Source organism: Streptomyces sp. NPDC006435 (assembly GCF_040612315.1).
Lineage (GTDB): Bacteria > Actinomycetota > Actinomycetes > Streptomycetales > Streptomycetaceae > Streptomyces.
The window spans coordinates 159,503-214,984 of sequence record NZ_JBEXPY010000004.1 but is presented as its reverse complement, the minus strand read 5'-3'; the positions used below and the strand labels follow the sequence as shown (position 1 = coordinate 214,984).

Below are 55,482 nucleotides of genomic sequence, written 5' to 3'. Positions count from 1 at the left end.
CCGAACTGGCTGGACCGGATCCTGCCGAACGTGGACGTGGAGGGCGAGAAGCTGCGCGAGCAGCTCGGCGAGACGTCCGCCGGGGGCCACGGATCCGGCGGCGGCGACGCCGAGGGCGACCGCGAGCTGGCCCGGGTCTGAGCCGGACCCCGGGGCATCGGGCCCCGGGGCCTCCGGGCCGGTCCCCGAGGGGCCGGTCCGGATCGGGAAGGAGACTCCGGGCCCTCGGGTCCGGATCGGGAAAGAGACTCCGGGGCCGCGTCCGAGCGGGACGCGGCCCCGGAAGCACCGGTTACCTGTGGGGACGGGGACCGGGGCGACAGCGGAAGCCCCCGTGCGAGCGGCACGGGGGCTTCCGCCATGGGGGCTTGCGCCGAGTGGGTGGACCTGGCGGGGCGCCGGGTGAACGGGTCACGCGGGGACGTCGTGCGGCTGCCGTCCCCCGATGCCCTCGTCGTCGGCGTTCCCGTCGTGGGTGCGGTGCAGGAAACGGATCAGCGGCGCGTTGTCGAACTGCACCACCTCGACGCCCTTCTCCGAGTGGAGCTCCACGACCAGCTGGGTCCGCCCGCACGGCCACACCCGGACGCCGTCGCGCTCGGCGGGGGAGAGCAGACCGCGTTCCAGCAGGTCACGGCCGAAGGACCAGTCGATGCCGCCGGGGAAGGCGACGTGGACGGTGCGGGGGTCGTCGTCGGCGTCGTACAGCAGGTCGACCGGCACCGCCGGAAGGTCGGGGGTGTCGTTGACGAGCCAGGCCTCGGCCTGTTCATGGATCACGGGGGGCATGGCCGATTCCTCCTGTGTTTTCTCCTCTGCCATCAAATGTCGCACATTTTGCGCCAAGGGCACGGGTGTTTTGCGCCAGGGGGGTGGGCGGTCAATTGTGATGAAGGCGCTCTTGCGAGGGCTTTGCAACAAGCCCCTATCATTGAGCGGTTCACGACATGTCCGCAGCAACAGCGGGGTCGCAGGAAGCGGAGCTCTGCCATGCATGTACCCGACGGTTTCATCAACGCACCCGTCTCGGCCGTCACCGGGGTCGTCGCCGCCGGGGCCGTGGCGGTCGGCCTGCGGGGCGCCCGACGGGAACTGGACGAGCGCACCGCGCCGCTGGCCGGCCTCGTCGCCGCGTTCGTCTTCGCCGTGCAGATGCTGAACTTCCCGGTCGCGGCCGGCACCAGCGGACACCTGCTGGGCGGGGCGCTCGCCGCGATCCTGGTCGGGCCGTACACCGGGATGCTCTGCATAGCCGTCGTCCTGCTCATGCAGGGCGTCCTCTTCGCCGACGGCGGCCTCACCGCGCTCGGCGTGAACGTGCTCGTCATGGGCGTCGTCACCGTCGTCGTCGCGTACGCCCTCTTCCGCGGGCTGCTCGGCCTGCTGCCGCGCACCCGGCGCTCCGTGACCGTCGCGTCCTTCGTCGCCGCCCTGGTCTCCGTACCGGCCGCGGCCGCCGCCTTCACGCTGATCTACTGGATCGGCGGCACCACCGACATCGCGATCGGCAAGGTCTTCACCGCGATGGTCGGGGTCCACACCCTGATCGGCATCGGTGAGGCCGTGATCACCGCGCTGACCGTCGGCGCCGTCATCGCCGTACGCCCCGACCTGGTCCACGGCGCCCGCGGCCTCACCGCACCGCTCAAGCTCCGGATCGACGGCGAACTGGTCGACGCCCCCGCCGCGCGGCCCGCCGCCCCGGCCGCCACCCGCTCCCCCCGCGCCCTGTGGGCCACCGGCCTGGTCACCGCCCTCGTGCTGGCGGGCTTCGTCTCCTTCTACGCCTCCTCGAACCCCGACGGACTGGAGAAGGTCGCCGCCGACAAGGGCATCGACGAGAAGGTCGAGGAGCACGCCGCCAAGGACTCCCCGCTCGCCGACTACGGCGTCAAGGACGTCTCCGACGCCCGGATCTCCGGCGGCCTCGCCGGGGTGATCGGGGTCGGCGTCACGATCGCGGTCGGCAGCGGCGTCTTCTACGTCGTCGCCCGTCGCCGCCGCACCCCGGACGCCCCCGACGCCACCGCGCACGACCGCGAGACCGTCTGACCGGACCCGGCCGCCCCGCGGGAACCGCCGGTACGAGCAGTACGGAACACGCACCACGCAGCACGCAGCACGGAACACACAGAAAGCCGTCTGACATGGGCGCAGGCCACGCACACAAGCTCTACCGGCACGGGCACTCGCCGGTCCACCGCCTGCCACCGCACTGCAAACTCGTCGCCGCCCTCGGCTTCGTCGTGGTCGTCGTCTCCACGCCGCGCGAGGCGGTGTGGGCGTTCGCGCTGTACGCCGTGCTGATCGGCGCCGTCGCAGCCCTGGCCCGCATCCCGGCGGGCTTCCTGCTCAAGCGCCTGCTCGTCGAGGTGCCGTTCGTCGCGTTCGCGCTGCTCATGCCGTTCGTGGTGCCCGGTGAACAGACCCACGTCCTCGGCCTCTCCGTCAGCGTCCCCGGCCTCTGGGGCGCCTGGAACGTCCTCGCCAAGGGCACCCTCGGCGTCGCCGCCTCCGTGCTCCTGGCCTCCACCACCGAACTGCGCGCCCTGCTGCTCGGCCTCCAGCGGCTCAGGCTGCCCCCGCTGCTCGTCCAGATCGCCTCCTTCATGATCCGGTACGGCGACGTGATCACCGACGAGATGCGCCGGATGTCGATCGCCCGCCGCTCCCGGGGCTTCGAGGCCCGCGGCGTACGGCAGTGGGGCGTCCTGGCCAAATCGGCGGGCGCCCTGTTCATCCGGTCGTACGAGCGCGGCGAACGCGTCCACCTCGCGATGGTCAGCCGCGGCTACACCGGCTCCATGCCGGTCATCGACGAGGTGACGGCCTCCCGGACCCAGTGGGCGCAGGCTGCCGCCCTCCCCGTTCTCGCCCTCGTCGTGTGTCTGCTGGGGTGACTCCACCCACGACTGAAGTCGCAAGCTTCCTGCGTTGGTGGCTGAGCACCGTCGCAGAGGACCAGCCCGGCCCTGTGCAGGACGTTCAGTGCGCCCACGCGGTCAGCGTTTTCGATCAGGCCGCAGTTGACACATTCGAACTTTGCTTGGGTGGCGCGATTCTCCTTCGCGACGTGCCCGCATCCGGGGCAGGTGCGGGAGGTGTTGCGGGCGTCCACCGGAATCACGCGGCGAGCGGCGCTTTCAGCCTTCTGCGCCAGGATTCCGAGGAACTGTCCCCAACCTGCGTCGAGGATGCTGCGGTTCAAGCCCGCTTTGGCGGCGGCACCGTTCGGCAGGGAGTCGCCGGGCTGTTCGGGGTCGGGCTTGGGTGCCGGGGCTTTGGTCATCCCGGCGATGTTCAGCTTCTCGTGCCCGATCACGTCGTGCTTGCGGACCAGGGCGAGAGCGGTCTTGTGGTGGTGGTCCAGGCGCTGCCGCCGGATCCTGGTGTGCAGCTTGGCGACCTTGCGGGCCGCGGCGCGGTGTTTCTTCGTCCGGCGCTCGGTGCGCTTGGGGAACGCCGAAAGGTGCTGCTGCGCGGCTGTCAACTCATCCACCGCCGACTGGAGGAAGCGAGGGTTCGGCTCGTGGCTGCCGTTGGAGTCGGTGAAGAAGTGCACTGTGCCCATGTCGATGCCGATGATCGATCCGGTTGTGGGCAGGGGCTTGGCGGGCACTTCGTCACAGGTGAGGACCACGTACCAATGTGTGTCTTCACGCTTGACGCTGATTGTCCTCACCCGGCCTTGCACGGGGCGGTGCCGGTGCACCCGGACATGCCCGATGCCTTGGATGCGCACGCGGGTCTGGCGGTCGTGCGGGGTGGAGTCCCAGCGGCAGCCGTCCCCGTTCCTGGGGAACTCGACCGTGTCGAAGTGTCCGACGCCCTTGAACCTCGGGTAGCCGGGTGTCCGACCGGCCTTCACGCGCCGGAAGAACGCGGCGAACGCCTTGTTCAACCGCCGCAACGTCGCCTGCTGCGAGCTGAACGACCAGCGGCCTTGCCGCTCCGGGTCGAAGGCGCGGATCTCCTTGAGCTGGGCGGACTGCTGCCCATAGGTAATCGATGTCTTCGAGCCGTGCCGGCAGGCGTCCCGGCGCTCCTGCAACGCTCCGTTGTACAGCGAACAGTGGTCCCGCAGCATTTCCGTCAGGGCCTGGGTTTGGCGGACGGTGGGCCGAAGGCGGAACTTGTATGCGCGAATCACGCCTTACGCCTCCGCTCCATGCGAAGGGCTTCAGCCAGGAGGATGCACGAGGCGGCATTGATCGAGATTCCCGCCGCGTCGGCGTACTCCTCGACCTGCCGCTTCAAGTCTGGGGGGACCCGCAGATTCAGCGACTCCCGGCGATCACCTCTAGCCACAACCAAAATGCTACCACTCCTGACAGTGAATCACATCTGAGACCAGTGCTGCGCGGCGGAGCTGTGCAGCACTGGATTCGATTCCCTCTCCGGCTGAAGCCGGAGGTCCCCTCGAAAGGGCTTCGATGGACCGTATGAGCACCCCCACCGCCCCCGCCCCGTCCCTGGAGGTCAGCGGCCTCGCGTACGCCTACCCCGACGGCCACCAGGCCCTGTTCGGGGTGGACCTGACGGTCGCCAGGGGCGAACGCGTCGCCCTGCTCGGCCCGAACGGCGCCGGCAAGACCACCCTCGTCCTCCACCTCAACGGCATCCTCGACGCCGGGGCGGGCACCGTCCGCGTCGCCGGACTCCCCGTCGAGAAGCGCAACCTCGCCGAGATCCGCCGCCGCGTCGGCATCGTCTTCCAGGACCCCGACGACCAGCTCTTCATGCCCACCGTCCGCGAGGACGTCGCCTTCGGCCCCGCCGCCTCCGGACTGCGCGGCGCCGAACTGGAGGAACGCGTCGTCGAGGCCCTGAAGCAGGTCGGCATGGAGGAGTACGCGGACCGGCCGCCGCACCACCTCTCCTTCGGCCAGCGCCGCCGCGTCGCCGTCGCCACCGTCCTCGCCATGCGGCCGGAGATCCTCGTCCTCGACGAGCCGTCCTCCAACCTGGACCCGGCCTCGCGGCGCGAGCTCGCCGACATCCTGCGCTCCCTGGACGTCACCGTGCTCATGGTCACCCACGACCTGCCGTACGCCCTGGAGCTCTGCCCGCGCTCGGTGATCCTCAGCGAGGGCGTCATCGCCGCCGACGACCGCACCCAGGACCTGCTCTGCGACGAGAAGCTGATGCGCGCCCACCGCCTGGAGCTGCCCTTCGGCTTCGACCCGCGCTCCGTGAGCGTCCCGCAGCCGTGAACGCGCCGTGTTCCGGGACCGTGAACGCGCCGCGTTCCGCGGGCGTTCCGCGCCCGTGAACGTGTTGCGTTCCGCGCTCGTGAACGTGCCGTGACCATGAACAACGGGTGACCCGGCCCCCGCCCCGCCCGCGCGGGGATGCACCATGGGGGGATGAGCGGGAGCGCGGGAGCAGACGTGGACGTACGCGGCACGGTGGCGGCCGGATTCGAACCGGTCCGGGACGCGTTCGTCCGCAACTTCGAGCAGCGCGGCGAACGCGGCGCCGCCGTCGCCGTCTACCGGGACGGGCACAAGGTCGTCGACCTGTGGGCCGGCACGAGGGACGTGGACGGCGCCGAACCCTGGGCCGTCGACACCGTGCAGGTCGTCCGCTCGGCGGGCAAGGGCATCGCCGCCGCCGTACCGCTGCTGCTGCACCAGCGCGGCCAGGTCGACCTCGACGCCCCCGTCGGCACGTACTGGCCGGAGTTCAAGACGGCCGGCAAGGAACGCGCCCTCGTCCGGCACCTGCTGTCCCACCGGGCCGGACTCCCCGCGCTCGACTGCCCGCTGACCCCCTCCGAGGCGGCCGACGGGAACTCCGGACCGCAGGCCGTCGCCGCCCAGCGCCCCCAGTGGGAACCCGGCACCGACCACGGCTACCACGCCCAGACCTACAGCTGGCTCGTCGGCGAACTGGTGCGCCGGGTCACCGGCCGAACCATCGGCCGGTGGATCGCCGAGGAGATCGCCCGCCCCCTCGGCCTGGACTTCTGGTTCGGTCTCCCGGCCGACGAGACGCACCGGGTGGGCCGGATCGGGCCCGTCGAACCGCCCGCCGACGGGAACGGCGCCCTGCGGCTGCGCCCCAAGCGCTCCGTCACCGAGGCGTACCGCGACCCGCAGTCCCTCACCCGCCGCGCCTTCGGCGCCATCGACCCGCTGCCCGACGAGAACGACCCCGGCTACCGGGCGGCCGAACTCCCCGCCTCCAACGGCATCTCCACCGCCCGCGCCCTGGCCCGCTGCTACGCCGCGATGATCGGACCGGTCGACGGCCACCGGCTGTTCGCCCCCGCCACCCTCACCCTGGCCCGCACCGAGGAGTCGGCGGGCCCGGACCGGGTCCTGGTCGTCAACACCCGTTTCGGACTCGGCTACATGCTCCACGGGCCGGCGGCCCCGCTGCTGGCCCCCGGCTCCTTCGGCCACCCCGGCCGGGGCGGCTCCCTCGGCTTCGCCGACCCCGAATCCGGCATCGCGCTGGGCTATGTGACGAACGGTCTGCAGAAAGGAGTCACCGCCGACCCCCGTGCCCAGGCCCTGGTCAGGGCAGTACGGTCGGCGCTATGACTCCTCCTCGCCCCACAACTCCCGCGCACCCCGCCGGTCCACGATTCGACGGACACGTCGCGCTCATCACCGGAGCCGGCCAGGGCATCGGCGCCGCCACGGCCCGCCGACTGGCCGCCGAGGGCGCCCGGGTCCTGGTCACCGACCTGGACGGCGACCGCGCCGAACGCACCGCCGAGGCGATACGCGGGACGGGCGGCACCGCCGAGGCGCTGCCCTGCGACGTGGGCGACCGGGCGGCGGTCGAGGCCGCGGTGGCCCACGCCGCCGCCCGCTTCGGCCGGCTCGACGTGCTGGTGAACAACGCGTACTCCTGCTCCTCGGACCTCCCGCTCTTCGAGGACGAGCCGGACGAGGCATGGGAACGCGACCTGGACATCTCGCTCTCCGGCCCGTACCGCTGCTCCCGCGCCGCGCTCCCGCACCTGATCGCCTCCGGCCGGGGCGCGATCGTCAACATCGGTTCGGTCAACGGCGAACAGGACTTCGGCAACCACGGCTACAGCGCGGCCAAGGCGGGCCTGGCCAGCCTGACCCGCACCCTCGCCGGGCACGCCGGGCCGCGCGGTGTGCGCGTCAACCTGGTCGCCCCCGGCACGGTCCGCACGGACGCCTGGGCGGGCCAGGACGTGGCGCTGGCCCGGGTCAGCCGCATCTACCCGCTCGGCCGGGTCGGCGAGCCGGACGACATCGCCTCCGCCGTCGCCTTCCTCGCCTCCCGCGACGCGGCCTGGATCACGGGCACCACACTGCGGGTGGACGGTGGGCTCACGGCCACGAACTACGGCTTCCAGCACGCGATTTCGGGGGAGTAGGCACTGCTTTTCGGCCTCCTTCCCCGGCACCCCGGAGCGGAACGACAGTTTCGTGCCGGGGTGCCCCCATCCGGTTGTCCCGGCCCCGCCAGGAAGGAAGGATTCGTTCCGAGGACCGACGGGGAAGGGATCGACCGGCATGGCACGGAAGACGATAGGGAAGGTGGCCGCACTGGCCGCGGCACTCGCGCTGGTGTGGTTCGGCTGGTCGGCCTTCTTCGACGAGGAGGAGGAGCCGTTCGTCACCTACCACTACCGGGCCATGTGCGAGGAGCCCCAGGAGTTCTCCCAGGCGGCACCGCGCTCCGGCAAGGGCCCCCGCCCCGTGGTCATCGACGGCTACTGGCCCGAGGCGGACTCCGGCCCGGACAAGCCGACCGCCGCGGACCTCCGGGTCTGGTACCCCACGAAGCCGGAGACGGTACAGCTTGTCGCCTGCGTCGAACGCACCGGCCGGGGCGAACAGGTGAAGCGCTGTGTCTACCAGACCGTGCCCGACGCCATCGGCGGCACCGGCAGCGGCGAGACCAGGCAGCACCCGTTCTCCCTCTACCTCTACAAGGGCGTCTACGAGGTGACCGTGTACGAGGCCGCGACCGGCAAACGGCTGGGCAGCAAGGAGATCCACGGGGAAAGCTTCCGGTCGGACGATCCGAACGGATCGGCGGCCGACCCGTGCCCGCCGCGCACCATCGCCCCGAAGCCGGGCGAGGACGACGAGAAGGAGTCGGATCCGTCGGTCGCCCAGCTCCGCGAGTTCCTCGACCCGTACGTACTCGGCTGACGTGCTCGGCTGACGTGCTCGGCCGAACCGGCGCGCGGATCAGGTCACTTCGACCGCTCGCGCACGTCCACCACGGTTCCGCCGGCGTGCTCGATCAGCGTCTTCGGGTCGAGCGGGAAGACCGTGTGCGGGGTGCCCGCCGCCGCCCACACCACGGCGTGGTCCAGCAGTCCGCGGTCGGCCAGCACCCGGGTCCTCGTACGGTGACCGAAGGGCGGCACGCCCCCGATCGCGTAACCGGTCGTCTCCCGGACCAGGCCGGCGTCGGCCCGCCCGACCTTCCCGGCACCCAGCTCCACGCGCACGCGCTCCACGTCGACCCGCGAGGAGCCGTCCATCAGGACCAGCACCGGTACGCCGTCGGCCTGGAAGACCAGTGACTTGACGATCTCGCCGAGCCCGCAGCCGATCGCGGCGGCGGCCTCGGCGGCGGTCCGGGTGGCCTCCGGGAACTTGCGGATCTCGACGTCGAGGCCCAGCTCCCGCAGGGCCTCGGCGAATCGGGGGTGGGCCTCGGCGGCGGCCGTGTCGGCGGTGTCGGCGGTGGTGTCGGTGGTGTCGGGAGTGCTCATGCCCCGCACGCTAGCGAACGCGGTGCGGGGCGGGCGACGGAGTTGCCGGGACACGCGCCGGTGTTCCGGGCCCCGTACCCGGCTCAGGGACCGGCGCGCAGGACCGCCGCGACCACCGGGCCCGCCGCGTCGCCGCCGTGGCCACCGGCCTTGACGACCGCGGCGGCGGCCAGGTCGTTGCTGAAGCCGGTGAACCAGCTGTCGGACGTCTCCTGGTTGTCCACCTCCGCCGAGCCCGTCTTGGCGCCCTTGTCGCCGCCGACCGTGGACATCGCCGCCTTGGCGGTGCCCCAGGCCGCCGTCTGGCGCATCATCTCGGTCAGCTGCCGGGAGACGTTCGGGGACAGCGACCTGGCGGCGGTGGCGATCGTCCGGCCGTCGAGGTCCCGGTCCACGAGGATCGGCTGGCGGAAGGTGCCGGTCCGCGCGGTGGCGGTGATGGACGCCACGTTGAGGGCGTTCATCTGGACCGTGCCCTGGCCGATGTACTGGGCCGCCGCCTCGCCGCCGGTCGCCTCGGGGACGCTGCCGTCGTAGGTCACCACGCCCGTCTGCCAGTTCAGGCCGATGCCGAAGACCTCACGGGCCTCCTTGGCGAGCGCGGCGTCGTCCTTCGTGTCGTCGATCAGCTTGATGAAGGCCGTGTTGCAGGACCGGGCGAAGCTGGTCGTCAGGGTGCCCCGCGGGATGTCGAAGTTGTCCAGGTTGTGGAAGGTGCGGCCCTGGTACATCGCGGTCTTCGGGCACTCGATCGGTTGGCCCGCCGAGGCGAGGCCCTTCTCGATCAGCATCGCGGCGGTCACGATCTTCATCGTCGAACCGGGCGCCTGCTTGCCCTGCAGCGCCGCGTTGAAGCCGTTGGCCGGGCTGTTGGCGATGGCGCGGATCGCACCCGTGGACGGCCGGACCGCGACCACCGACGCCTGCCCGAACCGCTTCACCGCCGTCTCGGCCGCCGCCTGGATCCCGGCGTCCAGGGTGGTCACCAGCTTCCCCGGCCTGCCCTTGGTGAGCGTCAGCAGGGTCTTGTCGGGGGTCTTCCCGTCCGCGTTCTCGATCCGGGTCTCGATGCCCGCGGTGCCGCCGGCCTTCTCGCCGTACTTCTCGCGCAGCGCGTCCAGGACCGGCCCCAGCGAGGGGTACTTCTCCTTGGTGAGCACCTTGCCGTTGTGGTCGACCGCCTCGATCGCCGGGGCCGACGCCTCGCCCGTCCTCAGCGACGCGCCGTCCGCCAGGTCCGGGTGGATCACCGTGGGGGACCAGTCCACCAGCGGCCTGCCGGTGGTCAGGCCGCGCACCACGGTCAGTTCGGAGGCGTACGACCAGGGCTTGGACTTCCCCCCGAACGACACGGTCGCCTTCACCGTGTACGGCACCTTCGAGCCGACCGCCCGGCCCGGAGTGATCACCGCCTCGGTGACGTGGGCCTGCTCGCGGTAGGCGGCGAGGGCCGGTCCGGCCTCGCCCGCGTTGTTGGTCAGCTGGGACGCGGCGGCCGAGTCGCCGCCCGCCCACGCCTTCAGGAACTCCTTCGACGCCTCGCCGATCTCCTCCTCGGTGACCGGCCCCGTCTTCACCTCGGCGGACGCGGAACGGCTGTCCGTACCCCCGCCGCCACCGTCCAGATCGTCCAGGATGTTGTACGCCCCGTACCCCACCCCGCCGACCACGACCGCGAATATTCCGCCGACCACGGCGACCTTCGCTCCACTGCGCATCCTGCAGTCCCCTCCCCAGGAGCCCCCTTGAACGTGTTCAAGGGGATGCTGGTCGGCACCCTACGGGAGGGGAGGGACGGCTGAGACGGTTGTTATGGGAACGGGATACGCGATGCGTGCCCCTTGAACGCACAGGCCGGACAAGCGGTTCGGGCGATGGGCATTCCGTTGCGGAACTTCATGTTTAAGTTGATTCGTGCACTGGTCGGTTGATTCGTGCACTGGTCGGGCGAGATGACCTGCTGGGCCAGGAGCAGTGCCAGTGGGCCGCCCCGGAGCAGGAAACGCGCTTCGGCGGCGGCCCGGATCGCGTCGGTCACGGGCCACCGCATCGGCTTGAAGTCCGCTTTGCCGGGCGTGAGTTGCTGGGGACCACAGGTGAGTCCTTCGACCGGGAAGGACTGATGCGGGTGGGGGAGTCGAGGGTGATGGCGTAGGAGACCGGACGGACGTACGAGCTCGATCGCGTCGCGCTTGAACTCGTCAATGCTTGGACGACGGTCCTCTCGTTTGACAACGCAAGCTCGGAGTCGTCCTCTGGGAAGAGGACGCACGCGTATGTGCCGCCACTGAAAGCAGCCGAATCCGACTGCTGAGCTTCAGCTCGTGGCGATTCCAAGAGCCCGAAATGAGCTGGCCCGTGGGCCATACCCGTGGGCACAAAAACCAGCCAGGGCCGGCACCTCGTCGCGGGCGCCACCATCAACACACGACTGGAACGGACGGAGAGAAAGATGAGAAAGGTACTCGGACTAGCTGCGTCGGCGTTTTTGGTGGCTGGAGGGGTGGGCCTCACGGCGACTCCGGCATCTGCGGTCCCCACGGCAGCGTGCTCGTTGGCACCTGCGGGCGTCGGCCAGTTCACGTTGGACGGCAGCGGCTTCCTCGCGAATGCTCCGGTCAACATCTTGAAGAATGGAGCGCTTCAGGCAGTCACCACGACAAACGCTGCCGGGGCGTTCACCGTAGGGGCGGTGCGTGGCAACTTCACGGCCGTCAGCGGTGGAGCTTCCACGACATGCGCGGATCCGTTCGTCACCGAGGATGAACAGAAAACAGAAATCGGGCAAAGCTTCGATCAGGGCTTCAAGGACGGTCAAGTCGCAGGCAAGGCGGCGGCGCAGAGCACGAATTGCGGGACACCGCAAGTCCGACAGAGCCTGGTCCAGAGTGTCTACGCGGACGGCTACAGAGCAGGGTTCACCAGTGCCTTCGAAGCTGCCTGTGCCCCAGGACAAGGCCAGGGCCAGGGCCAGGGCCAAGGCCAAGGTCAGGGTCAGGGCCAGGGGCAAGGTCAGGGCCAGGGCAACATCGGTCGGAACCGCTGAAGGGGCGGGGCTGGGAATTGGGCATCAGCCACCTCGCCAGTTCCCGACTCCACTCGGGTTTGCACCCCTCGCCATGGCGAGGGGTGCAAACCCGAGCGGCTCGTTCGCGCGACGCCCGCCCGCGACACACGGCGTAGTTCGAAGACGAGAGTCCCGGGCCCGCTGTGGTGCTGATGACCATTCACCCGGGGCGCCTCGGATGGCACGGACGTGACAGATGACGCGGAGTCAACTGTGCCCCTTCGGGAGGTGCGGGCGCCGATGCCGCTGCCCGTCATGTCGGTTGTTGCGAGGCGGGCACAGCCGCCGCAGGCCGGCTAATACCCCAGGCTTGATTTGTGAATTAGGAACGATATCGAAGATGCGGAGGGAAGGGGTGCGGAGGAAGATTTGAGGGGGAGAATTCCAGGAGGTCCCATGAAGAGGATGAAGCAACGAATCGCTGCTCTTGGTGCGTCGATCGCCATGGCAGGTGTCGGTCTTGCGGCAACAGCGCCCCGGGCGAGCGCCGATCCACCGACTCCCCCCGACCCTGTCAGCGTCAGCGTTTTGCCGGGAATCGGCGTGAAAATCACATGGCCGCACTCCGATGCGGAGTTGCTTCACAACTACGCAGTCGGCGATGGCAGCACCAGCGAGTTCGTGCCCGCCAACACCAATACGTACGTTTGGGGAGATATTTCTCCGGGGGAGCACAAATGTTTCCAAGTGGAAGTTCAAACCGAGAGTGAATACGGTGCAAGCGGCTGGTCCGCGCCCGAGTGCATTACGATGCCGAAGTAACTCTCGGGGCATTTATTGGTCTCGATCTTTCGTGAGGGTCTGCCGACGGAGTCGGTGGGCCCTTTCGCTTTCAGGAGCTGGTGGTGGGCAGGCCGACGGCCCGGCTGTCGCGTCGGTGGGCGCCGGGTTCCACTGTCCGGGGCGGGTGCGCCGCCCGTTCCCGGGCGGCGCGTTCCGGCCGGGAGGTCAGCGGGGTGCCGGGGCGAGCCAGGGCTGTCGTCCCGGGCCGGTCGGGTGGGTGCCGGTGACACCCATGACCACCGAGTAGAGGCTGGTCTCGGCGGTGATGAAGAGGCGGTTGCGCTTGGCGCCGCCCCAGGAGATGTTGGCGACCGTCTCGGGGACGTTCAGACGGCCGATCAGGGTGCCGTCGGGGTCGTAGCAGTGCACGCCGTCGTCCATCGCGGCGGCCCAGAGCCGGCCGCCGTCGTCGAAGCGGAGGTTGTCGAAACGGGCCTTCTCGCGGGCCCCCGCCTCGGCGAAGACCTCGCCGTCCGACAGCGTGCCGTCGTCCCGCACGTCGAAGACGCGGATGAACCCGGCCCGGGTGTCGGAGACGAACAACCGCCGCTCGTCCGCCGAGAAGACCAGCCCGTTCGGGGCGCCGAAGCAGTCGGCGACCAGGCGTACCTCGCCGGTGGCCGGGTCGATCCGGTAGACGTTGTTGGAGCCGATCTCGCTCTGCGCGCGGTAGCCCTCGTAGTCGCTGGTGATACCGAAGTCCGGGTCGGAGAACCAGATCGAGCCGTCGGACTTCACCGCCGCGTCGTTCGGGCTGTTCAGGCGCCTGCCCTGCCAGCGGTCGGCCAGCACCGTGACCGTGCCGTCGTGCTCGGTGCGGGTCACCCGGCGGTTGCCCTGCTCGCAGGTGATCAACCGGCCCTCGCGGTCGAGGGTGTTGCCGTTGGTGTGTCCGGCCGAGCGGCGGAAGACGCCGACCGCACCGGTCTCCTCGTCCCACCGCAGCATCCGGTCGTTGGGGATGTCGCTCCAGATCACCTGACGCCAGGCGGGCAGATAGACCGGGCCCTCGGCCCAGCGGCAGCCGGTGTACAGGACCTCCAGCGCGTCGTCGCCGTTCATGCACCGCCCGGTACGGAACCGGTCGTCGAACATCTCGTACAGCCCGGGTCGTTCACCGCTCACAGGGTCCACTCCTTGCGAAAGACACCGTACGCCGAATGAAAATCGGCACAAGGCGAAGATTGCAAGATGAGATATGGTCACCGCAAGGGGAATCCGAACGGAGAGTTGTGGATCACATAGACCGCGAGCTGCTGGACCTGCTCCAGCAGGACGCCACCCAGTCCTACGCCGCGCTGGGGCAGGCCGTCGGCCTGTCCGCCGGCGCCGCCCACGAGCGGGTGCGGAAGCTGCGCGAGCGCGGCGTCATCCGGCGCACCACGGCCGAGGTGGACCCGGTCGCCGTGGGCGGCGCCGTCCTGGCCTACGTGATGGTCGACTCGACGTCCTGGATGGGCGATTCGGCGCAGGACTTCGCCGCGCTCCCCGAGATCCTGGAGGCGCACGTCATCGCCGGCAGCGCCTCGGTGCTGGTGAAGGTCAGGACTGCGACCACCGAGCAGCTCCAGGACGTGCTGCGCCGGATCTACGCCATCGACGGGGTCAGCGGGACGCAGGCCACGGTGGTCCTGGAGACCTTCTTCGAGCGGCCGCTCTCGCCGCTCGAAGCCGATCCGGCCCGAATCCGGGAGGAAGGCCCTAGGGGACGGTGAGCACGATCTTGCCGGTGGTGCGGCCCGTCTCGCCGAGCGCGTGCGCGCGGGCCGCGTCCGCGAGCGGGAAGACGGCCTCGACGTGGGCGCGCAGGGAGCCGGCGGCGACCAGGTCGGCGACGGCGTTCATGCCGGCGTGGTCGGCCTCGACGAGCAGGGTCCTGACGCGGACCCCGCGGGCGGTGGCCCTCGCCGCCTCGTCGGGGTCGGTCCCCGGCAGGAGCGACACGAGGATACCGCCCGGCCGCAGGACGTCGAGGGAACGGGCGCGGGTGTCGCCGGACAGGGGGTCGAGCACCACGTCGACGTCCCGGACGGCGTCGCGGAAGTCGGTGGTGCGGTAGTCGACGACCTCGTCCGCGCCGAGCGAGCGCACGAAGTCGTGCTTGGGGGCGCTGGCGGTGCCGATCACGTACGCGCCGCGGGACTTGGCGATCTGGACGGCGAGGTGGCCGACCCCGCCGGCCGCCGCGTGGACCAGGACGCGCTGCCCCGGCCGCACGTCCGCGGTGTCGACGAGCGCCTGGTGGGCGGTGAGGGCGGCGAGCGGCAGGGCGCCGGCCCGGACGTGGTCGATGCCGGCGGGCTTGCGGGCGAAGGCGCGGGCGGGGCCCGTCACGTACTCGGCGTGGGAGCCGACACCGTGCGGGTAGGGCAGCATCCCGAAGACCTCGTCGCCCGGCTCGAACAGGGTGACGCCGAAGCCGACGGCCTCGACGACGCCGGACACGTCCCAGCCGAGGACGAGCGGCAGGCGGTCCAGGAAGAGACCGGCGGCGCGGTGCTTCCAGTCGGTCGGGTTCACCCCGGCGGCGCGCACGGCGACGAGGATCTGTCCCGGGCCGGGCACGGGCCGCGGCAGCACGACCTCCTTCAGCACCTCGGGGGCGCCGTGGGTGTCCTGGCCGATGGCTCGCATGGTGGTGGAGTTCGTCATGTGCCCCAGCCTCGCCCCGGACCCCCGGGCCGTACCATGGCATGAATGCCATCTTCCGACGGGATCGTGCCATGACCGTCCATCGTGTCGTCGTCCTCGCGCTGGACGGGGCGTACCCCTTCGAACTCGGCATCCCGAGCCGGGTCTTCGGCGCGCTCCTGGACCGCTACGAGGTGCTGACCTGCTCCGTCGACGGCGGCCCCGTCGCCACGAACGCGGACTTCTCGGTCACGGTGGGGCACGGGCCCGAGGTGCTCGCCACGGCGGACACGGTGCTGCTGCCGCCCTTCGACATCTCCCGGCTCTCGCGCGAGCTGCCGCCGGGCGCGGGCGAGGCACTCGCGGCCGTACGGCCCGGGGCGCGGATCGTGTCGATCTGCACGGGTGCCTTCGTGCTGGCGGCCGCGGGGCTGCTCGACGGCCGGCCCGCCACCACCCACTGGGCCGTCGCCGACGTCTTCCGCTCCTGGTACCCGCGGGTGGCGCTGGACCCGGACGTGCTGTTCGTGGACGACGGGGACGTGCTGACCTCGGCCGGTGCCGCCTCCGGCGTCGACGTCTGCCTGCACCTCGTACGGCGGGACCACGGCACCGCCGTCGCCAACCACGTGGCCCGGGCCTGCGTCGTGCCGCCCTGGCGGGACGGCGGTCAGGCCCAGTACATCGAGCACCCGGTGCCCCCGGCCGCCGCGAACGGCACGTCGGCCACCCGCCAGTGGGCGCTGGAGAACCTGCACGAACCCCTGACGCTGACGGAGCTCGCGGGGCACGCCCGGATGAGCCTGCGCACCTTCGCGCGCCGCTTCAACGACGAGGTCGGGACGAGCCCCGGCCGCTGGCTGATCCAGCAGCGCGTCTCCCGCGCCCAGCACCTCCTGGAGACCACCGACCTCGCCGTCGACGACATCGCCGGACAGGTCGGCTTCGCCACCGGGACCTCGCTGCGCGAGCACCTGCACGCCGCGATCGGCGTCTCACCGCTCGCGTACCGGCGCACCTTCCGGGGCGCCGGCACGACGGGCCGGACCCTCCCGGACGGAAGGCCCTGGTGCCGGGAGGGGCACTAGATCCAGGTGTCCAGCCACATCCGGTCGCGCCACGAGCCGTCCGGGATCGGGGCGCCGGTGTAGATCGGCCAGAAGTAGATGAAGTTCCAGATGATCAGCAGCACCAGGACGCCCGCCCCGATCGCGCCCAGCGTCCGTCTGCGTTCCATCGCCGGGTCGTCGCCCGCCGGGAGGGCCTCCACCGGGCCGGATCCCGCCGGGCCGGACCCCGTCAGCCCGGACACCGCTCCCGCCCCCGGACCCAGCATCGCGCCGATCATCATCGTCACCGCCAGGCACAGGAACGGCACGAACACGACCGCGTAGAACAGGAAGATCGTCCGCTCCTGGTAGAAGAACCAGGGCAGCCAGCCCGCCGCCACTCCGCACACGATCGCGCCCGCCCGCCAGTCACGGCGGAAGAACCACCGCCACAGCACGTACGCCAGGGCGAAGCACGCCGCCCACCACAGCAGCGGCGTCCCGATGGCCAGCACCTCACGGGCGCACTTGCCGCTGCCCGACGTGGTGCAGCCCGGCTGTTCCTCCCAGAAGTACGAGACGGGCCGGCCGAGCACGATCCAGCTCCAGGGGTTGGACTGGTAGGTGTGGCCGGACGTCAGGTTCACGTGGAACTCGTAGACCTGGTACTCGTAGTGCCACAGGCTGCGCAGCCAGTCCGGCAGCCACGTCCAGTCGCCGCCCTTCCCGTCCGTCGTCGCCCAGTTGCGGTAGTAGCCCTTGCCGGTGACGATCCATCCGGTCCAGGAGACGACGTACGTCAGGATCGCGACCGGCACCGTCGAGACGAAGGCCGGCAGCAGGTCCCGCTTCAGCACCGCCGTGTACGGCCGGATCGCGCCCGCGGTCCGGCGCGCGCCCACGTCCCACAGCACCGTCATCAGACCGAAGGCGGCCAGGATGTACAGGCCGTTCCACTTGGTGGCGAAGGCCAGCCCCAGCATCAGCCCGGCGACGATCCGCCACGGGCGCAGCCCGAGCCGCAGCCCCTCCGCGACCTCCACGTCGGGGCGCAGCACCCCCTCGTCGTCGACCGGCAGCGCGGCGGCCAGCCGGCGCCGTGACCGGTCGCGGTCGATCAGCAGCGCGCCGAACGCCGCCAGCACGAAGAACATCAGCACCAGGTCGAGCAGCGCGGTGCGGCTCATCACGAAGTGCAGCCCGTCCACGGCGAGCAGCGTGCCCGCCAGGCAGCCCAGGAACGTCGAACGGAACAGCCGCCGACCGATCCGGCACAGCATCAGCACCGACAGCGTGCCGAGCACCGCCACCATGAACCGCCAGCCGAACGGCGTGAAGCCGAAGAGCTGTTCACCGAAGCCGATGATCCACTTGCCGACCGGCGGGTGGACCACGTACCCCGGATCGACCGGGATCTCCACCTTCGACGGGTCTTCCAGGATCAGCTTGTCGATGTCCTTGGGCCAGTCGCCCTCGTACCCCTGGTTGACCAGCGCCCAGGAGTCCTTCGCGTAGTACGTCTCGTCGAATATCAGCGCGTGCGGGCTGCCCAGGTTCCAGAACCGCAGCACCCCGGCGACCAGCGCCACCAGCAGCGGTCCGCCCCAGGCCGACCACCGCACCAGGCGCTCGGCCGTCGGCGGGGAGACGCCGAGCACCGCCCACAGCTGGGCGCCGGGCCGGGTGTACGTCGGAACAAGCCGTTCGCGCAGCCCGATGCCGGACCGGGGCGAATGGCCGAAGCGGCGCAGCCGCTGCTGCCAGGATGCCGACTCTTCGCCGTGCGGTTCCCCGGCGTCTTGGCCCTGTCGGGCTTCGGGCGCAGTACTCGTCACCGCGCCATCGTAGGGAACGCGTCTGTGCGAGCGCTGGCGCCCGGGCTGGGAGGATGATTCCTGTGACTGGAACGACTGGAACGCTGGTACTGGCAGGAACCCCCATCGGCGACGTGGCGGACGCCCCGCCGCGGCTCGCCGCCGAGCTGGAGACGGCGGACGTCGTCGCGGCCGAGGACACCCGGAGGCTGCGCCGCCTCACCCAGGCGCTCGGCGTCCACACCACGGGCCGGGTCGTCTCCTACTTCGAGGGCAACGAGGCGGCCCGCACGCCGGAGCTCGTCGAGGCGCTGACCGGAGGGGCCCGGGTCCTGCTGGTCACGGACGCCGGGATGCCGTCCGTCTCCGACCCCGGCTACCGGCTGGTGGCCGCCGCGGTGGAGAAGGACATCAGGGTCACCGCGGTCCCCGGCCCGTCCGCCGTGCTCACCGCGCTCGCCCTCTCCGCGCTGCCCGTCGACCGGTTCTGCTTCGAGGGCTTCCTGCCCCGCAAGGCGGGCGAGCGGCTCGGCAGGCTGCGCGAGGTCGCCGCGGAACGCCGCACGATGGTCTTCTTCGAGTCCCCGCACCGGATCGGTGACACCCTCGCCGCGATGGCCGAAATTCTCGGTGCCGACCGGCGGGCGGCCGTGTGCCGGGAGCTGACCAAGACGTACGAGGAGGTCAAGCGCGGCCCGCTGGGCGAACTGGCGGTCTGGGCGGCCGACGGGGTGCGCGGCGAGATCACCGTCGTCGTCGAGGGCGCGGCCGACACCGGCCCCGGGGAACTGGACGCGGCGGAGCTGGTGCGCAGGGTGCGGGTGCGCGAGGAGGCGGGGGAGCGGCGCAAGGAGGCCATCGCCGCCGTCGCCGCCGAGGCGGGGCTGCCCAAGCGCGAGGTGTTCGACGCGGTCGTCGCGGCAAAGAACGCGGCTCGAACCGGCCCCGAAGAGGGCAAAGGACTATCGTGAAAGGCAAAGCGAGAGCCGCGCGCGGACCCTTTCTGCCACGAGAAGGCCAAAACCGCTCCAACACTCGACAGGGCCCGATGCGCTCCCGCCGGTAAAGGCGTCCACTGGGTCAGGGACGCATTCTCCGGAGTGCTTTGTCCGGCGGACAAAGGAGCAGGGCATGAGCGAGATCGCAGCGACCACCGTGCACGAGGCGTACGCCTTCGCCTGCATGAGGTGCGGGTACGGGTGGGAGCAGGCTTATCAGATAGAGCACCACACCGACGGTTCCAACAACGACTTCGTCATCTACAAGGCGGACGGGGAGCGGGTGCCCTCACCCCTCTCCAGGCCCACCTGCCTGAACTGCGACGGCCACGTGGTCCGGATCATGCGGGCGGGGCGGGTCTCGACCGTCCAGCAGCTGCTCCACAGCCCCCAGCCGTCCCGGCCGCCGATGCCGCCCGTGCCGGCGGACACGACCGGGCAGGGCAGGGCCGACACCCGACGGGCCCGGGCCGCCACCGCCGCACCCTCGGACGCGGGGCGCCACTGGCGCCTGTCCGACCTGCTGCATCCCTTCCACCGCAAATAGACGACCGGCGGGGGCTTCGGACGTACGGCCGTCGGCCCTCGTACGCCCGCCGGTTCTCGCACGGCCGACGGTCCGCGTACGCCCGGCGGTCCCCGTACGGCCGCGGTTCCTGGCACGGCCCGCGGTCCTCGTACGATCGTCGGCATGAGCCGTACCGAAGCCCCGCCGCTGCCCGAACCCCTCCGGGTGCCGGTCGCCGATTCGCACACCCACCTGGACATGCAGGACGGCACCGTCGAGGAGGGCCTGGCCAGGGCCGCCGCGGTGAACGTCACCACCGTGATCCAGGTGGGCTGCGACGTGGCCGGGTCGCGCTGGGCCGCCGAGACCGCCGCCGCGCACGCCTCCGTGCACGCGGCCGTCGCCCTCCACCCCAACGAGGCGCCGCGCATCGTGCACGGCGACCCGGACGGCTGGTCGCGCCAGGGCGCGCGCGAGGCGGGCGGGACGGCCGCGCTGCACGAGGCGCTGGCGGAGATCGACGCGCTGGCCTCCCTCGACCACGTGCGCGGCGTCGGCGAGACCGGACTCGACCATTTCCGCACCGGTCCCGAGGGCATGGCCGCCCAGGAGGAGTCCTTCCGGGCCCACATCGAGATCGCCAAGCGGCACGGCAAGGCGCTGGTCATCCACGACCGCGAGGCGCACGCGGACGTGCTGCGCGTCCTCGCCGACGCGGGCGCCCCCGAGCGGACCGTCTTCCACTGCTACTCCGGCGACGCCGACATGGCCCGGATCTGCGCGGACGCCGGGTACTTCATGTCCTTCGCGGGCAACGTCACCTTCAAGAACGCCCAGCCGCTGCGGGACGCCCTGGCCGTCGCGCCGACGGAGCTGGTGCTGGTCGAGACGGACGCCCCGTTCCTGACCCCCGCCCCGTACCGGGGACGGCCCAACGCCCCCTACCTCGTCCCCGTCACACTGCGCGCGATGGCCGAGGTGAAGGGCCTGGACGAGGACACCCTGGCGGCGGCGATCGCCGACAACACCGCGCGGGCCTTCGACTACTGAGCGGCGGGAGCAAAACGCGGGGCGCCTTACGCTTTACAGGTGAGTACCACTGAGCCCGACGCCCTCCTGGGCCCCGCAGACATCCGCGAGCTGGCCGCGAAGCTGGGCGTGCGCCCGACCAAGCAGCGCGGCCAGAACTTCGTCATCGACGCCAACACGGTCCGCCGGATCGTCCGCACGGCCGAGGTCCGCCCGGACGACGTCGTCGTCGAGGTCGGCCCGGGGCTCGGCTCGCTGACCCTGGCGCTGCTGGAGGCGGCGGACCGGGTCGTCGCCGTGGAGATCGACGACGTGCTGGCGGCGGCGCTGCCGGCCACCGTCGCCGCCCGGATGCCGGAGCGCGCCGACCGCTTCGCCCTGGTGCACTCCGACGCGATGCTGGTCCGGGAGCTGCCGGGCCCGGCGCCGACCGCGCTGGTCGCCAACCTCCCGTACAACGTCGCCGTGCCGGTCCTGCTGACGATGCTGGAGCGCTTCCCGTCCATCGAGCGCACCCTCGTCATGGTCCAGGCCGAGGTGGCCGACCGGCTGGCCGCCCGGCCGGGCAACAAGGTCTATGGCGTGCCGTCGGTGAAGGCCAACTGGTACGCGGAGGTCAAGCGGGCCGGGTCCATCGGGCGCAACGTCTTCTGGCCCGCCCCGAACGTCGACTCCGGACTGGTGTCGCTGGTCCGCCGCACGGAACCGGTCACGACGAGCGCGAGCCGGGCCGAGGTCTTCGCGGTGGTCGACGCGGCCTTCGCCCAGCGCCGCAAGACGCTGCGGGCGGCCCTGTCCGGCTGGGCGGGCTCCGCCCCGGCCGCCGAGGCCGCACTGGTCGCGGCCGGGATCTCGCCGCAGGCCCGCGGCGAGGCGCTGACGGTCGAGGAGTTCGCGGCCATCGCCGAGAACAAGCCGGCCACCGACGCCACCACCGGGGGTGCCGCGTGAGCACGGCCGTCACCGTCCGCGTCCCCGCCAAGGTCAACGTCCAGCTCGCCGTCGGCGCCCCGCGCCCCGACGGCTTCCACGACCTGGCCAACGTCTTCCTCGCCGTCGGCCTGTACGACGAGGTCACCGTCGCCCCCGCCGACGCGCTGCGGATCACCTGCTCCGGCCCGGACGCCGCCCAGGTCCCGCTGGACGCGACGAACCTCGCCGCCCGCGCCGCGATCGAGCTGGCCGAGCGGCACGGCATCGCCCCCGACGTGCACATCCACATCGCCAAGGACATCCCCGTCGCGGGCGGCATGGCGGGCGGCAGCGCCGACGGCGCCGCCGCGCTCCTGGCCTGCGACGCACTGTGGGGCACCGGCGCCACCCGGGACGAGCTGCTCGACATCTGCGCGCGGCTGGGCAGCGACGTCCCGTTCAGCCTGGTCGGTGGCGCCGCCCTCGGTACCGGGCGCGGCGAGAAGCTGACCCCGATCGAGGTCGGCGGCACCTTCCACTGGGTCTTCGCGGTCGCCGACGGCGGACTCTCCACCCCGGCCGTCTACGGCGAGTTCGACCGGCTCACCGCCGGCACGGACGTACCCGCCCCCGTCGCCTCCCCGGCGCTCCTGGACGCGCTGCGCTCCGGCGACACCACCGCGCTCGCCGGCGCCCTGGGCAACGACCTCCAGCCCGCCGCGCTCTCCCTGCGCCCCTCGCTGGCCGACACCCTCGCCGCGGGCACCGGGGCCGGTGCCCTGGCCGCCCTGGTCTCCGGCTCCGGCCCGACCACCGCGTTCCTGGTGTCGGACGAGGAGGCGGCCCGGAAGGTCGCCGACGCGCTGACGGCATCCGGGACGTGCCGCAAGGCGCGCACCGCGGTGTCGCCCGCGCCGGGCGCGCGGGTCGTCTGACGGGTGTGCCGCTACCGCCCGTAGTGGTAGCGGCACGAGGCGATGCGCACCTCGTCCTCGACGACGCGGTACACGAGCCGGTGCTCGTCGCTGATCCTGCGCGACCAGTACCCGTGGAAACCGTGCCGCAGGGGCTCGGGTTTGCCGATGCCCTCGTTCCCGTTGCGGGCGACGTCCTGGAGCAGGGTGTTGATCCGCTTGAGGATCTTCCGGTCCTGGGCCTGCCACCACACGTAGTCCGCCCACGCGGACTCGTGCCAGACGAACTTCATTCGGCGAGCTCCCGCACCGTGCCGCCGCCGCTCTCCAGCTCGTCGATCGCCGCCAGGACGCGACGCGCGTTCTCCGGGCTGCGGTAGAGGTAGGCCGTCTCCTTCATGGCCTCGTACTCGTCGAGCGCCACGATCACCACGGGCTCGTGGCCGGCGCGCGTCACTATGACCTCTTCGCGGTCGTCGACGACGGCGCTCAGGGTCTCGGCGTACTTGGCGCGCGATTCCGTGTAGGTCATGGTGCGCATGTTCGCCTCCCGGCATGTCCGATGTACAGGAACCTGTACGTACGGAAAACCGTACATCCGGGCTCATCGGGCGGCAAGGCCGTCGCGCGGAGCCCCGTCCGCCGCCCCGTACCCTGGGAAGTCGATCGATCCCACGGGGCAGGAGTGAAATGGCCGTCAATCTGGTCAATGTCGAGCAGGTCAGCAAGGTGTACGGCACCCGTGCCCTGCTCGACGGAGTGTCCCTCGGGGTCTCCGAGGGGGACCGGATCGGCGTCGTGGGCCGCAACGGCGACGGCAAGACGACCCTCATCCGGATGCTCGCCCGGCTGGAGGAGGCCGACAGTGGGCGCGTCACCCACAGCGGCGGGCTGCGCCTGGGCGTCCTCACCCAGCACGACTCGCTCGACCCGGAGGCGACCATCCGCCACGAGGTGATCGGCGACCTCGCCGACCACGAGTGGGCGGGCAGCGCCAAGATCCGCGACGTCCTCACCGGGCTCTTCGGCGGGCTCGCGCTGCCGGGCTTCGAGCACGGTCTGGACACCGTCATCGGCCCGCTCTCCGGAGGCGAGCGGCGCCGCATCGCGCTGGCCAAGCTGCTCATCGCCGAACAGGACCTGATCGTCCTCGACGAGCCCACCAACCACCTCGACGTCGAGGGCATCTCCTGGCTGGCCGGCCACCTCCGGGCCCGCCGCTCCGCCCTCGTCTGCGTCACCCACGACCGCTGGTTCCTCGACCAGGTCTGCACCCGCATGTGGGACGTCCAGCGCGGCACGGTCCACGAGTACGAGGGCGGCTACAGCGACTACGTCTTCGCCCGGGCCGAGCGGGAGCGGATCGCCGCGACCGAGGAGGCCAAGCGGCAGAACCTGATGCGCAAGGAGCTGGCCTGGCTGCGCCGCGGCGCCCCGGCCCGCACCTCCAAGCCCCGCTACCGCATCGAGGCGGCCAACGAGCTGATCGCCGACGTGCCGCCGCCGCGCGACACCAGCGAGCTGATGAGGTTCGCCAACGCCCGGCTCGGCAAGACCGTCTTCGACCTGGAGGACGTGACCGTCCAGGCCGGCCCCAAGACGCTGCTCGCCCACCTCACCTGGCAGCTCGGCCCCGGCGACCGGATCGGCCTGGTCGGGGTCAACGGCGCGGGCAAGACCTCGCTGCTGCGGGCGCTGGCCGAGGCGTCCCGCACCCAGGGCGACGTCCAGCCCGCCGCCGGGAAGATCGTCGTCGGCAAGACGGTCAGGCTGGCCTACCTCTCCCAGGACGTCGCCGAGCTCGACCCGAACCTGCGGGTCCTGGAGGCCGTCCAGCAGGTGCGCGACCGGGTCGACCTCGGCAAGGGCCGGGAGATGACCGCCGGCCAGCTCTGCGAGCAGTTCGGCTTCACGAAGGAGAAGCAGTGGACCCCGGTCGGGGACCTCTCGGGCGGTGAGCGCCGACGGCTCCAGATCCTGCGCCTGTTGATGGACGAGCCGAACGTCCTCTTCCTCGACGAGCCCACCAACGACCTGGACATCGAGACCCTGACCCAGCTGGAGGACCTCCTCGACGGCTGGCCCGGGTCGATGGTCGTGATCTCCCACGACCGGTTCTTCATCGAGCGGACCACGGACCGGGTGATGGCACTGCTCGGCGACCGCACGCTGCGGATGCTGCCGCGCGGGATCGACGAGTACCTGGAGCGCAGGCAGCGCATCGAGGAGGCGGCGACCCCCTCCGCCGCGCCCGCGCCGGCCAAGGAGAAGGAGGCCCCCGCCACCGCGACGCCCTCCCCGCAGGCCGCCCGCGCGGCGAAGAAGGAACTCCAGAAGGTCGAGCGGCAGCTCGACAAGATCTCGACGCGCGAGACCACGCTGCACGCCCAGATCGCGGAGCACGCCACGGACTTCGAGAAGGTGGCGAAGCTCGACGCGGAGCTGCGCGAACTGGTCGCCGAGCGCGACGAGTTGGAGATGCGCTGGCTCGAACTGGCCGAGGACGCCTGACCGTCGGGATCCTGCCGGGCGGCCGGTGGGGCGTGCTTCGACGTGGCCGTTGGGGCTGGTGGGGCGGGTGGTAGAAAGAAACCTTGCCCCGGCACCTCAGCCGGACGGTCCGTACGAAGCATCAAGGGGGACGCGCCGATGACCCAGCCGCCCGGCCAGCAACCGCCGCAGGGAGGCTTCGGGGCTCCGTACGAGCCCCCGGCGGGGTCGGACCAGCCGTCACCCACCGCACCACCGGCCCCGGCCCCGGCCCCCGGGCCGGGGTACGGCCCGGCGCAGCCCGGCCCGTACGGCACCTCCGGACAACCCGGCCCCTACAACGCGCCCGTGCAGCCGGGCCCGTACAACGCCCCCGCGCAGCCCGGCCCGTACAACGCGCCCACGCAGCCCGGTCCGTACAACGCTCCGACCCAGCCCGGTCCGTACAACGCGCCCACGCAGCCGGGCCCGTACAACCTCCCCACGCAGACCGCGCCGTACGGCGGTCCGGGGCAGCCCGGAGGGCCGGCGGGGAACGGCGGCGGGTTCTTCCGGGGCAGGCGGGGAGTGGTCGTCGGTGCCGTCCTCGCCGTGGTGCTGCTGGCCGGGGGCGGCGTGTGGCTGGCCGTCGGCGGGGACGACGGGAAGAAGTCCGGGGCGAACGGGAGCACCGGCGCCGACCAGGGCTCCTCGTCCGGCGGGAAGGGCGGCGGGAAGAACGACAAGTCCGGTGCCGAGGACGAGGGAGAGACCGCGGCCGAGCGCGCGAGCGCGCTGCGCGCGGAGGCCGCCGGGATCAACGCCAAGCGGAAGCCCGGCGAGGCGAAGGCCCTCTGGCTCCAGGAGGGCGGCGTCGACCTGCCGCGCAACGGCTCCGACGTGTACGGGCCCTGGATCGTCGGCGACACCGTCGTGAAGGCGATGTACCGCACGGTCTCCGGCTACTCCGTCGTCGACGGCAGGCAGAAGTGGGCGCTGAAGCTGCCGTCGACCATGTGCGCGGCCCCCTCGCAGGCCACCGCCGACGGCAGGATCGTCCTCGGCGTCATGAGCGGCAGCGGCATCGAGGCGGCCTGCGACGCGCTCCAGATGGTCGACCTCAACACCGGCAAGGCGGGCTGGTACAAGAAGTACAAGCGGGTGGGCGCCTGGGACGGACTCTCCGACCCCGCGATGGCGATCAACGGGGACACCGTGACCGTCGGGCGCAAGACCAGGACGGACGCCTTCCGGGTCTCCGACGGCAAGGTGCTCTTCGGTGAACTGCCGGGCAACTGCCAGCCGTTCGGCTTCGCGAGCGGCCCGGTCGCGGTCGCCGCGGCCAGCTGCCAGACGGCGGCCGACGACCACAAGGAACAGCAGGTCGAGCGGATCGACCCGGTCACCGGCAAGGTCCTGTGGACCTACAAGGTCAAGAAGGGCTGGGAGATCTCGCAGTTCTACTCGGTCAGTCCGCTGGTCGTCTCCCTGCGGAAGCCGGAGGAGGAGAAGTGGGCCGTCCTCCTGCTCAACGACAACGGGACCTACCGTTCCCAGCTGGTCGGTGACGACCCGAACTACCGGACCCGGTGCGACACCGACTTCCTCACCTCCGGCAAGGCCCTCGACGGCTGCCTGGGCGTGACGGCCGACGAGCACGGCGTCTACATGGCGACCGAGCCCGAGTCCGGAGTCGACCCCGCCAACAAGATCGTCGCCTTCGACCTGGCCACCGGCAAGGTCAAGTGGAAGGCGGACTCCCCGGCCGGGCAGACCCTGATGCCGATGCGGGTGGAGGGCGGCAGACTGCTGATGCATCTGGGCGCGGCACAGGGCAAGGGCGGCGGCATCATGTCCCTCCCGCCGACCGGCGGCACCCCGCAGACGGTGCTGCGGCACCCGGCGTCGGGAGCCGGCGCCGAACGGGAACTCTTCGAGCCCAAGGTCGCCTACGCGGGCGGGCGCTCCTTCGTCGTGTCCTCCAGCATCAGCGGCGTCGAGGACGGCGACGAGGAGAAGGCCAAGTCCATGGGGGTCTACGGCAACTGACGAGCCGGGGCGCACGAGCCGGGGCGCGGCAGGGCGTCGGAAGCACGCTCCCCGGCGTTCCCCGGGGCGTAACGGAGGCATTACGGGGCGGTTCTCCCTTGGGAACAGGGAATGGACCGACCCGGTGCCCCGGGTGTTGCGGGTGGTACAAAGAAGGCCCGCTCGACTGACGCAACGCCGCGGGATCCATGCCCGATTCGCTCCATTCCAAAGGGTTCGGGGGTTTTGGCCCCGGAGGCTCCGAGGGATCGCGGGGGAGATCGGAACGGGCACAGGACCGCACGAAGGGGGACGTGCTGATGACCCAGCCGCCCAGCCAGCAACCGCCGCAGGGCGGCTTCGGCGCGCCGCAGGAGCCGCAGGGAACGCCGCAGCCGCCCCAGGGTCCGCCGCAGACGCCGCCCCAGCCCGGCTACGGACATCCGCAGGCGCCCGGTCAGGCCCCCGGCTACGGCTATCCGCAGCAGCCGGGCCAGCAGCCCGGACCGTACGCCCAGCAGCCCGGCCCCTACGGTCAGCAGCCGGGACCGTACGGCCAGCAGCAGCCCGGCCCGTACGCCCAGCAGCCGGGACCGTACGCCCAGCAGCCCGGCCCCTACGGTCAGCAGCCCGGCCCCTACGCCCAGCCGCAGCAGTACCCCGGCGCCCCGACCCCCGGCGGGCCGGGCGGCGGCGGTGCCAGGCGCAAGCCCGCGATCATCATCGGTGCCGCGGCGGTCGCGCTCCTGGTGATCGGCGGCGGCATCTTCTTCGCCATGAGCGGTGACGACAAGAAGAAGGACCCCGTCGCCCAGGAGAGCAAGGGCGCCGAGCCCAGCGGCTCGCCCTCCGTGAACGAGGGCAACGGCAACGGCGACGGCGACGGCGGCGGCGACGAGGACCTCAACGCCGGCCGCAAGAAGGGCGAGGCGAAGGTCCTCTGGCTCCAGAAGAACGACATCGACCTGCCCCGCAACGGCTCCGACGTCCGCGGCCCCTGGGTGGTCGGTGACACGATCGTCAAGGGCATGTACCGCACGGTCTCCGGCTACTCCGTCGGCGACGGCAAGCAGAAGTGGACGCTGAAGCTGCCCGCCGACCTGTGCGCGGCACCCGCCCAGCCCGCCGCCAACGGCAAGATCGTCATCGGCGTCAAGAACGGCACCACCGACAAGGCCGACTGCGCGGACCTTCAGATGATCGACCTCAACACCGGCAAGGCCGGCTGGAAGAAGTCGATCAAGAAGAACGGCACCTGGGACTTCCTCTCGGACATCTCCCTCGCCATCAGCGGCGACACGGTGACGGTCGGGCGCACCGGCAACTCCAACGCCTACCGGGTCAGCGACGGCAAGGAGCTGTTCGGCAAGCAGTCGGGCAACTGCCAGCCGTTCGCCTTCGCCGGCGGCCCCAAGCTGATCGCCGCCTCCAACTGCCGCACCGGCGACGTCGACAACCCGCAGCACCAGATCCAGGAACTGGACCCGGCCACCGGCAAGGCCAAGTGGACGTACCAGCCCAAGCGCGGCTGGGAGATCGACAAGGTCTACTCGGTCACCCCGCTCGTGGTCTCCCTGAAGAAGGAAAAGGAGTGGAGCATCCTCGCCCTGAAGGAGAACGGGCAGCTCCGCACCGGCATCACCAGCGACAAGGGCGACAAGTTCGCACCGGACTGCGGCAGCGCCTTCGCGATCTTCGGGAAGTCCCTCGACGGCTGCACCGGTGTCGCCGCCGACGCCAACACCTTCTACATGGCCACCGCTCCGGACTCCAGCGGCCTCGCCCGCACCAACAAGGTCGTCGCCTTCGACCTGAACACCGGCAAGTCCAAGTGGAAGGCCGCGGCCCCCAGCGAGCGCGTGGTGAAGCCGCTGCGCATGGAGGGCGGCAACGTGCTGCTCTACGTGGAGGCGGGCTTCAACAAGGGCGGGGGGATCGCCACCCTCGCGCCGACCGGCGGCACCCCGAAGATGCTGCTCCAGCACCCCGTGTCGACGTCCGAGATCGAGAGCACCTTCTACAACTCGAAGGTCGTCTACGCGGACGGCCGCTCCTTCATCGCGAGCGGCCGGGTCAGCGCCAGGAACGACAAGGAAGAGCTGGAGACGAAGACCATGATGGCCTTCGGCAACTGACGGCTCACCGAGCCCTCGACGGCGACACCGAGCCGTCGGACCCGACGCCTCACGACCGGCAGCGGCCGGAGCACCACCGACCGCTGCCGGCCCCGACCCACCGACTCCCTTTCCCCCCGAGGTACGCACGCCATGACGCAGCCGCCCCAGCCGCCCAACGATCCGCCGCAGGGCGGATTCGGCGCCCCGCAGGACCCGCCGCAGGGCGGGTTCGGTGCTCCGCAGGACCCGCCGCCCGGTGGGTTCGGCGCTCCCGCTCAGCCGCCCGCCGACCCGCTGGCCAAGCAGCCGGACACCCCGCCCGCGGGCGGGGGCTTCGGTGCTCCCACCCCGCCGCCCGCGGGCGGGGGCTTCGGCGCGCCGACCCCGCCGCCCGCCGCCGGGCAGCCCACGCAGCCCGCGCAGCCCGCGCAGCCCGGTGTCCCGCAGCCGCCGGCCGGCTACGGCTACCCGCAGACCGGGGCCCCGCAGCAGGGGTACGGCTACCCGCAGACCCAGCAGGGCTACGGCTACCCGCAGGCGCCCGTGCCCGGACAGCCGCAGCAGGGCTACGGCTTCCCGCAGGGCATGCCGCCCGGCCAGCCGCCGCAGCAGGGCTACGGCTACCCGACCACGCCGATGCAGCAGCAACAGCCGTACCCGCCGCAGCAGAACGGCACCGGCGGCAAGAAGTTCACCACCCAGATGCAGATCATCGTCGCCGCAGCGGTCGCCGTGGTGCTGATCGTGGGCGGCGGCGTCTGGTACGCCGCCTCCGGCGACGACGACAAGACGGACAAGACGTCCCAGGCCGGCGGCACCACCGGCGGCAAGGGCGGCACCGAGAACGGCGGCGCCCTCGGGGGCGGCGGCAAGGAGAAGGCCCCGGACGACCCCAAGTCCAAGGTCGCCTTCCAGCTCCCGCTGCCGAAGGTCACCGACGTCACCAGGGTCGACGGCTCCTGGCTGACCGACAAGGCGTACGTGAAGACCGGGCTGAACGAGATCGTCGGCTACGACCCGGTCAAGGGCACCAAGCTGTGGTCCATCCCGCTGGCGGGCCAGCTCTGCGCCGCCTCGCGGCACATGACCAAGGACTACAAGACCGCGATCGCCTTCCAGGAGAGCAAGCCCACCAAGCAGACCAAGTACCCGTCGTGCAACCAGGTCGGCGCGCTCGACCTGAGCACCGGCAAGATGCTGTGGAGCAAGTCGATCACCGCCGCCACCAGCGGTGACGCGGCGGTCAGGTTCGACGAGATCACGGTCAGCGGCGACGTGGTCGCCGCGGGCGGCACCGAGGGCGGCGCCGGCTTCGACCTGAAGACCGGTGCCGAGCGCTGGAAGCCCAGGGCCAGCACCGACGGCTGCTACGACAAGGGGTACGGCGGCGGCGAGGCGCTCGTGGCGGTCCGCAAGTGCGGCTCGTACGACGACCCGCAGCTCGTCATCCAGGCGCTGAACCCGGCCGACGGGGCCCCGATCTCCTCGTACAAGATGCCGCCCGGCGTCGACTACGCGAGCGTCGTCTCCACCAAGCCGCTGGTCGTCGCGGCCGACGTCGGCGACACCGCCGGCGACGGCAGCGGCATCTCGGACTTCTTCTCCATCGACGCCTCCACCGGCAAGCTGCTCACCCGGATCGCGGCGGACGCCGAGAAGTACGCCGCGCGCTGCGCCTCCACCAAGGTCGAGAGCTGCAGCCAGCTCGCCGTCGGCAACAACCGCATCTACGTGCCGACCGAGGACCACGAGGGCACCGGCGAGTACGGCGACACCAACGAGATCGTCTCCTTCGACCTCAAGACCGGCAAGCCGACCGGTGACCGCGCCGACGCGGGCGACCGCTACACGATGTTCCCGATCCGCATGGACGGCGGCAACATCATCGCGTACCGGGTGCCCCCGTACGACAAGGGCGGCCAGGTCGTCTCCATCGACGGCGGCACGTTCAAGCAGACGGTGCTGATGGAGAACCCGAGCGACGAGTCGATCCGTGACGCGGAGACCAGCTTCACGCCGGACTACTCCGAGTTCCTCTACAACGACGGGCGCCTGTACCTGTCGAGCATGATGGTCAGCAAGCCGCACGGCTCGCTGGACGAGGACCGCCGCCTGGTGGTCGCTTTCGGCCGGGGCTGAGCGGCCGGCCGCACGGACGAGGGGGTGGTGCCCGCAGGACGGGCACCACCCCCTCGTGCGTCCCGGGAGCCCCTGATCAGGCGTTGGAGTCGTCGAACGGCGCGTACATGACCTTGGACGAGACGCAGGACAGGACCGTGGTCCCCTCCATCCTGCAGAGCTCGATCCAGGCCGAGGCGATCCAGCCGCCGGGGTTGGCGTAACTGTCCCCGGCCCAGCCGGTCCCGTTGCCCGTGGAGACCCGGTGCAGCGGGAAGTAGTGGGTACCGGCGTCCCCCTTGGTGATCAGCCGGACGCCGACCGAGTGGCCGTCGGCGGCCGTGTCCTTCACGGACATGTACAGCGGGTTGAGCTGGTAGGGGTTGAGCCGCCACTGGGCCTTCACATAGGCGTAGCCCCACGACGTCTCCACGCTGGAGGTGGTGACGGTGTTGGTGGCGGCCGCCGCGTTCCCGGTGAACACGGGGGCCGCGAGCGCGGCGCACGCGGCCGCGGCGACGAGCAGGGTCTTCTTCAGGCGCATGGGTTGCTCCGGGTTTTCCGATGAACAGGCCACGACGATTGGCGGAAAACTATCGGTCCGCAATGGTCGGCAGGCAGATTACAACGGGGCCCGTTCGGACATGGCACACCATCAATCGGTCCCGAACGTAAGGGGAGTCGGCGATCCGGAGCCTTTTGGCCGGTAAGAGGCCCGCGACGTCGAACAAGCGTGTAGCTTGCCGGGGCAGGAAGGCCGGGGGGCCCGGTGCGACCGGTGGCTACGGGGGTGTGTTCGATGGGCGTGCGGCTCATGGTGGTCGACGACCACAGACTGCTCGCCGAGGCACTCGCCTCGGCGCTGAAACTGCGGGGCCACCGGGTCCTCGCGGCGGCCGCGCCGACGGCGGGAGCGGCGGAACTGGTGGTCAGCAGGGCCCCGGAGGTCTGCCTGTTCGGCACCGCGACCCCCGCCGAACCCGGCGCCTTCGACCCGATCGTGCGCATCCGGCGCGAACGCCCGCAGGTGGCCGTCGTGGTGCTCGGCCCGGTGCCCAGCCCCCGGGGGATCGCGGCGGCCTTCGCCGCGGGCGCCGCGGGGTACGTCCGCCACGACGAACGCATGGAGGGCGTCGAGCGGGCCATGGCCAAGGCGCGGGCCGGCGAGGCGGCGGTGGCGCCGCAGCTCCTCCGGAGCGCCTTCGCCGAACTGCTCAACCCCGCCGCCGCGCCGGACGACGAGGGGCAGCGGCTGCTGCGGCTGCTCACCCCGCGCGAGGTCGAGGTCCTGATGCGGATCGCCGAGGGCGAGGACACCCGCCGGATCGCGGCCGGGATGCGGATCGCGCCGAGCACCGCGCGCACGCACGTGCAGCGGGTGCTGATGAAGCTGGGCGTCGGCTCCCGGCTGGAGGCCGCGGCGCTCGCGGCCCGTACCGGACTGCTGGACCGCGCGGCACCGGACGGCCGGCCGGACCCGCTGCTCCCCTGAGCCGTCCCCGGACCGCTGCTCCCCCGAGCCGTCCTTCCCGGGCCTGCTTCCGCTTCCTCAGGAACGAACAAACTCCGAACTCCGAACCGCACAGGCGCGCCGTGCCCGGCACATGTCCGCCCGCGATTGCCCGCAGCTGTCCGCAGTTGCCCGGCGCCGACCACTCATTGACGCACCTGTTGGTTTGTGGTTCATTGTGTTCGGTTATGTTTGGAGGAATCTGGTGAAGAAGACGGTCACGACGCTCGCCGACGGCCGGGAGCTGATCTACTACGACAGCCGCGACGACACGGTGCGCGAGGCCGTCGACCGGCGCCCCCTGGACCCCGTGTCGACCTCGTCCGAGATCCGCCGCGACCCGTTCCTCGGGGACAGCGTCGCCATCGCCTCGCACCGCCAGGGGCGCACCTACCACCCGCCGGCCGACGAGTGCCCGCTCTGCCCCTCGCAGGACGGCAGGCTGAGCGAGATCCCCGAGGCGGACTACGACGTCGCCGTCTTCGAGAACCGGTTCCCCTCGCTCGCCGGCGACTCCGGCCGCTGCGAGGTCGTCTGCTTCACCTCCGACCACGACGCCTCGTTCGCCGACCTCACCGAGGAACAGGCCGCCCTGGTCCTGGAGGCCTGGACCGACCGCACCGCCGAACTCGCCGAACTCCCGCAGGTGCAGCAGGTGTTCTGCTTCGAGAACCGGGGCGCCGAGATCGGCGTCACGCTCGGCCACCCGCACGGCCAGATCTACGGCTACCCCTTCGTCACCCCGCGCACCGAGCTGATGTTCCGCTCGATGGCCGCCCACCGCGCCGAGACCGGGGGCAACCTCTTCGACGACGTCGTGGCCCGGGAGGAGAAGGACGGCTCGCGGATCGTCATCGAGGCCGAGCACTGGATCGCCTTCGTGCCGTACGCGGCGCACTGGCCGTACGAGGTCCACCTCCACCCCCGCCGCCGCGTCCCCGACCTGCGGGAACTCGACGAGGCGGCACGCACGGAATTCCCACAGGTTTATCTGGAACTCTTGAGGCGATTCGACCGGATCTTCGGCCCCGGAGAGCCGCCGACCCCGTACATCGCGGCCTGGCACCAGGCCCCGTTCGGGGTCCCCGGGCGGGAGGAGTTCGGGCTCCATCTGGAGCTTTTCACCATCCGACGCACCTCCGGCAAGCTGAAGTTCCTCGCGGGTTCCGAGTCCGGCATGAACGTGTTCATCAACGACGTGCCGCCGGAGGCCGCGGCCCAGCGACTGCGAGAGGTAGCCAGCCAGTGAGCAAGCCCCAGAAGAAATACCTGGTCACCGGCGGTGCGGGATACGTCGGCAGCGTGGTGGCCCAGCACCTGCTGGAGGCCGGCCACGCGGTCACCGTCCTCGACGACCTGTCGACCGGGTTCAGGGAAGGCGTCCCGGCCGGGGCCGAGTTCGTCGAGGGCCGCATCCAGGACGCCGCGAAGTGGCTGGACGCCTCCTACGACGGGGTGCTGCACTTCGCCGCGTACTCCCAGGTCGGCGAGTCCGTCGCGGACCCGGAGAAGTACTGGGTGAACAACGTCGCCGGGTCCGTCGCACTGCTCGCCGCGATGCGCGACGCCGGGGTGCGCACCCTGGTCTTCTCCTCCACCGCCGCCACCTACGGGGAACCGGCCACCACCCCCATCACCGAGTCGGACGCCACCGCGCCCACCAACCCCTACGGCGCCACCAAGCTCGCCGTCGACCACATGATCACCGGTGAGGCGGCCGCGCACGGCCTGGCCGCGGTCTCGCTGCGCTACTTCAACGTGGCCGGCGCGTACGGCAGTTGTGGGGAACGGCACGACCCCGAGTCGCACCTGATCCCGCTGGTCCTCCAGGTCGCCCTCGGCCGGCGCGAGTCGATCTCCGTGTACGGCGACGACTACCCGACCCCCGACGGCACCTGCGTCCGCGACTACATCCACGTCGCCGACCTCGCCGAGGCCCACCTGCTGGCCCTGGACGCCGCCACCGCGGGCGAGCACCTGATCTGCAACCTCGGCAACGGCAACGGGTTCTCCGTCCGCGAGGTGGTCGAGACGGTCCGCGAGGTCACCGGCCACCCCGTCCCGGAGGTCGTGGCCCCGCGCCGGGCCGGCGACCCCGCCGTGCTGGTCGCCTCCGCCGACACCGCCAGGAAGCGGCTCGGCTGGACCCCCTCCCGCCCCGACCTGACCGGAATCGTCGCCGACGCCTGGGCGTTCGCCCGCCGAGAGGAAACCGCCGCATCATGACCGGGAACAGCGAACCGGCCGCCTCCTCCGCCGAGTTGGCCGCCTCCTTCGTCGAGTTGTACGGCAGGGAGCCCGAGGGGATCTGGGCCGCCCCCGGCCGGGTCAACCTGATCGGCGAGTACACCGACTTCAACGACGGCTTCGTGATGCCGCTCGCGCTGCCGCACACCGCACGCGCGGCCGTGGCCCGCCGCACCGACGGCGAACTGCGGCTCCACTCCACCGACGTGCCCGGCGGCGTCGTCCGGCTCCGGGTCGACGAACTGGCCCCGGGACAGGGGCACGGCTGGGCCGCGTACCCGGCCGGGGTCGTCTGGGCGCTGCGCGAGGCGGGACACCGGGTCACCGGCGCGGACATCCAGCTGACCTCCACCGTCCCCACCGGCGCCGGACTGTCCTCCTCCGCCGCGCTGGAGACCGTCACCGCGTTCGCCCTGAACGACCTGTTCGGGCTCGGCCTCACCGCACCGGAGCTGGCGGTGCTCGGCCAGCGCGCCGAGAACGTCTTCGTCGGCGTGCCGTGCGGGGTCATGGACCAGATGGCGTCCGCCTGCTGCACCGAGGGCCACGCCCTGCACCTCGACACCCGCGACCTCACCCGGCGCCAGGTCCCCTTCGACCTGCCCGCCCACGGGCTGCGGCTGCTGGTGGTCGACACCCGGGTCAAGCACGAACTCGGCGACGGCGCCTACGCCGAACGACGGGCCGGCTGCGAGGCCGGGGCCGCGGCGCTCGGCCTGCGGACGCTGCGCGAGCTGCCGTACGAGGGCCTCGCCGAGGCCCTGGACACCCTGGCCGATTCCGGCGCGGACGAGTCCGTGGTGCGCTACGTGCGCCATGTGGTCAGCGACAACGAGCGGGTCGAGCGGGTCATCGCGCTGCTCGACGCCGGTGACGTGCGGGCCGTGGGCCCGGTCCTCGACGCCGGGCACGTCTCGCTCCGGGACGACCTGCGGGTCTCCTGCACCGAACTGGACCTGGCGGTGTCGGCGGCGGTCGGGGCCGGTGCGCTCGGCGCCCGGATGACCGGCGGCGGCTTCGGCGGCTCGGCGATCGTGCTGGTGGAGGAGGACCGTGCGGACGCGGTCGCCGACGCCGTGCGGGAGGCGTTCGCCGCGGCGGGACACACCGCGCCGGGCATCTTCCCGGCGGTGCCCTCGGCGGGCGCCCGCCGTCTCGTCTGAACCTCACGCACCCCTCACGCCACACAGGTCACCCCCGAACACCCGAACGACACCGGCCAGTTCTGCGAATTGCCTTCCGTCGGGGCCCGTCGGCCTTACTCTGATGCACAGCACCGGTGGGGGCCGGTGCTGATTCAGGGGTACGAGACAGTCGGGTACGGCGCCCGGGGCGGGTGGCAGTCGACAACACGGCGGCGGCCGTGGGACTGCGGTCCAACTCCCCGAACCGGGCACCGTACCCGTACTGATCTGTCCCTTCGAAAGGGCCCGGGAGCGGCCCGGGAACAGACGTGGCATGGGGGTGCCTGTGGTTCGTATCCGGGTTCTCGTGGTGGACGACCACCGAATTTTCGCCGAATCGCTCGCGGCGGCGCTCACGGCCGAGCCCGACGTCGACGTGGCGGCCGCGGGCAGCGGCCCCGCCGCCCTGCGCTGCCTGGAACGGGCCACCGCGGAGGGCCGCGGCTACGACGTGGTGCTGGTCGACGCCGAACTGGGCGCGCTCGCCCCGGGAGTCCGGCCCGCGCCCGTCCCGGTGCCGAACGGCGGGGAGAACGCCCCGGTGGACGGCCTCTCCCTGGTCGCCGGGGTCCACATCGCCCGGCCCGCGGTGCGCACGGTGGTGCTCGCCGAGAGGGACGACCCGCACCGGGCCGCGCTGGCCCTCCAGGCCGGGGCCTCGGGCTGGGTCGCCAAGGACTGCTCGTTACAACGGCTGCTGGCGGTCGTGCGCGGCGTGCTGCGGGGCGAGACGCATCTGCCCCCCGCCCTGCTCACGGGCGTGCTGAAGGAGCTGACCGCGGCGCGCAAGCACCGCACCGAGAGCGAGCGGCTGGTCGAGTCGCTGACCCCGCGCGAGCGCGAGGTGCTGCGCTGCATGGTGGCGGGGCTGGGGCGCAAGGCGGTGGCGGAGCGGCTGTTCCTCTCCCCGCACACGGTCCGCACCCATATGCAGAACGTCCTGGGGAAGCTGGGCGTGCACTCCACGCTGGCCGCCGTCGCGCTGGCCCGGCGGGCGGGCGTGGGACCGGCCGAGACGGCCCCGGCGCTAACCGGGGATGTTGTCGAACGGAGCGGTCAACTGGCGTAGCAGGCCCGCCAGTTCGCCCCGCTGCCGGGTGGAGAGCTCGCTCAGGATGGCGCGCTCCTGGGCGAGCAGGCCGGCCAGCGACTGGTCGGCCTTGTCGCGCCCCTCGGCGGTGAGCCGGACGAGCACGCCGCGGCGGTCGTTAGGGTCGGGGAGCCGCTCGACGAGATTCTTCTTGGTGAGCCGGTCGATGCGGTTGGTCATCGTGCCGGAGGTGACCAGGGTCTGGGTGAGCAACTGGCCGGGGGAGAGCTGATAGGGGGCGCCGGCGCGGCGCAGGGAGGTCAGCACGTCGAACTCCCACGGTTCGAGATCGTGCTCGGAAAAGGCGATCCGGCGGGCCCGGTCCAGATGACGGGCCAGGCGGGAGACGCGACTGAGCACCTCGAGTGGTTCCACGTCGAGGTCGGGGCGCTCCCGGCGCCATGCAGCGACCAATCGGTCGACCTCGTCCTCCATGTGGATCAGTGTAGAGGGTCTGTCGACATGAAGTCTCTTGAAACCGAGTCTCTCGTAATCGAGTTTCTCGAAATCAAGTGTCTTGACATCAAGAGAGTTGTGGCGTGATCCTGACTGCCATGACCTCACCCACCTGGGACCCGCGGCAGTACCTGCGCCACGCGGACCACCGCACCCGCCCCTTCCACGACCTCCTGGCCCGGATCCCCGACCCGCCCGCTCCCGCGCCCCGGATCGCCGACCTCGGCTGCGGAGCGGGGAACGTCACCGCGCTCCTCGCCGACCGCTGGCCCCGGGCCCGCGTCACCGGCTACGACAACTCCCCGCAGATGCTCGAACGGGCCGGGGCCCACGCCGGCCCCCTCCTCGACTTCGCCGAGGCCGACGCCACGACCTGGACCCCCGACGAGCCGTACGACCTGATCGTCTCCAACGCCCTGCTCCAGTGGGTGCCGGACCACGTCGCCCGCTTCCCCGACTGGCTGGACGCGATCACCCCCGGCGGGACGTTCGCCCTCCAGGTCCCCGGCAACTTCGACCAGCCCACCCACGTCCTGATGCGGGAGCTCGCCGACTCCCCGCGCTGGCGCGACCGCCTGGGCGGCACGCTCCGCCACGCCGACGCGGTCCTCGCCCCCGCCGCCTACCTCGACGCCCTGACCGGCCCCGGCGTCACGGCGGACGTCTGGGAGACCACGTACCTGCACCTGCTGCACGGCGAGGACCCGGTGCTCGACTGGGTCAAGGGCACCGGCCTGCGCCCCGTCCTGACCGCCCTCGCCGACGACCCCGACGCCCGCGAGGCGTTCCTCACCGAGTACCGCGACCTGCTGCGCGCCGCCTACCCGGCCGGCCCGCACGGCACGGTCCTCCCGTTCCGCCGGATCTTCGCCGTCGCCCACAGGGAGAAGTGATGATCGCCGCCCTCGACCACGTACAGCTCGCCGCCCCGCAGGGCTCGGAGGACGCCCTGCGCGCGTACTACGCGGGCGTCCTCGGCATGACGGAGATCCCCAAGCCACCGGTGCTCGCGGCCCGCGGCGGCTGCTGGTTCGGCGCCGGACCGGTCCAGCTCCACATCGGCGTCGAACAGGACTTCCGCCCCGCGAGGAAGGCCCACCCCGGACTGCGCGTCACGGACATCGAGGCGTTCGCGGCCCGACTGGAGGAACGGGGCGCCGAGGTCCACTGGGACGGCGACCTGCCCGGCCACCGGCGCTTCTACAGCCACGACCCGGTGGGCAACCGCCTGGAGTTCCTGGAACCGACGGACGGGTGACCTCCGGCCGGGTCACAGCGCGTCCAGCGCCTCCCGCGTGATGTCGACGTCGACCGGGAACGGCACGGCCGTCTTGAGCCGGGCGTGGTGGATGCCCGTGAGCGCGTACGTCCCGGACACCGGATCCAGCTCGTACACCCGCACCACCGGGTGGTTGTCGGTGCCGGCCACGTCGACCAGCCAGAAGTTCGGAATACCGGCCGCCGCGTACTTCCGGGGCTTGGCGTCGCGGTCACGGGCCTCGGAGTCCGGCGAGACGACCTCGACGGCGAGCAGCAGGTCGGCGGCGTGGAAGCGGGTCTGCTCGGGGCCGGTGACCGCGTCGGAACGGACGACGGAGATGTCGGGCTCGGGACCGTTGTGCCGGTCCAGCACTACTGTCATCTCGCGCTCGGCCTTCAGATCGGCCGGGATCGTGGCACGCAGGCCGTTCATCAGCAGGTCGACCATCATGCTGTGGAAGATCTGCTGCGGACCGGAGAACACCAGGCTCCCGTCGAGCAACTCGGTGTGCGGCGGGAGATCGGGCAAGGCGAACAGGTCGTCCACCGTGTATCCGTCCTGGGGCGGCACCGGCCAGCGGTTGCTGTGCCCGGCGATCGGCTCGGCGGTCATGGTTCCCCCATGGACGGGATTCTCGGCCCTACGGACCACAGTAGGGGCCGCTTCCCCCGGCCGTCATCGCAACGGGTGACCGGCCCCCGTTCAGCTCTTGCGGTGCCCTATCAGGCGGGGCTTCGACTCCAGGTTCTCCAGGCCGTGCCAGGCCAGGTTCACCAGGTGGGCCGCCACCTCCGACTTCTTCGGCTTGCGGGCGTTCACCCACCACTGGCCGGTCAGCGCGACCATGCCCACCAGGGCCTGGGCGTACAGCGGGGCCAGCTTCGGGTCGAAGCCGCGGGCCTTGAACTCCAGCCCCAGGATGTCCTCCACCTGGGTGGCGATGTCGCTGATCAAGGAGGCGAAAGTGCCCGTGGACTGGGCCACCGGCGAATCGCGGACCAGGATGCGGAAGCCGTCCGTGTACGTCTCGATGTAGTCCAGCAGGGCGAACGCGGCCTGCTCCAGCAGCTCCCGCGGATGGCCCGCCGTCAGCGCGCTCGTCACCATGTCGAGGAGCCGGCGCATCTCGCGGTCCACCACCACCGCGTACAGGCCCTCCTTGCCGCCGAAGTGCTCGTAGACCACCGGCTTGGACACCCCGGCGCGCGAGGCGATCTCCTCGACCGACGTCCCCTCGAAGCCCTTGTCGGCGAACAGGGTGCGGCCGATGTCCAGCAACTGCTCGCGGCGTTCCTTGCCCGTCATCCGCACCCTGCGGGTGCGCCGGGAGGACGTGCGGTTCTTCTCGCTGCTGGTACTGGAATCGGTCGCCACGTCGTCAATCATGCCGCGTCGGCGCGCGCACGGTCGCGCCGGGCGTCGATACGGCGGGACTCGATCCGGGCGGAGTCCGGCCAGCGCACGTCGTGCGCCCAGCCCAGCTTCTCGAACCAGCGGATCAACCGGGCACTCGAATCGATCTGACCCCGCATCACGCCGTGCCGGGCGCTCGTCGGATCGGCGTGGTGCAGGTTGTGCCAGGACTCGCCGCAGGACAGCACCGCGAGCCACCACACGTTCCCCGACCGGTCACGGGACTTGAACGGCCGCCTGCCGACCGCGTGGCAGATCGAGTTGATCGACCAGGTGACGTGGTGCAGCAGGGCCACCCGTACCAGCGACCCCCAGAAGAAGGCCGTCGCCGCACCCCACCACGACATCGTCACCAGCCCGCCGACCAGCGGCGGAAGCGCCAGCGACACGATCGTGAAGGTCATGAAGTGGCGGGAGACGCCACGGATCGCCGGATCCTTGATCAGATCGGGGGCGTACTTCTGCTGCGGCGTCTGCTCCTCATCGAACATCCATCCGATGTGGGCCCACCACAGGCCCTTCATCAACGCCGGCACGCTCTCGCCGAAACGCCACGGCGAATGCGGATCACCCTCCGCGTCCGAGAAACGGTGATGCTTGCGGTGATCGGCCACCCACCGCACCAGCGGCCCCTCCACGGCCAGCGAACCCGCCACCGCGAGCGCGATCCGCAACGGCCGCTTCGCCTTGAAGGAACCATGGGTGAAGTAACGGTGGAAACCGATCGTGATCCCGTGGCAGCCGATGAAGTACATCGCCACGAGCAGGCCCAGATCGAGCCAGCTCACCCCGCGGCCCCAGGCCAGCGGCACCGCCGCGACCAGCGCCACGAACGGCACCACGATGAACAGCAGGAGGGCGACCTGCTCGATGGTCCGCTTGTTGTCCCCGCCGAGCGTGGCGGAGGGAAGAGCCTGATCACCGACCGCCGACGGCTGCGCGTCGTCGATCACGGTGGGGCTGGTGTTCATGGGGGGTCCCCCGGGGAAGAGGAATACGAGGACAGCTCTGGCTACGCTTCCGTAACCTACGGCGACGTAAGTATGGCAGCGCGAAGGCCCGCAGCACGAGAGCACGACGGCCCCCGCCGGGCGGAAACCCGATCGGGGCCCGAGCGGCGCCGACGACGTGGACACCTATCCTGGTGGGGTCGGACAGCGCGGTCCGCAACTCTGCTTTCCCCGGGGCGGCCCGCCGGCACCGCCGCCGACCGCGGCCCCGGAGAAACCGCCCACCCGTCTCGCACCACCCCGTGGGGAGACGCCGAGCGCCGCACCTCCTCATTCACTGCAAGGAGCCGCACACCGTGAGCAGTGCCGACCAGACCCCTGCCGCCAGCACCGAGCTGCGCGCCGACATCCGACGCCTCGGCGACCTGCTGGGCGAGACCCTCGTACGCCAGGAGAACCAGGAACTCCTCGACCTCGTCGAACGCGTACGCGCCCTCACCCGCACCGACGGCGAGGCCGCCGCCGAACTCCTCGGCGACACGGACCTGGAAACCGCCGCACAACTCGTCCGCGCCTTCTCCACCTACTTCCACCTGGCCAACGTCACCGAGCAGGTGCACCGCGCCCGCGAGATGCGCGACCGCCGCGCCGCCGAGGGCGGACTCCTCGCCCGCACCGCCGACCGGCTCAAGGACGCCGACCCCGACCACCTGCGCGAGACCGTCAAGAACCTCAACGTACGGCCCGTCTTCACCGCACACCCCACCGAAGCCGCACGACGCTCCGTCCTCAACAAGCTCCGCCGCATCGCCGCCCTCCTGGACACCCCCGTCGTCGAGGCCGACCGCCGCCGCCAGGACCTGCGCCTCGCCGAGAACATCGACCTCATCTGGCAGACCGACGAACTCCGCGTCGTACGCCCCGAGCCCACCGACGAGGCCCGCAACGCCATCTACTACCTCGACGAACTGCACGCCGAAGCCGTCGGGGACGTACTGGAGGACCTCGCCGCCGAACTGGAACGGGTCGGCATCGAACTGCCCGCCGGCACCCGCCCCCTCACCTTCGGCACCTGGATCGGCGGCGACCGCGACGGCAACCCCAACGTGACCCCCGCCGTCACCTGGGACGTCCTGATCCTCCAGCACGAACACGGCATCACCGACGCCCTGGAACTCGTCGACCACCTGCGCGGACTGCTCTCCAACTCCATCCGCTACACCGGCGCCACCGACGAACTCCTCACCTCCCTCGAAGCCGACCTGGAACGCCTCCCCGAGATCAGCCCCCGCTACAAGCGGCTGAACGCCGAGGAGCCCTACCGGCTCAAGGCCACCTGCATCCGGCAGAAGCTCGTCAACACCCGCGAACGCCTCGCCGCCGGCACCCCGCACCGCCCCGGCTGCGACTACCTCGGCACCGCCGGACTCATCGCCGACCTGCAACTCATCCAGACCTCACTGCGCGAACACCGCGGCGGACTCTTCGCCGACGGACGGATGGACCGCACCATCCGCACCCTCGCCGCCTTCGGCCTCCAGCTCGCCACCATGGACGTCCGCGAACACGCCGACGCCCACCACCACGCCCTCGGCCAGCTCTTCGACCGGCTCGGCGAGGAATCCTGGCGCTACGCCGACATGCCCCGCGACTACCGGCAGAAGCTCCTCGCCAAGGAACTCCGCTCGCGCCGCCCCCTCGCCCCCACACCGGCCCCGCTGGACGCCGCGGGCGAGAAGACCCTCGGCGTCTTCCACACCATCAAGGAAGCCTTCGAACGCTTCGGCCCCGAAGTCATCGAGTCGTACATCATCTCGATGTGCCAGGGCGCCGACGACGTCTTCGCCGCCGCCGTCCTCGCCCGCGAGGCCGGCCTGATCGACCTCCACGCCGGCTGGGCCAGGATCGGCATCGTGCCGCTCCTCGAAACCACCGACGAACTGCGCGCCGCCGACGTCATCCTCGACGAGATGCTCGCCGACCCCTCCTACCGCCGCCTCGTCTCCCTGCGCGGCGACGTCCAGGAGGTCATGCTCGGCTACTCCGACTCCTCCAAGTTCGGCGGCATCACCACCTCCCAGTGGGAGATCCACCGCGCCCAGCGCCGCCTGCGCGACGTCGCCCACCGCTACGGCGTGCGCCTGCGCCTCTTCCACGGCCGCGGCGGCACCGTCGGCCGCGGCGGCGGCCCCTCCCACGACGCGATCCTCGCCCAGCCCTGGGGCACCCTCGAAGGCGAGATCAAGGTCACCGAACAGGGCGAGGTCATCTCCGACAAGTACCTCATCCCGGCCCTCGCCCGGGAGAACCTGGAACTCACCGTCGCAGCCACCCTCCAGGCATCCGCGCTGCACACCGCACCCCGCCAGTCCGACGAGGCCCTGGCCCGCTGGGACGCCGCCATGGACACCGTCTCCGACGCCGCCCACGCCGCCTACCGCAAGCTCGTCGAGGACCCCGACCTCCCGACGTACTTCCTCGCCTCCACACCGGTGGACCAGCTCGCCGACCTGCACCTGGGCTCGCGGCCCTCCCGCCGCCCCGGCTCGGGCGTCTCGCTCGACGGACTGCGCGCCATCCCGTGGGTCTTCGGCTGGACCCAGTCCCGCCAGATCGTCCCCGGCTGGTACGGCGTCGGCTCCGGCCTCAAGGCCCTGCGCGAGGCCGGCCTGGACACCGTCCTGGAAGAAATGCACGAGCACTGGCACTTCTTCCGGAACTTCCTCTCCAACGTGGAGATGACCCTCGCCAAGACCGACCTGCGGATCGCCCGCCACTACGTCGACACCCTCGTCCCCGACGAGCTCAAGCACGTCTTCGACGCCATCGAGGCCGAACACGCCCTCACCGTCCGGGAAGTCCTCCGGGTCACCGGCGAGTCCGAACTGCTCGGCAACAGCCCCGTGCTCCAGCAGACCTTCGCCATCCGCGACGCCTACCTCGACCCGATCTCCTACCTCCAGGTCGCGCTGCTGGCCCGCCAGCGCAAGGCCGCGGAACGCGGTGAAGAGCCCGACCCGCTGCTCGCCAGGGCCCTGCTGCTCACCGTGAACGGCGTCGCCGCGGGCCTGCGCAACACCGGCTGAACCACGACGACCGGGACACGGGCACGACCCCGGTCCCGGTCCCGGTCACGACACACGATGCGCACCGTGGTCCACCACGGTGCGCATCGTGCTGCGAGACGTGTGATGAGGCGTGTCGAGACGCGTGGTGGGGCGCGTCGCGAGCCGTACCGTGCGACGAGCCGCGCCGTGGGCCGTACCGCGCCCCGGCGGGCGCCTCACAGCGCGAAGAACGTCGCCGCGAGCAGAACCGCCCCCGCGATCCCCGCACCCCAGGCGATCCGGGGCAGCCGCAGACCACCGCCGATGATCAGCCCCGCCAGCAGCAGCGCACCGCCCAACGGCACCCAGGCGTGCAGGAAGCCGGCCGTCCCGGTGCGCACCACATCGTCCGTGCCCGGCTTCACCACGACGGAGAACCGATCGCCCCGCCGGGCCGCGACCGACTTCTCGATCACCACCCGGGAACGCCCGGCGGCCTGCCCGGAGGGCGTGAACGGACCGGTGCACAGATCGGCGCCGCACCCCGTCACCGTCATCGTGCCGTGCTCACGGCCCTTGGACAGGACGATGTGGTGCGCTTTGTCCCAGGAGGCCCACACCCCCGCCACGAGCAGCAACAGGACGACACAGCCCATGGCGGCATTGCGGGCGTAGACCAGGGCGCGGGGGGAGGAGCTCCGCTTCATGGGCAGCGATCCTTCGGCAGAGCGACGCCGCGGTCAACTCATGGCCGAAAATCACCGGCTTGTCGGTGGGAATGTCAGAGTTGCCCCCGCGGACCGGCCCCGGAAAGCACCCCCGAAGCACTTCGGGAGCCCCGGCCGGACTCAGGAGTTGTAAGCGCTCTGCGCGCGCTCCAGCCCCTCCGCGAGCAGACACTCCACCGAGTCGGCCGCCCGGTCCACGAAGTAGGAGAGCTCCTTGCGCTCCGTGGACGAGAAGTCCTTCAGCACGAAGTCCGCGACCTGCATCCGCCCCGGCGGCCGGCCGATCCCGAACCGCACCCGGTGATAGTCCGGACCCATCGCCTTCGTCATCGACTTCAGCCCGTTGTGCCCGTTGTCGCCGCCGCCCAGCTTCAGCCGCAGCGTCCCGTAGTCGATGTCCAGCTCGTCGTGGACCGCCACGATGTGGTCGACCGGCACCTTGTAGAAGTCGCGCAGCGCGGTGACCGGGCCACCGGAAAGGTTCATGTACGACATCGGCTTGGCCAGGATCACCCGGCGGTTCGCCGGTCCGGGCGGGCCGATGCGACCCTCGACGACCTGCGCCTGGGCCTTCTGGGCCCGCTTGAACTTCCCGCCGATCCGCTCGGCCAGCAGGTCGGCGACCATGAACCCGACGTTGTGCCGGTTCGCCGCGTACTCGGGGCCGGGGTTGCCGAGACCCACGACGAGCCAGGGTGCGGTGGCATCGGACATCTCTGCTCGGTCTCCTCTGGTGCGACGGCCGGGTCTCGGGTACGACGGCTGAGTACAGGGAAACGGGGCGGCGGACCCCCGGAGAGGTGACCGCCGCCCCGTCAGTGAAGCAACAGGGGCGAGGCTCAGGCCTCGGCGCCCTCTTCGGCGCCCTCGGCGGCCGGCTCCTCGGCCTGCGCGGCCAGGACCTGGAGCACGACGGCGTCCTCGTCACCGGCGAGCGAGACGCCCTTCGGCAGCTCGATGTCCTTGGCGTGCACCGACGCACCGGCGTCCAGGCCCGCGACGGAGACCGTGACGGACTCGGGGATGTGGGTGGCCTCGGCCTCGACCAGCAGGGTGTTCTGGACGTACTCCAGCAGGTTGCCGCCCGGGGCCAGGTCGCCCTCGGCGTGCACCGCGACCTCGACGCTGACCTTCTCGCCGCGCTTGACGGTCAGCAGGTCCACGTGCTCGATGTCGCCCTTGAGCGGGTTGCGCTGCACGGCCTTGGGGATGACCAGGGCGTCCTTGCCCTCGATGTCCAGACCGATCAGGACGTTGGCGGTCTTGAGCGCCATCATCAGGTCGTGGCCCGGCAGCGTCACGTGAACCGGCTCGGCACCGTGACCGTAGATGACACCGGGAACCTGGTTGGCACGACGGGTGCGGCGGGCGGCACCCTTGCCGAACTCGGTACGGATCTGGGCGGTGAGCTTGACCTCGGCCATGACTGCACTCCTCGTGGGGTGACGAAAAACGGACGGTCACCCGGCCCACGACAGACCTGCTACGAAGAGCGCGTCGATAACGGACCGCCGTACACACGGGTACGGCCTCCCTCGCCGAGCAACTCGCTGAGTCTACCCGCCGGGGAGGCCGCACCCAAAGTGGATCTTCGCTACCGCTCCTCGATGAGGAGAAAGCTCACTGCTCCTCGAAGAGGCTGGTCACCGAGCCGTCCTCGAACACCTCGCGCACCGCGCGCGCGATCGTCGGCGCGATCGACAGCACCGTGATCTTGTCGAGGTCCACCTCGGCCGGGGTCGGCAGGGTGTCCGTGAAGACGAACTCGCTGACCTTGGAGTTCTTCAGCCGGTCCGCGGCCGGACCCGACAGGACACCGTGCGTCGCCGTCACGATCACGTCCTCGGCACCGTGCGCGAACAGCGCGTCCGCGGCGGCGCAGATGGTGCCACCGGTGTCGATCATGTCGTCGACCAGGACACAGACCCGGCCCTTGACGTTGCCGACCACCTCGTGGACGGTCACCTGGTTGGCGACGTCCTTGTCCCGCCGCTTGTGCACGATCGCGAGCGGGGCGTCCAGCCGGTCGCACCAGCGGTCGGCGACCCGCACCCGGCCGGCGTCCGGGGAGACGATCGTCAGCTTCGAACGGTCGACCTTGGCACCCACGTAGTCGGCCAGGATCGGCAGCGCGAACAGGTGGTCCACCGGGCCGTCGAAGAAGCCCTGGATCTGGTCCGTGTGCAGGTCGACGGTGAGGATGCGGTCGGCACCCGCCGTCTTCATCAGGTCGGCGATCAGACGGGCCGAGATCGGCTCACGACCGCGGTGCTTCTTGTCCTGACGGGCGTAGCCGTAGAACGGCACGATCACCGTGATGGAACGGGCCGAGGCGCGCTTCAGCGCGTCCAGCATGATCAGCTGCTCCATGACCCACTTGTTGATCGGGGCCGTGTGGCTCTGGATCAGGAAGCAGTCGGCACCGCGGGCCGACTCCTGGAAACGGACGTAGATCTCACCGTTGGCGAAATCGAAGGCCTTCGTCGGCACGAGACCGACACCCAGCTGGTGCGCGACCTCCTCGGCCAGCTCGGGGTGGGCGCGGCCGGAGAAGAGCATCAGTTTCTTCTCGCCGGTCGTCTTGATCCCGGTCACAGCACAGTCTCCTCAGACGTGTTCCTGGCGCTGCACGCATGTGTCCCGATGTGCAACGAGCCAGCCGAAATGGGGTGAGCACCTATCACGGTACGCCGTGCACGGCGTACCCGTTTCCGGTCAGCTTTCGTCGCCGGCTTCCGAAGCGGCCGCCTGAGCCGCCTGCGCGGCGGCGCTCCCGGGACGCTTGCGGGCCACCCAACCCTCGATATTCCTTTGCTGGCCGCGGGCGACGGCCAGCGAACCGGGCGGTACGTCCTTGGTGATGACCGAGCCCGCGGCGGTGTAGACGCCGTCCCCGACCGTGACAGGAGCCACAAACATATTGTCCGAGCCGGTACGGCAGTGGGAGCCGATCGTGGTGTGGTGCTTGGCCTCGCCGTCGTAGTTCACGAAGACGCTGGCGGCACCGATGTTGGTGTGGTCGCCGATCGTGGCGTCCCCGACATAGCTCAGGTGCGGGACCTTGGAGCCCTCGCCGATCGTGGCGTTCTTCATCTCCACGTACGTACCGGCCTTGGCCTTCGTGCCGAGCCTGGTCCCGGGCCGCAGATAGGCGTACGGGCCGACCGTCGCGCCCTCGCCGACCTCCGCCCCGTCGGCGACCGTGTTGTCCACGCGCGCGCCCGCACGGACGACGGTGTCCTTGAGCCGGGAGTTGGGGCCGACCTCGGCGTCCTCGGCGAGGTGCGTGGTGCCGAGCAGCTGGGTGCCCGGGTGCACGATCGCGTCCCGCTCGTACGTCACGGTGGCGTCGATCAGCGTGGACGCCGGGTCCACGACGGTCACGCCCGCCAGCATGGCCCGCTCCAGCAGCCGCTGGTTCAGCAGCCGCCGGGCCTCGGCCAGCTGGACCCGGTTGTTGATGCCGAGGATCTCGCGGTGGTCCCCGGCGACCGAGGCGCCCACCCGGTGACCCGCCCCGCGCAGGATGGAGAGGACGTCGGTGAGGTACTCCTCGCCCTGGCTGTTGTCGGTGCCGAGCTTGCCGAGCGCCTCGGCGAGCAGCCGGCCGTCGAAGGCGAAGACCCCGGAGTTGATCTCCCGGATCCCGCGCTGGGCTTCGGTGGCGTCCTTGTGCTCGACGATCTCGATGACCGCGCCGTCGGCCGGGTCGCGGACGATGCGCCCGTAGCCGGTGGAGTCCGGGACCTCGGCGGTCAGCACGGTGACGGCGTTGGAATCGGCCGTGTGGGTGGCGGCGAGCGCGCGGAGCGTCTCGCCGGACAGCAGCGGGGTGTCGCCGCAGACGACGATCACGGTGCCGTCGACGGCGCCGCCCAGCTCGTCGAGCCCGACCCGCACCGCGTTACCGGTGCCCTTCTGCTCGGCCTGGTGGGCGGTGCGCAGCCGGTCGTCGACGGCGGCGAGGTGCGCGGTGACCTGCTCGCGACCGTGACCGACGACCACGACGAGGTGTTCGGGGTCCAGTTCGCGGGAGGCGGTGACGACATGTCCGACGAGCGACCGCCCGGAGATCTCGTGCAGGACCTTGGGGGTCTTCGACTTCATGCGGGTGCCCTCACCCGCTGCGAGGACGACGACGGCTGCCGGGCGTTCGGAGCTCACGGAAATGCCCTTCGGCTTCGGGTGGTGGACACCCGAAGGATACCGGGGGGCTTTCGGGCGGACATGGGTACGGGCCCCGACCAGGAGAGGTCGGGGCCCGTCGCACGAGCTCCCGGGGAAGGAATCGAACCCTCATTCAATGGACCAAAACCATTTGTCCTGCCATTAGACGACCCGGGATGGATCGACCCCTATGTCCGATTCTGATGGTCGGTCATCGAGGCAGCCTCTACTATGCCGTACCACCAGCCCTCGATGCGACGGTACAGGTCGGCGCTTTTCAGAACGCGCACCACCAAACAGCCCCGGTAGTTCTCCCCGACGTTCTTCCGGTTGGTCCTCGGGGAGTGCCTCTTGACGGACGTCTTGCCGAACGCGGAGGCCCCGGCGCCCGTGAGCGCGGCCCAGAACCGCTCCGCCGATGCGGCGTCGGCGGTCTCGTGGATGTGCACGTGGAAGCGGAGGTGGTCGTCGCTCACCCCCAGCAGACGGAGCCAGGCGAGGAAGAGCCCGATCATGTCGGGGTCGCTGTTGACGAAGGTGACCCGCTCCTGCGTCCGGTACGGCTTGGACTTGGATCCCTCGGCCCAGTAGAGGCTCACGCCCAGCAGGAAGAGTTCGCGCGGACTCATGGCGCCGATCTCGGCCCCCGCCCTCCTCTTCGTCTCCCTGCGCTCCTCGTCGCGCCGCCGGAGGGTCGCCTCCCAGCCGCGCCTGGCGATGGCCGACGCCTCCTCCCGTGTCCGCCTGCGCTCCGGCTTCGGCAGGTCCCGCACCCACAGCGAGATCGAACTCTTCGAGCACCCCAGTTCCAGCTGGATCCGGTCGTACGTCATGCCCTGCAGGCGCAGCTCCCGCGCCCTCTCGCGCAGGTCGTCCCTGGCGTCGGGGCGCTTCGTCCACTCCGGGGCGGGCTCGCCCCGGACGAGGCGGTTCAGGATGTCGTTGTTGTGGATGTGCAGCCGGTCGCGGATCTGCCGGAGGCTGAGGCCCTCCCGGCGCAGGGCGATCGCCTGCTCGCGCAGACCTTCGAAGTCGGCGTATCTGCTCGTGATCTCCGTCATGTGCCGAGCGTCGTCCGGAATGCGGACTTCCAGTGCGAAAGCCTGCTCGATTCGCCATTTCAAGCGATAAGTGGCCGTTTCGCCTTCGGACGAGAGGCGGACGTGCCGTACAGGTCATCCGAAAATGAGGTGCGTGCGCCCGTAGGGTGGATGCATGACCGCAACGGGGGCAGACCGGGAGGCGGCGGGATCGACCACCCGCGGCTACTGGTGGTGGGAGCGGCGGCGCAGTGTCGCCCTGGACGTGGGGCTGGCGCTGGTCTCGGCGCTGGAGTGTGCGCTGGAGGGGATGGAGTTCGCCGGGGACACCGGGCTGCCGGTGTCGGTGGGTGTGGTGCTCGGGCTGCTCGCGGGGGCCGTGCTGGTGGTGCGGCGGCGGTGGCCGATCGCCGTGGTGCTGGTCACGGTCGCGATGACGCCCGCCGGGATGGGTTTCCTGATGGGCCTGGTCGGGCTGTACTCCCTGGCCGCGTCGGAGGTGCCGCGCAGGATCACCGCGGTGCTGGCGGGGATGTCCTTCGCGGGGACGTTCATCGTCTCGTACGTGCAGCTGCGGCAGGGTGTCGAGGAGCAGGCGGACTTCGGCCCCGGTGACTGGTACGTACCGCTGATCTCGCTCTTCATGTCGCTCGGGCTCACCGCGCCGCCCGTGCTGCTCGGGCTGTACATAGGGGCTCGGCGGCGGTTGATGGAGAGCCTGCGGGAGCGGGCCGACTCGCTGGAGCGGGAGCTGTCGCTGCTCGCCGACCGGGCCGAGGAGCGCGCCGAGTGGGCGCGTACGGAGGAGCGGACCCGGATCGCGCGCGAGATGCACGACGTGGTCGCCCACCGGGTCAGTCTGATGGTGGTGCACGCCGCCGCGCTCCAGGCCGTCGCGCCGAAGGACCCGGCGAAGGCGGTGCGCAACGCCGCCCTGGTCGGTGACATGGGGCGCCAGGCGCTCACGGAGCTGCGCGAGATGCTCGGTGTGCTGCGGTCGGGGGAGTCGGTGACGGCCGCCGCGTCGGGGCAGGTGCCGCTGGCCTCGGTGGGCCGGGCGGTGGCGGCGGCCGCGCCCGCTCCGGTGGAGGACGGGCCCCGGCTGCACGAGGTGGAGACCCTGGTGGGGGAGTCCAGGGCGGCCGGGATGACGGTGGAGCTGTCGGTGGACGGCGAGGCCCGCGCGTACGCCCCCGAGGTCGAGCAGACCGCGTACCGGGTGGTGCAGGAGGCACTGACGAACGTGCACAAGCACGCGGCCGGTGCGCGGACGTGGGTGCGGCTGGCGCATCGTGACTCGGAGGTCGCGATGCAGGTGGAGAACGGCCCGTCGGACGCGGCCACGGTGGACGCGGGGCTGCCGAGCGGGGGCAACGGCCTGGTCGGCATGAGGGAGCGGGTGCTGGGGCTGGGCGGTGTGTTCGTGTCCGGCCCGACGGACGCGGGTGGTTTCCGGGTGTCGGCCGTCCTGCCGGCCCGGGGCACGGCCTGACCGCCCGACCCCGCGGGCGGACGGCGGGAGCCCGGCCCGGGGGGTGATGGGGAAGAGGCCCGGGTGGGTCCGGGGCGGTGTACGGGAGCGGTGGGCCCGTGGTGGCCGGGCGGGTCAGCCCGTGATCAGGCGGTCCGGCTGGATGCCCGTGACCAGGGTGGCCAGGGCCTGGTCGATGTCCGGGCCGAGGTACCAGTCCCCGGTGTGGTCGACGCTGTACACCCGGCCCTCGGTGTCGATCGCCAGGACCGCCTGCCCGTCGCCCTCCTCGCCCAGCGGGCTGACCTCGGTGTCCAGGGCCCGGCCGAGGTCGCCGAGGGTGCGGGCGAGGTGCAGTCCGCTCATCGGGTCGATGCGGACGGGGGCCGGTGCGATCTGCCGGCCGGGTGCGGACGCCGTGATGAGCAGTCCGCCGAATTCCGCCCATGCCTCCACGGCCGCGGGGAAGACCGCGTGCCGGTGGCCGGCGGGCGAGGTGTGCGAGCGCAGGGCGTCGGCCCACTCCTCGGCCTGCCGGATGTCCCAGCGGCCGGGCTGCCAGCCCGCGGTGCGCAGGGCGGCGTCGACGGAGACGGCGAAGCGGGTGGTCGAGGTGTTGCGGTCGCGTTCCGCGGGGCCCGTCTGTCCGGGCAGGTCTGTTCGGTCGAGCATCGGCGCGCGGTCAGCCCTTCTCGGCGGTGGTGGCCGCCCCGGTGGTCGTGAGGTCGACGGGGCGCACGCCGAAGTGGGCGAGCATCGGTGTGCAGGAGCGGCACGGCGGTGCGTAGCTGCCGTGCATGGGGTCGCCGTCCTCGCGGATGCGCCGTGCGGTGAGGCGGGAGTGCTTCAGGGCGCGCCGGGCCTCGCCGTTGGTCAGCGGCTTGCGCTGGGCGCGCTTGGAGCGGGTGGACTCGGCCGCGGCGAGGTGGCGGGAGAGCAGTATCGCCTCGGGGCAGCGGCCGGTGAAGCGTTCGCGCTGGCCGCTGGGGAGGGTGTCGAGGAAGTCCTGGACCAGCGGGTGCAGCACGGGGGGCCGGTCGCCCTTGCCCGCGGTGCAGGTGAGCGTTTCGCCGCGTACGGACAGGGCCGCGGCCACGGCCGGCAGGATGCCGTCGCGGCGGTGGTGCAGCAGGGGGGTGCGGCCGGCCGTGGTGCTGCTCCAGCTGAGGCGCGGATCCCCCGATGTGACTGATTGTGCGGTGTGCATGGCGCTTTCCCTCCCGTGCCCGCAGCGGCAGCTGCGCGTGGTGCACGCCCCCGAGTTGCGGTGACAGCCTGCCAAATGTCCGGGCTCGTGGGGAAGCTGGGGCAGTGAAACGTGTCTCCGTGTCGCCCGTCCGGGGCGGGGGAGTCGCTCGTGCGTCACGGAAATGTGACGTTTGGTGACGGGTGTGGTGGGGGCGGCGTAGGACAGGTCACATGGGCGAGACCCGCCCTTGCGCCACCGCATAGGCTGTCCGCGGAGCGTCGCCCAGACGGGCGGTCGGTCCTCATCAGCCAGACGCAGCAGGGGGCAACCGCCATGACGACAGGTCGGCTCGGGCAGCAAGCCGCGCCACCGAACGCGGCCTACGCCGGGCAGCTCGTGCATTTCCCGGACCCGGTCCGGGCGTCCCGCCACCCCGGGGGCGTGCGCATGGACGAGCGCGGGAGTCCGGTGTTCGCGCCGTACGCCCGTGCTGCCGCCGAGATCGCCGAGCCGCCGGAGGGTTTCGGCGTCGACGAGCTGCGGCTGACGGACTACGTCTCGGCCAACGCGGCGCTGGCGGCGAGCGGACACGAGCTGTGGGACACGATTCCCGCGGTCGCGACGCCGCACGGCTGGACCTGGCACCACGTGCCCGGTGGCCGGCGGATGGAGCTGGTCCCGGTCGAGGTCAAGGCGCTGCTCAGGCATCACGGCGGTCTCGCCGGTACCGCGGTCGACCACGACAAGCGGGGCACCCGTCCGTTGCAGGAGACCCGGCCCGCGCACTTCCGGCTGCCGAAGGGCGCCGTGGCGGTGAGCGAGACGCAGATCCAGGGCGTGGAGGAGGACCTCGGTTACCGGCTGCCCGGTGCGTACCGTTCCTTCCTCAAGGCGGCGGGCGGTTCGGCGCCGGTCGGCACGGCGCTGGACGCGGAGCTGGGCCTCCTGGTCGACCAGCCGTTCTTCACGGTGCGCGAGGAAGCGGCCGTGAACGACCTGGTGTACGTCAACAAGTGCCTGCGGGACCACCTCACCAAGGACTACCTGGGCGTCGGCTTCGTCCAGGGCGGCATCGTCGCGGTGAAGGTGCGGGGCAACGGCGTGGGTTCGGTCTGGTTCTGCGCGTACGACGACGCCCGGGACCGGGACGGCTGGAACGTGCAGGAGCGGGTGGACCGGCTGCTGCTTCCGTGCGGTGCCGATTTCGACGCCTTCCTGCAGCGCCTGGCGGGCAATCCGCCGGAGCTGGAGACCGTGGCGAACCTGATGGTGGACGGCGGCTTCGCGCGGGCCGTCCCGGTGGAGGGGTGAGCGCGATGGTGACCTTTGCGCAGGCGCAGGAGCGCGCGGACGAGTGGATCAACGGCGACGTGCCCGCGTACCAGCACCGTGAGGTGCGGGTGCGGGAGTTCGAGCTGGGCTTCGTCGTGTGGGCCGAGGACCGTGCCGAGGGGCCGGTCTCGGACGGCGGCCGGCAGCGGATGGTGATCGCCCGGGACAGCGGTGAGGCCACCTTGTGGCCGGGGCTGCCGGTGGGCGAGGTGATCCGGCGGTACGAGGAGGAGTACGGCGGGAGCGACGCGGCGGCGACCGCCGCCCCGGAGCCGCCGCAGCGCATCGATCTGAATCAGACGTCGTTCCTGTTGAGCCCTCCGGAGTGGCTCCAGGAGGCGGCCGACAAGCTGGGCATCCCGGACAGCCGTGAGGGCCGGGGGCAGAACGAGTCCTCCTCCGCCCCTTCCGCTCCTCCGGCCGCCCCCGCCCCTTCGGCCTCTTCGACTCCTCCGCCGTTCGCGGCCCCGTCGGCTCCGGCGGCCCCGTCCCCCGGTCCGGCGGTTCCGGCGGTTCCGGCGGCTTCCCCGGGCTCCGGGGACCAGGGGGCGCCGGGCGGGCGGGTTCCGTACGAGCCCACCGCCAACGAGGGCGTCCCGGCGTCCGCGCCGAACGTGCCCGACGGTGCCACCCCCTGGGCCGGTACGGACACCAACGCGGGTTCCGACGACGGAGCGGTGCCGCTGCCGGCCACGGTGTTCGCGCCGCCGCTCTCCGGTGCCGACGACGAGAACACCCCGCCGCCGGTCATCCCGGCCGACGCGCCGACCGCGCTGATGTCCGGCGGCAGCCAGCTGCCCCCGACGGCGCTGGTTCCCGGCCTGGACCGGCAGGGCATGGCCACCCCGCCGCCCGGTGTGCCCGCCGCTCCGGGGGCTCCCGGAGTGCCGGGCGTTCCTCCGGGTGCTCCGGCCCCCGGTGCCGGTGACATCGCGGACGCGGCCACCAGCAAGGCCGCCGTTTCGCCGCGCGGCCCGCGTGGGGGAGGCCCGTCGGCCCCGCCGCCGCCCGGTGCCCCCGGCGCCCCCGGCGCCAGGCCCGGCGCTCCCGTGCCGCCGTCCTCGGGGCCGGGTGCGCCCGGTGCTCCGGCGGGCGGGTACATGCCGACCCAGCTCGCTCCCCAGACGGGTGGCCCCGGTGCGCCTCAGCCTCCGGGCCCGCCCGGTCCTCCCGGTGCTCCGGGTGCGCCTCAGCCTCCTGGTCCGCCTGGTCCGCCTGGTGCTCCGGGTGCGCCTGGTACG

Annotated in this window: 53 protein-coding genes, 1 tRNA gene and 1 pseudogene (1 of these 55 running past the window's edge); 31 read left to right on the top strand and 24 right to left on the bottom strand. The window is 71.5% G+C overall.

Annotation, left to right across the window (positions count from 1 at the left end; translation table 11 throughout):
• Positions 1-141: the 3' end of an MMPL family transporter gene (locus ABZZ04_RS06980; protein ID WP_356931142.1), read on the top strand. Its footprint begins 2,109 nt before the window's first position; 141 of the gene's 2,250 nt are visible here — the last part of the coding sequence; its start codon lies off the left edge, out of view; its stop codon occupies positions 139-141.
• Between the two features lie 270 nt (positions 142-411).
• Here the strand turns inward: ABZZ04_RS06980 and ABZZ04_RS06975 are convergent, their stop codons facing one another.
• Positions 412-789, bottom strand: coding sequence for an SsgA family sporulation/cell division regulator (locus ABZZ04_RS06975; RefSeq protein WP_356931141.1), 378 nt, complete (start codon positions 787-789; stop codon positions 412-414).
• A 201-nt stretch (positions 790-990) separates the two neighbouring features.
• On the opposite strand from ABZZ04_RS06975, the gene ABZZ04_RS06970 reads away from it, so the two are divergent.
• Positions 991-2,052 (top strand): energy-coupling factor ABC transporter permease, encoded by a 1,062-nt coding sequence (locus ABZZ04_RS06970; protein WP_356931140.1) that lies wholly within the window; start codon positions 991-993, stop codon positions 2,050-2,052.
• Positions 2,053-2,147: 95 nt separating this feature from the next.
• Complete coding sequence (cbiQ, locus tag ABZZ04_RS06965) at positions 2,148-2,900, top strand: cobalt ECF transporter T component CbiQ (protein ID WP_356931139.1); 753 nt, start codon at positions 2,148-2,150, stop codon at positions 2,898-2,900.
• Here cbiQ and ABZZ04_RS06960 read toward each other — a convergent pair.
• Both ABZZ04_RS06960 and ABZZ04_RS06955 read right to left on the bottom strand, forming a co-directional pair.
• Positions 2,792-4,150 carry a transposase gene (locus tag ABZZ04_RS06960; protein WP_356931138.1) on the bottom strand — a complete coding sequence of 453 codons (1,359 nt, stop codon included), beginning with the start codon at positions 4,148-4,150 and terminating at the stop codon, positions 2,792-2,794. The genes cbiQ and ABZZ04_RS06960 overlap by 109 nt on opposite strands.
• Complete coding sequence (locus ABZZ04_RS06955) at positions 4,147-4,308, bottom strand: toxin-antitoxin system HicB family antitoxin (protein WP_356931137.1); 162 nt, start codon at positions 4,306-4,308, stop codon at positions 4,147-4,149. Before ABZZ04_RS06955 ends, ABZZ04_RS06960 begins: the two co-directional genes overlap by 4 nt.
• Positions 4,309-4,442: 134 nt before the next feature.
• Between ABZZ04_RS06955 and ABZZ04_RS06950 the strand changes: the two genes are divergently transcribed.
• The 4 genes from ABZZ04_RS06950 to ABZZ04_RS06935 all read left to right on the top strand — a co-directional run bounded on the left by ABZZ04_RS06950 (position 4,443) and on the right by ABZZ04_RS06935 (position 8,147).
• Positions 4,443-5,213: an ABC transporter ATP-binding protein gene (locus ABZZ04_RS06950; RefSeq protein WP_356931136.1), complete on the top strand. Its 771-nt coding sequence runs from the start codon at positions 4,443-4,445 to the stop codon at positions 5,211-5,213.
• A 177-nt stretch (positions 5,214-5,390) separates the two neighbouring features.
• On the top strand, positions 5,391-6,548 hold the full coding sequence (locus ABZZ04_RS06945; protein WP_356931273.1) for a serine hydrolase domain-containing protein: 1,158 nt from the start codon (positions 5,391-5,393) through the stop codon (positions 6,546-6,548).
• Entirely contained in the window at positions 6,545-7,363 is an 819-nt protein-coding gene (locus ABZZ04_RS06940; protein WP_356931135.1) for an SDR family NAD(P)-dependent oxidoreductase, read from the top strand. Before ABZZ04_RS06945 ends, ABZZ04_RS06940 begins: the two co-directional genes overlap by 4 nt.
• 139 nt (positions 7,364-7,502) lie before the next feature.
• Positions 7,503-8,147 (top strand): hypothetical protein, encoded by a 645-nt coding sequence (locus tag ABZZ04_RS06935; protein ID WP_356931134.1) that lies wholly within the window; start codon positions 7,503-7,505, stop codon positions 8,145-8,147.
• 44 nt (positions 8,148-8,191) lie between these two features.
• Here ABZZ04_RS06935 and ABZZ04_RS06930 read toward each other — a convergent pair whose 3' ends face one another.
• A complete protein-coding gene (locus ABZZ04_RS06930) occupies positions 8,192-8,719 on the bottom strand; it encodes a YbaK/EbsC family protein (protein ID WP_356931133.1) in 528 nt (175 codons plus the stop codon).
• Between the two features lie 83 nt (positions 8,720-8,802).
• Complete coding sequence (locus ABZZ04_RS06925; RefSeq protein WP_356931132.1) at positions 8,803-10,437, bottom strand: penicillin-binding transpeptidase domain-containing protein; 1,635 nt, start codon at positions 10,435-10,437, stop codon at positions 8,803-8,805.
• A gap of 734 nt (positions 10,438-11,171) precedes the next feature.
• On the opposite strand from ABZZ04_RS06925, the gene ABZZ04_RS06920 reads away from it, so the two are divergent.
• The gene (locus tag ABZZ04_RS06920; RefSeq protein WP_356931131.1) at positions 11,172-11,765 is read left to right on the top strand and encodes a hypothetical protein; all 594 of its coding nucleotides are present in this window, start codon (positions 11,172-11,174) and stop codon (positions 11,763-11,765) included.
• Positions 11,766-12,182: 417 nt separating this feature from the next.
• Positions 12,183-12,548, top strand: a complete 366-nt coding sequence (locus ABZZ04_RS06915) for a fibronectin type III domain-containing protein (RefSeq protein ID WP_356931130.1) — start codon at positions 12,183-12,185, stop codon at positions 12,546-12,548.
• A gap of 186 nt (positions 12,549-12,734) precedes the next feature.
• On the opposite strand, the gene ABZZ04_RS06910 is transcribed toward ABZZ04_RS06915, so the two are convergent.
• On the bottom strand, positions 12,735-13,694 hold the full coding sequence (locus ABZZ04_RS06910) for an SMP-30/gluconolactonase/LRE family protein (RefSeq protein WP_356931129.1): 960 nt from the start codon (positions 13,692-13,694) through the stop codon (positions 12,735-12,737).
• Positions 13,695-13,801: 107 nt separating this feature from the next.
• On the opposite strand from ABZZ04_RS06910, the gene ABZZ04_RS06905 reads away from it, so the two are divergent.
• Complete coding sequence (locus ABZZ04_RS06905) at positions 13,802-14,284, top strand: Lrp/AsnC family transcriptional regulator (RefSeq protein WP_356931128.1); 483 nt, start codon at positions 13,802-13,804, stop codon at positions 14,282-14,284.
• On the opposite strand, the gene ABZZ04_RS06900 is transcribed toward ABZZ04_RS06905, so the two are convergent.
• Positions 14,271-15,221: an NADP-dependent oxidoreductase gene (locus ABZZ04_RS06900; protein ID WP_356931127.1), complete on the bottom strand. Its 951-nt coding sequence runs from the start codon at positions 15,219-15,221 to the stop codon at positions 14,271-14,273. The genes ABZZ04_RS06905 and ABZZ04_RS06900 overlap by 14 nt on opposite strands.
• A gap of 71 nt (positions 15,222-15,292) precedes the next feature.
• On the opposite strand from ABZZ04_RS06900, the gene ABZZ04_RS06895 reads away from it, so the two are divergent.
• The gene (locus ABZZ04_RS06895) at positions 15,293-16,288 is read left to right on the top strand and encodes a helix-turn-helix domain-containing protein (protein ID WP_356931126.1); all 996 of its coding nucleotides are present in this window, start codon (positions 15,293-15,295) and stop codon (positions 16,286-16,288) included.
• On the opposite strand, the gene ABZZ04_RS06890 is transcribed toward ABZZ04_RS06895, so the two are convergent.
• Positions 16,285-18,084 (bottom strand): phospholipid carrier-dependent glycosyltransferase, encoded by a 1,800-nt coding sequence (locus ABZZ04_RS06890; protein WP_356931125.1) that lies wholly within the window; start codon positions 18,082-18,084, stop codon positions 16,285-16,287. The genes ABZZ04_RS06895 and ABZZ04_RS06890 overlap by 4 nt on opposite strands.
• A 53-nt stretch (positions 18,085-18,137) precedes the next feature.
• Here ABZZ04_RS06890 and rsmI point away from each other — a divergent pair, with 53 nt between their 5' ends.
• From rsmI to ABZZ04_RS06865, 5 genes are all read left to right on the top strand, one after another.
• The gene (gene rsmI, locus ABZZ04_RS06885) at positions 18,138-19,034 is read left to right on the top strand and encodes a 16S rRNA (cytidine(1402)-2'-O)-methyltransferase (RefSeq protein WP_356931124.1); all 897 of its coding nucleotides are present in this window, start codon (positions 18,138-18,140) and stop codon (positions 19,032-19,034) included.
• 160 nt (positions 19,035-19,194) lie between these two features.
• Positions 19,195-19,608: a hypothetical protein gene (locus tag ABZZ04_RS06880; RefSeq protein WP_356931123.1), complete on the top strand. Its 414-nt coding sequence runs from the start codon at positions 19,195-19,197 to the stop codon at positions 19,606-19,608.
• 144 nt (positions 19,609-19,752) lie between these two features.
• On the top strand, positions 19,753-20,619 hold the full coding sequence (locus ABZZ04_RS06875; RefSeq protein WP_356931122.1) for a TatD family hydrolase: 867 nt from the start codon (positions 19,753-19,755) through the stop codon (positions 20,617-20,619).
• 39 nt (positions 20,620-20,658) lie between these two features.
• Positions 20,659-21,549: a 16S rRNA (adenine(1518)-N(6)/adenine(1519)-N(6))-dimethyltransferase RsmA gene (gene rsmA, locus ABZZ04_RS06870; protein WP_356931121.1), complete on the top strand. Its 891-nt coding sequence runs from the start codon at positions 20,659-20,661 to the stop codon at positions 21,547-21,549.
• A complete protein-coding gene (locus ABZZ04_RS06865; RefSeq protein WP_356931120.1) occupies positions 21,546-22,445 on the top strand; it encodes a 4-(cytidine 5'-diphospho)-2-C-methyl-D-erythritol kinase in 900 nt (299 codons plus the stop codon). Before rsmA ends, ABZZ04_RS06865 begins: the two co-directional genes overlap by 4 nt.
• Before the next feature lie 11 nt (positions 22,446-22,456).
• Here ABZZ04_RS06865 and ABZZ04_RS06860 read toward each other — a convergent pair whose 3' ends face one another.
• Both ABZZ04_RS06860 and ABZZ04_RS06855 read right to left on the bottom strand, forming a co-directional pair.
• On the bottom strand, positions 22,457-22,717 hold the full coding sequence (locus ABZZ04_RS06860) for a Txe/YoeB family addiction module toxin (RefSeq protein WP_356931119.1): 261 nt from the start codon (positions 22,715-22,717) through the stop codon (positions 22,457-22,459).
• A complete protein-coding gene (locus ABZZ04_RS06855) occupies positions 22,714-22,965 on the bottom strand; it encodes a type II toxin-antitoxin system prevent-host-death family antitoxin (RefSeq protein WP_356931118.1) in 252 nt (83 codons plus the stop codon). The genes ABZZ04_RS06860 and ABZZ04_RS06855 overlap by 4 nt, the downstream gene beginning before the upstream one ends.
• Positions 22,966-23,114: 149 nt before the next feature.
• Here ABZZ04_RS06855 and ABZZ04_RS06850 point away from each other — a divergent pair, with 149 nt between their 5' ends.
• The 4 genes from ABZZ04_RS06850 (at position 23,115) to ABZZ04_RS06835 (ending at position 31,177) form a co-directional block, all read left to right on the top strand.
• Positions 23,115-24,935 (top strand): ABC-F family ATP-binding cassette domain-containing protein, encoded by a 1,821-nt coding sequence (locus ABZZ04_RS06850; protein ID WP_356931117.1) that lies wholly within the window; start codon positions 23,115-23,117, stop codon positions 24,933-24,935.
• A 138-nt stretch (positions 24,936-25,073) separates the two neighbouring features.
• The gene (locus ABZZ04_RS06845) at positions 25,074-26,942 is read left to right on the top strand and encodes a PQQ-binding-like beta-propeller repeat protein (RefSeq protein WP_356931116.1); all 1,869 of its coding nucleotides are present in this window, start codon (positions 25,074-25,076) and stop codon (positions 26,940-26,942) included.
• A 299-nt stretch (positions 26,943-27,241) separates the two neighbouring features.
• The gene (locus ABZZ04_RS06840; protein WP_356931115.1) at positions 27,242-29,056 is read left to right on the top strand and encodes a PQQ-binding-like beta-propeller repeat protein; all 1,815 of its coding nucleotides are present in this window, start codon (positions 27,242-27,244) and stop codon (positions 29,054-29,056) included.
• A gap of 132 nt (positions 29,057-29,188) precedes the next feature.
• A complete protein-coding gene (locus ABZZ04_RS06835; RefSeq protein ID WP_356931114.1) occupies positions 29,189-31,177 on the top strand; it encodes a PQQ-binding-like beta-propeller repeat protein in 1,989 nt (662 codons plus the stop codon).
• Between the two features lie 76 nt (positions 31,178-31,253).
• Here the strand turns inward: ABZZ04_RS06835 and ABZZ04_RS06830 are convergent, their stop codons facing one another.
• Complete coding sequence (locus tag ABZZ04_RS06830) at positions 31,254-31,700, bottom strand: hypothetical protein (RefSeq protein ID WP_356931113.1); 447 nt, start codon at positions 31,698-31,700, stop codon at positions 31,254-31,256.
• A 255-nt stretch (positions 31,701-31,955) separates the two neighbouring features.
• Here ABZZ04_RS06830 and ABZZ04_RS06825 point away from each other — a divergent pair, with 255 nt between their 5' ends.
• From ABZZ04_RS06825 to ABZZ04_RS06805, 5 genes are all read left to right on the top strand, one after another.
• Entirely contained in the window at positions 31,956-32,648 is a 693-nt protein-coding gene (locus ABZZ04_RS06825) for a LuxR C-terminal-related transcriptional regulator (RefSeq protein ID WP_356931112.1), read from the top strand.
• Between the two features lie 223 nt (positions 32,649-32,871).
• A complete protein-coding gene (gene galT / locus ABZZ04_RS06820) occupies positions 32,872-33,915 on the top strand; it encodes a galactose-1-phosphate uridylyltransferase (protein WP_356931111.1) in 1,044 nt (347 codons plus the stop codon).
• Positions 33,912-34,892: a UDP-glucose 4-epimerase GalE gene (gene galE / locus ABZZ04_RS06815; protein WP_356931110.1), complete on the top strand. Its 981-nt coding sequence runs from the start codon at positions 33,912-33,914 to the stop codon at positions 34,890-34,892. Before galT ends, galE begins: the two co-directional genes overlap by 4 nt.
• Positions 34,889-36,076 carry a galactokinase gene (gene galK, locus ABZZ04_RS06810; RefSeq protein ID WP_356931109.1) on the top strand — a complete coding sequence of 396 codons (1,188 nt, stop codon included), beginning with the start codon at positions 34,889-34,891 and terminating at the stop codon, positions 36,074-36,076. The genes galE and galK overlap by 4 nt, the downstream gene beginning before the upstream one ends.
• 307 nt (positions 36,077-36,383) lie before the next feature.
• A complete protein-coding gene (locus ABZZ04_RS06805; protein ID WP_356931272.1) occupies positions 36,384-37,166 on the top strand; it encodes a response regulator transcription factor in 783 nt (260 codons plus the stop codon).
• Here the strand turns inward: ABZZ04_RS06805 and ABZZ04_RS06800 are convergent.
• Entirely contained in the window at positions 37,125-37,622 is a 498-nt protein-coding gene (locus ABZZ04_RS06800) for a MarR family transcriptional regulator (protein ID WP_148836520.1), read from the bottom strand. The genes ABZZ04_RS06805 and ABZZ04_RS06800 overlap by 42 nt on opposite strands.
• 119 nt (positions 37,623-37,741) lie before the next feature.
• On the opposite strand from ABZZ04_RS06800, the gene ABZZ04_RS06795 reads away from it, so the two are divergent.
• Together ABZZ04_RS06795 and ABZZ04_RS06790 are read left to right on the top strand one after the other, a co-directional pair.
• The gene (locus ABZZ04_RS06795; protein ID WP_356931108.1) at positions 37,742-38,536 is read left to right on the top strand and encodes a trans-aconitate 2-methyltransferase; all 795 of its coding nucleotides are present in this window, start codon (positions 37,742-37,744) and stop codon (positions 38,534-38,536) included.
• Positions 38,536-38,901: a VOC family protein gene (locus ABZZ04_RS06790; RefSeq protein ID WP_356931107.1), complete on the top strand. Its 366-nt coding sequence runs from the start codon at positions 38,536-38,538 to the stop codon at positions 38,899-38,901. The genes ABZZ04_RS06795 and ABZZ04_RS06790 overlap by 1 nt, the downstream gene beginning before the upstream one ends.
• 12 nt (positions 38,902-38,913) lie before the next feature.
• Here the strand turns inward: ABZZ04_RS06790 and ABZZ04_RS06785 are convergent, their stop codons facing one another.
• The 3 genes from ABZZ04_RS06785 to ABZZ04_RS06775 form a co-directional block, all read right to left on the bottom strand.
• Positions 38,914-39,516, bottom strand: a complete 603-nt coding sequence (locus tag ABZZ04_RS06785) for a Uma2 family endonuclease (protein ID WP_356931106.1) — start codon at positions 39,514-39,516, stop codon at positions 38,914-38,916.
• A gap of 90 nt (positions 39,517-39,606) precedes the next feature.
• The gene (locus ABZZ04_RS06780) at positions 39,607-40,290 is read right to left on the bottom strand and encodes a TetR/AcrR family transcriptional regulator (protein ID WP_356931105.1); all 684 of its coding nucleotides are present in this window, start codon (positions 40,288-40,290) and stop codon (positions 39,607-39,609) included.
• Entirely contained in the window at positions 40,287-41,288 is a 1,002-nt protein-coding gene (locus tag ABZZ04_RS06775) for a fatty acid desaturase (RefSeq protein ID WP_356931104.1), read from the bottom strand. The genes ABZZ04_RS06780 and ABZZ04_RS06775 overlap by 4 nt, the downstream gene beginning before the upstream one ends.
• A gap of 335 nt (positions 41,289-41,623) precedes the next feature.
• Here ABZZ04_RS06775 and ppc point away from each other — a divergent pair, with 335 nt between their 5' ends.
• Positions 41,624-44,353: a phosphoenolpyruvate carboxylase gene (ppc, locus tag ABZZ04_RS06770; RefSeq protein WP_356931103.1), complete on the top strand. Its 2,730-nt coding sequence runs from the start codon at positions 41,624-41,626 to the stop codon at positions 44,351-44,353.
• 197 nt (positions 44,354-44,550) lie between these two features.
• On the opposite strand, the gene ABZZ04_RS06765 is transcribed toward ppc, so the two are convergent.
• The 7 genes from ABZZ04_RS06765 to ABZZ04_RS06735 all read right to left on the bottom strand — a co-directional run bounded on the left by ABZZ04_RS06765 (position 44,551) and on the right by ABZZ04_RS06735 (position 50,270).
• Positions 44,551-45,021, bottom strand: a complete 471-nt coding sequence (locus ABZZ04_RS06765; RefSeq protein ID WP_356931102.1) for a hypothetical protein — start codon at positions 45,019-45,021, stop codon at positions 44,551-44,553.
• A 141-nt stretch (positions 45,022-45,162) separates the two neighbouring features.
• On the bottom strand, positions 45,163-45,756 hold the full coding sequence (gene pth, locus ABZZ04_RS06760) for an aminoacyl-tRNA hydrolase (RefSeq protein WP_148836515.1): 594 nt from the start codon (positions 45,754-45,756) through the stop codon (positions 45,163-45,165).
• A 125-nt stretch (positions 45,757-45,881) separates the two neighbouring features.
• Positions 45,882-46,466 (bottom strand): 50S ribosomal protein L25/general stress protein Ctc, encoded by a 585-nt coding sequence (locus ABZZ04_RS06755; RefSeq protein ID WP_356931101.1) that lies wholly within the window; start codon positions 46,464-46,466, stop codon positions 45,882-45,884.
• A 196-nt stretch (positions 46,467-46,662) separates the two neighbouring features.
• A complete protein-coding gene (locus ABZZ04_RS06750) occupies positions 46,663-47,637 on the bottom strand; it encodes a ribose-phosphate diphosphokinase (RefSeq protein ID WP_356931100.1) in 975 nt (324 codons plus the stop codon).
• Between the two features lie 120 nt (positions 47,638-47,757).
• Positions 47,758-49,206, bottom strand: a complete 1,449-nt coding sequence (gene glmU, locus ABZZ04_RS06745) for a bifunctional UDP-N-acetylglucosamine diphosphorylase/glucosamine-1-phosphate N-acetyltransferase GlmU (protein ID WP_356931099.1) — start codon at positions 49,204-49,206, stop codon at positions 47,758-47,760.
• A 109-nt stretch (positions 49,207-49,315) separates the two neighbouring features.
• Positions 49,316-49,386: transfer RNA gene (locus ABZZ04_RS06740), tRNA-Gln, on the bottom strand.
• Positions 49,387-49,397: 11 nt separating this feature from the next.
• On the bottom strand, positions 49,398-50,270 hold the full coding sequence (locus ABZZ04_RS06735) for a hypothetical protein (RefSeq protein ID WP_356931098.1): 873 nt from the start codon (positions 50,268-50,270) through the stop codon (positions 49,398-49,400).
• Positions 50,271-50,424: 154 nt separating this feature from the next.
• On the opposite strand from ABZZ04_RS06735, the gene ABZZ04_RS06730 reads away from it, so the two are divergent.
• Positions 50,425-51,741 (top strand): histidine kinase, encoded by a 1,317-nt coding sequence (locus tag ABZZ04_RS06730; RefSeq protein WP_356931097.1) that lies wholly within the window; start codon positions 50,425-50,427, stop codon positions 51,739-51,741.
• Positions 51,742-51,855: 114 nt separating this feature from the next.
• Here the strand turns inward: ABZZ04_RS06730 and ABZZ04_RS06725 are convergent, their stop codons facing one another.
• Positions 51,856-52,392: an SUKH-3 domain-containing protein gene (locus ABZZ04_RS06725; RefSeq protein ID WP_356931096.1), complete on the bottom strand. Its 537-nt coding sequence runs from the start codon at positions 52,390-52,392 to the stop codon at positions 51,856-51,858.
• 10 nt (positions 52,393-52,402) lie between these two features.
• Entirely contained in the window at positions 52,403-52,927 is a 525-nt protein-coding gene (locus ABZZ04_RS06720; protein ID WP_356931095.1) for a YwqJ-related putative deaminase, read from the bottom strand.
• A gap of 315 nt (positions 52,928-53,242) precedes the next feature.
• Between ABZZ04_RS06720 and ABZZ04_RS06715 the strand changes: the two genes are divergently transcribed.
• Positions 53,243-54,220, top strand: coding sequence for an SMI1/KNR4 family protein (locus ABZZ04_RS06715; protein WP_356931094.1), 978 nt, complete (start codon positions 53,243-53,245; stop codon positions 54,218-54,220).
• A gap of 5 nt (positions 54,221-54,225) precedes the next feature.
• Positions 54,226-55,482, top strand: a pseudogene (locus tag ABZZ04_RS06710) (hypothetical protein); the annotation flags it as partial.

What these genes read in the sequence shown, in the direction of transcription:
- rsmI (WP_356931124.1), top strand. Translation starts at nt 18,138, where the DNA reads ATGATTCCTGTGACTGGAACGACTGGAACGCTGGTACTGGCAGGAACC.
- ABZZ04_RS06715 (WP_356931094.1), top strand. Translation starts at nt 53,243, where the DNA reads ATGACGACAGGTCGGCTCGGGCAGCAAGCCGCGCCACCGAACGCGGCC.
- cbiQ (WP_356931139.1), top strand. Translation starts at nt 2,148, where the DNA reads ATGGGCGCAGGCCACGCACACAAGCTCTACCGGCACGGGCACTCGCCG.
- ABZZ04_RS06840 (WP_356931115.1), top strand. Translation starts at nt 27,242, where the DNA reads ATGACCCAGCCGCCCAGCCAGCAACCGCCGCAGGGCGGCTTCGGCGCG.
- ABZZ04_RS06975 (WP_356931141.1), bottom strand. Translation starts at nt 789, where the DNA reads ATGCCCCCCGTGATCCATGAACAGGCCGAGGCCTGGCTCGTCAACGAC.
- ABZZ04_RS06785 (WP_356931106.1), bottom strand. Translation starts at nt 39,516, where the DNA reads ATGACCGCCGAGCCGATCGCCGGGCACAGCAACCGCTGGCCGGTGCCG.
- ABZZ04_RS06875 (WP_356931122.1), top strand. Translation starts at nt 19,753, where the DNA reads ATGAGCCGTACCGAAGCCCCGCCGCTGCCCGAACCCCTCCGGGTGCCG.
- ABZZ04_RS06765 (WP_356931102.1), bottom strand. Translation starts at nt 45,021, where the DNA reads ATGAAGCGGAGCTCCTCCCCCCGCGCCCTGGTCTACGCCCGCAATGCC.
- ABZZ04_RS06880 (WP_356931123.1), top strand. Translation starts at nt 19,195, where the DNA reads ATGAGCGAGATCGCAGCGACCACCGTGCACGAGGCGTACGCCTTCGCC.
- ABZZ04_RS06755 (WP_356931101.1), bottom strand. Translation starts at nt 46,466, where the DNA reads ATGGCCGAGGTCAAGCTCACCGCCCAGATCCGTACCGAGTTCGGCAAG.
- ABZZ04_RS06845 (WP_356931116.1), top strand. Translation starts at nt 25,074, where the DNA reads ATGACCCAGCCGCCCGGCCAGCAACCGCCGCAGGGAGGCTTCGGGGCT.
- ABZZ04_RS06930 (WP_356931133.1), bottom strand. Translation starts at nt 8,719, where the DNA reads ATGAGCACTCCCGACACCACCGACACCACCGCCGACACCGCCGACACG.
- ABZZ04_RS06850 (WP_356931117.1), top strand. Translation starts at nt 23,115, where the DNA reads ATGGCCGTCAATCTGGTCAATGTCGAGCAGGTCAGCAAGGTGTACGGC.
- ABZZ04_RS06775 (WP_356931104.1), bottom strand. Translation starts at nt 41,288, where the DNA reads ATGAACACCAGCCCCACCGTGATCGACGACGCGCAGCCGTCGGCGGTC.
- ABZZ04_RS06920 (WP_356931131.1), top strand. Translation starts at nt 11,172, where the DNA reads ATGAGAAAGGTACTCGGACTAGCTGCGTCGGCGTTTTTGGTGGCTGGA.
- ABZZ04_RS06915 (WP_356931130.1), top strand. Translation starts at nt 12,183, where the DNA reads ATGAAGAGGATGAAGCAACGAATCGCTGCTCTTGGTGCGTCGATCGCC.
- galK (WP_356931109.1), top strand. Translation starts at nt 34,889, where the DNA reads ATGACCGGGAACAGCGAACCGGCCGCCTCCTCCGCCGAGTTGGCCGCC.
- ABZZ04_RS06735 (WP_356931098.1), bottom strand. Translation starts at nt 50,270, where the DNA reads ATGACGGAGATCACGAGCAGATACGCCGACTTCGAAGGTCTGCGCGAG.
- ABZZ04_RS06730 (WP_356931097.1), top strand. Translation starts at nt 50,425, where the DNA reads ATGACCGCAACGGGGGCAGACCGGGAGGCGGCGGGATCGACCACCCGC.
- ABZZ04_RS06855 (WP_356931118.1), bottom strand. Translation starts at nt 22,965, where the DNA reads ATGCGCACCATGACCTACACGGAATCGCGCGCCAAGTACGCCGAGACC.
- ABZZ04_RS06830 (WP_356931113.1), bottom strand. Translation starts at nt 31,700, where the DNA reads ATGCGCCTGAAGAAGACCCTGCTCGTCGCCGCGGCCGCGTGCGCCGCG.
- ABZZ04_RS06900 (WP_356931127.1), bottom strand. Translation starts at nt 15,221, where the DNA reads ATGACGAACTCCACCACCATGCGAGCCATCGGCCAGGACACCCACGGC.
- ABZZ04_RS06835 (WP_356931114.1), top strand. Translation starts at nt 29,189, where the DNA reads ATGACGCAGCCGCCCCAGCCGCCCAACGATCCGCCGCAGGGCGGATTC.
- pth (WP_148836515.1), bottom strand. Translation starts at nt 45,756, where the DNA reads ATGTCCGATGCCACCGCACCCTGGCTCGTCGTGGGTCTCGGCAACCCC.
- ABZZ04_RS06780 (WP_356931105.1), bottom strand. Translation starts at nt 40,290, where the DNA reads ATGATTGACGACGTGGCGACCGATTCCAGTACCAGCAGCGAGAAGAAC.
- ABZZ04_RS06800 (WP_148836520.1), bottom strand. Translation starts at nt 37,622, where the DNA reads ATGGAGGACGAGGTCGACCGATTGGTCGCTGCATGGCGCCGGGAGCGC.
- ABZZ04_RS06720 (WP_356931095.1), bottom strand. Translation starts at nt 52,927, where the DNA reads ATGCACACCGCACAATCAGTCACATCGGGGGATCCGCGCCTCAGCTGG.
- ABZZ04_RS06825 (WP_356931112.1), top strand. Translation starts at nt 31,956, where the DNA reads ATGGGCGTGCGGCTCATGGTGGTCGACGACCACAGACTGCTCGCCGAG.
- ABZZ04_RS06925 (WP_356931132.1), bottom strand. Translation starts at nt 10,437, where the DNA reads ATGCGCAGTGGAGCGAAGGTCGCCGTGGTCGGCGGAATATTCGCGGTC.
- ABZZ04_RS06940 (WP_356931135.1), top strand. Translation starts at nt 6,545, where the DNA reads ATGACTCCTCCTCGCCCCACAACTCCCGCGCACCCCGCCGGTCCACGA.
- ABZZ04_RS06795 (WP_356931108.1), top strand. Translation starts at nt 37,742, where the DNA reads ATGACCTCACCCACCTGGGACCCGCGGCAGTACCTGCGCCACGCGGAC.
- ABZZ04_RS06790 (WP_356931107.1), top strand. Translation starts at nt 38,536, where the DNA reads ATGATCGCCGCCCTCGACCACGTACAGCTCGCCGCCCCGCAGGGCTCG.
- ABZZ04_RS06970 (WP_356931140.1), top strand. Translation starts at nt 991, where the DNA reads ATGCATGTACCCGACGGTTTCATCAACGCACCCGTCTCGGCCGTCACC.
- ABZZ04_RS06725 (WP_356931096.1), bottom strand. Translation starts at nt 52,392, where the DNA reads ATGCTCGACCGAACAGACCTGCCCGGACAGACGGGCCCCGCGGAACGC.
- ABZZ04_RS06935 (WP_356931134.1), top strand. Translation starts at nt 7,503, where the DNA reads ATGGCACGGAAGACGATAGGGAAGGTGGCCGCACTGGCCGCGGCACTC.
- ABZZ04_RS06950 (WP_356931136.1), top strand. Translation starts at nt 4,443, where the DNA reads ATGAGCACCCCCACCGCCCCCGCCCCGTCCCTGGAGGTCAGCGGCCTC.
- ABZZ04_RS06860 (WP_356931119.1), bottom strand. Translation starts at nt 22,717, where the DNA reads ATGAAGTTCGTCTGGCACGAGTCCGCGTGGGCGGACTACGTGTGGTGG.
- ABZZ04_RS06895 (WP_356931126.1), top strand. Translation starts at nt 15,293, where the DNA reads ATGACCGTCCATCGTGTCGTCGTCCTCGCGCTGGACGGGGCGTACCCC.